Annotated in this window: 58 protein-coding genes (2 of these 58 cut by a window edge); 46 read left to right on the forward strand and 12 right to left on the reverse strand. The window is 56.9% G+C overall.

Translation table 11 applies throughout. The features are described 5' to 3' along the window. From HPY71_09915 to HPY71_09935, 5 genes are all read right to left on the reverse strand, one after another. On the reverse strand, positions 1-463 hold the start of the coding sequence (locus HPY71_09915; protein NPV53823.1) for a DUF4367 domain-containing protein. The gene continues 833 nt to the left of window position 1, outside the view; only the first 463 of its 1296 coding nucleotides appear in the window; it begins with the start codon at positions 461-463; its stop codon lies beyond the left edge, outside the window. After that, the gene (locus HPY71_09920) at positions 433-1119 is read right to left on the reverse strand and encodes a hypothetical protein (GenBank protein NPV53824.1); all 687 of its coding nucleotides are present in this window, start codon (positions 1117-1119) and stop codon (positions 433-435) included. Before HPY71_09920 ends, HPY71_09915 begins: the two co-directional genes overlap by 31 nt. Positions 1120-1277: 158 nt before the next feature. Next, the gene (locus HPY71_09925) at positions 1278-1856 is read right to left on the reverse strand and encodes a sigma-70 family RNA polymerase sigma factor (protein NPV53825.1); all 579 of its coding nucleotides are present in this window, start codon (positions 1854-1856) and stop codon (positions 1278-1280) included. A gap of 339 nt (positions 1857-2195) precedes the next feature. Beyond that, positions 2196-3995, reverse strand: a complete 1800-nt coding sequence (locus HPY71_09930) for a HAMP domain-containing protein (GenBank protein NPV53826.1) — start codon at positions 3993-3995, stop codon at positions 2196-2198. Positions 3996-4086: 91 nt separating this feature from the next. Beyond that, positions 4087-4782, reverse strand: a complete 696-nt coding sequence (locus HPY71_09935) for a response regulator transcription factor (GenBank protein NPV53827.1) — start codon at positions 4780-4782, stop codon at positions 4087-4089. 272 nt (positions 4783-5054) lie between these two features. Between HPY71_09935 and HPY71_09940 the strand changes: the two genes are divergently transcribed. The 11 genes from HPY71_09940 (at position 5055) to HPY71_09990 (ending at position 15704) form a co-directional block, all read left to right on the forward strand. Then, positions 5055-5384 (forward strand): hypothetical protein, encoded by a 330-nt coding sequence (locus tag HPY71_09940; GenBank protein ID NPV53828.1) that lies wholly within the window; start codon positions 5055-5057, stop codon positions 5382-5384. A gap of 5 nt (positions 5385-5389) precedes the next feature. Then, entirely contained in the window at positions 5390-6466 is a 1077-nt protein-coding gene (locus HPY71_09945) for a V-type ATPase subunit (protein NPV53829.1), read from the forward strand. Beyond that, positions 6441-8525 (forward strand): hypothetical protein, encoded by a 2085-nt coding sequence (locus HPY71_09950; GenBank protein ID NPV53830.1) that lies wholly within the window; start codon positions 6441-6443, stop codon positions 8523-8525. The genes HPY71_09945 and HPY71_09950 overlap by 26 nt, the downstream gene beginning before the upstream one ends. A 119-nt stretch (positions 8526-8644) precedes the next feature. Then, positions 8645-9007 carry an ATPase gene (locus tag HPY71_09955; GenBank protein ID NPV53831.1) on the forward strand — a complete coding sequence of 121 codons (363 nt, stop codon included), beginning with the start codon at positions 8645-8647 and terminating at the stop codon, positions 9005-9007. Positions 9008-9022: 15 nt separating this feature from the next. Continuing rightward, a complete protein-coding gene (locus HPY71_09960) occupies positions 9023-9322 on the forward strand; it encodes a V-type ATP synthase subunit F (protein NPV53832.1) in 300 nt (99 codons plus the stop codon). Positions 9323-9334: 12 nt separating this feature from the next. Continuing rightward, on the forward strand, positions 9335-9997 hold the full coding sequence (locus HPY71_09965) for a hypothetical protein (protein ID NPV53833.1): 663 nt from the start codon (positions 9335-9337) through the stop codon (positions 9995-9997). Between the two features lie 29 nt (positions 9998-10026). Continuing rightward, positions 10027-11799, forward strand: coding sequence for a V-type ATP synthase subunit A (locus HPY71_09970; protein NPV53834.1), 1773 nt, complete (start codon positions 10027-10029; stop codon positions 11797-11799). Positions 11800-11851: 52 nt separating this feature from the next. Then, entirely contained in the window at positions 11852-13231 is a 1380-nt protein-coding gene (locus HPY71_09975) for a V-type ATP synthase subunit B (GenBank protein ID NPV53835.1), read from the forward strand. Between the two features lie 67 nt (positions 13232-13298). Continuing rightward, positions 13299-13913: a V-type ATP synthase subunit D gene (locus HPY71_09980; GenBank protein NPV53836.1), complete on the forward strand. Its 615-nt coding sequence runs from the start codon at positions 13299-13301 to the stop codon at positions 13911-13913. Further along, positions 13897-14367, forward strand: a complete 471-nt coding sequence (locus tag HPY71_09985) for a universal stress protein (GenBank protein NPV53837.1) — start codon at positions 13897-13899, stop codon at positions 14365-14367. The genes HPY71_09980 and HPY71_09985 overlap by 17 nt, the downstream gene beginning before the upstream one ends. Before the next feature lie 188 nt (positions 14368-14555). Further along, positions 14556-15704: a glycerate kinase gene (locus tag HPY71_09990; GenBank protein ID NPV53838.1), complete on the forward strand. Its 1149-nt coding sequence runs from the start codon at positions 14556-14558 to the stop codon at positions 15702-15704. Positions 15705-15729: 25 nt separating this feature from the next. Here the strand turns inward: HPY71_09990 and HPY71_09995 are convergent, their stop codons facing one another. Next, entirely contained in the window at positions 15730-16176 is a 447-nt protein-coding gene (locus tag HPY71_09995) for a hypothetical protein (GenBank protein NPV53839.1), read from the reverse strand. 245 nt (positions 16177-16421) lie between these two features. Between HPY71_09995 and HPY71_10000 the strand changes: the two genes are divergently transcribed. From HPY71_10000 to rbsK, 3 genes are all read left to right on the forward strand, one after another. Beyond that, positions 16422-17936 carry a UDP-N-acetylmuramoyl-L-alanine--D-glutamate ligase gene (locus tag HPY71_10000; protein ID NPV53840.1) on the forward strand — a complete coding sequence of 505 codons (1515 nt, stop codon included), beginning with the start codon at positions 16422-16424 and terminating at the stop codon, positions 17934-17936. Between the two features lie 162 nt (positions 17937-18098). Continuing rightward, entirely contained in the window at positions 18099-18950 is an 852-nt protein-coding gene (gene folD, locus HPY71_10005) for a bifunctional methylenetetrahydrofolate dehydrogenase/methenyltetrahydrofolate cyclohydrolase FolD (GenBank protein ID NPV53841.1), read from the forward strand. Positions 18951-18955: 5 nt separating this feature from the next. After that, positions 18956-19900, forward strand: coding sequence for a ribokinase (gene rbsK / locus HPY71_10010; protein NPV53842.1), 945 nt, complete (start codon positions 18956-18958; stop codon positions 19898-19900). A gap of 146 nt (positions 19901-20046) precedes the next feature. Here the strand turns inward: rbsK and HPY71_10015 are convergent, their stop codons facing one another. The 3 genes from HPY71_10015 to HPY71_10025 all read right to left on the reverse strand — a co-directional run bounded on the left by HPY71_10015 (position 20047) and on the right by HPY71_10025 (position 23936). Next, positions 20047-21129: a phosphotransacetylase family protein gene (locus HPY71_10015; protein ID NPV53843.1), complete on the reverse strand. Its 1083-nt coding sequence runs from the start codon at positions 21127-21129 to the stop codon at positions 20047-20049. Between the two features lie 26 nt (positions 21130-21155). After that, a complete protein-coding gene (locus tag HPY71_10020) occupies positions 21156-23258 on the reverse strand; it encodes an acetate--CoA ligase (protein NPV53844.1) in 2103 nt (700 codons plus the stop codon). Positions 23259-23462: 204 nt separating this feature from the next. Next, a complete protein-coding gene (locus HPY71_10025) occupies positions 23463-23936 on the reverse strand; it encodes a nucleotidyltransferase domain-containing protein (GenBank protein NPV53845.1) in 474 nt (157 codons plus the stop codon). A 556-nt stretch (positions 23937-24492) separates the two neighbouring features. Between HPY71_10025 and flgF the strand changes: the two genes are divergently transcribed. The 31 genes from flgF (at position 24493) to HPY71_10180 (ending at position 56188) form a co-directional block, all read left to right on the forward strand. Then, positions 24493-25368: a flagellar basal-body rod protein FlgF gene (flgF, locus tag HPY71_10030; GenBank protein NPV53846.1), complete on the forward strand. Its 876-nt coding sequence runs from the start codon at positions 24493-24495 to the stop codon at positions 25366-25368. Positions 25369-25579: 211 nt separating this feature from the next. Beyond that, positions 25580-26368, forward strand: a complete 789-nt coding sequence (flgG, locus tag HPY71_10035; protein NPV53847.1) for a flagellar basal-body rod protein FlgG — start codon at positions 25580-25582, stop codon at positions 26366-26368. 88 nt (positions 26369-26456) lie between these two features. Then, complete coding sequence (gene flgA / locus HPY71_10040) at positions 26457-27623, forward strand: flagellar basal body P-ring formation protein FlgA (GenBank protein ID NPV53848.1); 1167 nt, start codon at positions 26457-26459, stop codon at positions 27621-27623. After that, entirely contained in the window at positions 27586-28227 is a 642-nt protein-coding gene (locus tag HPY71_10045; GenBank protein ID NPV53849.1) for a flagellar basal body L-ring protein FlgH, read from the forward strand. Before flgA ends, HPY71_10045 begins: the two co-directional genes overlap by 38 nt. Before the next feature lie 213 nt (positions 28228-28440). Then, on the forward strand, positions 28441-29679 hold the full coding sequence (locus HPY71_10050; GenBank protein NPV53850.1) for a flagellar basal body P-ring protein FlgI: 1239 nt from the start codon (positions 28441-28443) through the stop codon (positions 29677-29679). Positions 29680-29749: 70 nt separating this feature from the next. After that, positions 29750-30043 carry a flagellar biosynthesis protein FlgJ gene (locus tag HPY71_10055; GenBank protein ID NPV53851.1) on the forward strand — a complete coding sequence of 98 codons (294 nt, stop codon included), beginning with the start codon at positions 29750-29752 and terminating at the stop codon, positions 30041-30043. Positions 30044-30167: 124 nt separating this feature from the next. Further along, positions 30168-30482, forward strand: coding sequence for a flagellar biosynthesis anti-sigma factor FlgM (locus tag HPY71_10060; protein NPV53852.1), 315 nt, complete (start codon positions 30168-30170; stop codon positions 30480-30482). Positions 30483-30556: 74 nt separating this feature from the next. Next, positions 30557-31111: a hypothetical protein gene (locus HPY71_10065; protein NPV53853.1), complete on the forward strand. Its 555-nt coding sequence runs from the start codon at positions 30557-30559 to the stop codon at positions 31109-31111. Next, a complete protein-coding gene (flgK, locus tag HPY71_10070; protein NPV53854.1) occupies positions 31078-32496 on the forward strand; it encodes a flagellar hook-associated protein FlgK in 1419 nt (472 codons plus the stop codon). Before HPY71_10065 ends, flgK begins: the two co-directional genes overlap by 34 nt. A gap of 127 nt (positions 32497-32623) precedes the next feature. Continuing rightward, positions 32624-33523 (forward strand): flagellar hook-associated protein FlgL, encoded by a 900-nt coding sequence (gene flgL / locus HPY71_10075; protein NPV53855.1) that lies wholly within the window; start codon positions 32624-32626, stop codon positions 33521-33523. A gap of 280 nt (positions 33524-33803) precedes the next feature. Beyond that, positions 33804-34880, forward strand: a complete 1077-nt coding sequence (locus HPY71_10080) for an HD-GYP domain-containing protein (GenBank protein NPV53856.1) — start codon at positions 33804-33806, stop codon at positions 34878-34880. A 190-nt stretch (positions 34881-35070) separates the two neighbouring features. Then, positions 35071-35391: a flagellar protein FliS gene (locus HPY71_10085; GenBank protein ID NPV53857.1), complete on the forward strand. Its 321-nt coding sequence runs from the start codon at positions 35071-35073 to the stop codon at positions 35389-35391. Positions 35392-35396: 5 nt separating this feature from the next. Next, the gene (locus HPY71_10090) at positions 35397-35840 is read left to right on the forward strand and encodes a flagellar protein FlaG (GenBank protein ID NPV53858.1); all 444 of its coding nucleotides are present in this window, start codon (positions 35397-35399) and stop codon (positions 35838-35840) included. An 84-nt stretch (positions 35841-35924) separates the two neighbouring features. Beyond that, positions 35925-37370 carry a flagellar filament capping protein FliD gene (fliD, locus tag HPY71_10095; protein NPV53859.1) on the forward strand — a complete coding sequence of 482 codons (1446 nt, stop codon included), beginning with the start codon at positions 35925-35927 and terminating at the stop codon, positions 37368-37370. Between the two features lies 1 nt (position 37371). Continuing rightward, positions 37372-37893, forward strand: a complete 522-nt coding sequence (locus HPY71_10100; GenBank protein NPV53860.1) for a hypothetical protein — start codon at positions 37372-37374, stop codon at positions 37891-37893. A gap of 179 nt (positions 37894-38072) precedes the next feature. After that, a complete protein-coding gene (locus HPY71_10105; protein ID NPV53861.1) occupies positions 38073-38519 on the forward strand; it encodes a hypothetical protein in 447 nt (148 codons plus the stop codon). Between the two features lie 464 nt (positions 38520-38983). Next, positions 38984-40519, forward strand: coding sequence for a sigma-54-dependent Fis family transcriptional regulator (locus HPY71_10110; GenBank protein NPV53862.1), 1536 nt, complete (start codon positions 38984-38986; stop codon positions 40517-40519). A 73-nt stretch (positions 40520-40592) separates the two neighbouring features. Continuing rightward, a complete protein-coding gene (locus tag HPY71_10115; GenBank protein ID NPV53863.1) occupies positions 40593-41789 on the forward strand; it encodes a PAS domain S-box protein in 1197 nt (398 codons plus the stop codon). Positions 41790-41816: 27 nt separating this feature from the next. Then, on the forward strand, positions 41817-42197 hold the full coding sequence (locus tag HPY71_10120) for a hypothetical protein (protein NPV53864.1): 381 nt from the start codon (positions 41817-41819) through the stop codon (positions 42195-42197). A gap of 310 nt (positions 42198-42507) precedes the next feature. Further along, positions 42508-43797 carry an ATP phosphoribosyltransferase regulatory subunit gene (gene hisZ, locus HPY71_10125; GenBank protein ID NPV53865.1) on the forward strand — a complete coding sequence of 430 codons (1290 nt, stop codon included), beginning with the start codon at positions 42508-42510 and terminating at the stop codon, positions 43795-43797. Between the two features lie 53 nt (positions 43798-43850). Continuing rightward, positions 43851-44534, forward strand: coding sequence for an ATP phosphoribosyltransferase (locus HPY71_10130; protein NPV53866.1), 684 nt, complete (start codon positions 43851-43853; stop codon positions 44532-44534). Then, positions 44503-45783: a histidinol dehydrogenase gene (hisD, locus tag HPY71_10135; protein NPV53867.1), complete on the forward strand. Its 1281-nt coding sequence runs from the start codon at positions 44503-44505 to the stop codon at positions 45781-45783. The genes HPY71_10130 and hisD overlap by 32 nt, the downstream gene beginning before the upstream one ends. Before the next feature lie 24 nt (positions 45784-45807). Beyond that, positions 45808-46401, forward strand: a complete 594-nt coding sequence (gene hisB / locus HPY71_10140; GenBank protein NPV53868.1) for an imidazoleglycerol-phosphate dehydratase HisB — start codon at positions 45808-45810, stop codon at positions 46399-46401. A gap of 115 nt (positions 46402-46516) precedes the next feature. Beyond that, positions 46517-47128: an imidazole glycerol phosphate synthase subunit HisH gene (hisH, locus tag HPY71_10145; protein ID NPV53869.1), complete on the forward strand. Its 612-nt coding sequence runs from the start codon at positions 46517-46519 to the stop codon at positions 47126-47128. A 30-nt stretch (positions 47129-47158) separates the two neighbouring features. After that, complete coding sequence (gene hisA / locus HPY71_10150) at positions 47159-47887, forward strand: 1-(5-phosphoribosyl)-5-[(5-phosphoribosylamino)methylideneamino]imidazole-4-carboxamide isomerase (GenBank protein ID NPV53870.1); 729 nt, start codon at positions 47159-47161, stop codon at positions 47885-47887. A 64-nt stretch (positions 47888-47951) separates the two neighbouring features. Then, positions 47952-48725 (forward strand): imidazole glycerol phosphate synthase subunit HisF, encoded by a 774-nt coding sequence (hisF, locus tag HPY71_10155; protein NPV53871.1) that lies wholly within the window; start codon positions 47952-47954, stop codon positions 48723-48725. Then, on the forward strand, positions 48658-49674 hold the full coding sequence (hisI, locus tag HPY71_10160; GenBank protein ID NPV53872.1) for a phosphoribosyl-AMP cyclohydrolase: 1017 nt from the start codon (positions 48658-48660) through the stop codon (positions 49672-49674). Before hisF ends, hisI begins: the two co-directional genes overlap by 68 nt. 52 nt (positions 49675-49726) lie before the next feature. Next, the gene (locus HPY71_10165) at positions 49727-50872 is read left to right on the forward strand and encodes an alanine--glyoxylate aminotransferase family protein (GenBank protein ID NPV53873.1); all 1146 of its coding nucleotides are present in this window, start codon (positions 49727-49729) and stop codon (positions 50870-50872) included. Further along, entirely contained in the window at positions 50869-52467 is a 1599-nt protein-coding gene (locus HPY71_10170) for a phosphoglycerate dehydrogenase (GenBank protein NPV53874.1), read from the forward strand. The genes HPY71_10165 and HPY71_10170 overlap by 4 nt, the downstream gene beginning before the upstream one ends. 239 nt (positions 52468-52706) lie before the next feature. Then, complete coding sequence (locus tag HPY71_10175) at positions 52707-54170, forward strand: DUF1015 domain-containing protein (protein ID NPV53875.1); 1464 nt, start codon at positions 52707-52709, stop codon at positions 54168-54170. A 401-nt stretch (positions 54171-54571) separates the two neighbouring features. Continuing rightward, a complete protein-coding gene (locus HPY71_10180; GenBank protein NPV53876.1) occupies positions 54572-56188 on the forward strand; it encodes an MBL fold metallo-hydrolase in 1617 nt (538 codons plus the stop codon). Between the two features lie 84 nt (positions 56189-56272). Here the strand turns inward: HPY71_10180 and HPY71_10185 are convergent, their stop codons facing one another. From HPY71_10185 to HPY71_10195, 3 genes are all read right to left on the reverse strand, one after another. Further along, positions 56273-56602, reverse strand: coding sequence for a type II toxin-antitoxin system RelE/ParE family toxin (locus tag HPY71_10185; protein ID NPV53877.1), 330 nt, complete (start codon positions 56600-56602; stop codon positions 56273-56275). 2 nt (positions 56603-56604) lie between these two features. After that, a complete protein-coding gene (locus tag HPY71_10190; GenBank protein ID NPV53878.1) occupies positions 56605-56853 on the reverse strand; it encodes a type II toxin-antitoxin system Phd/YefM family antitoxin in 249 nt (82 codons plus the stop codon). 85 nt (positions 56854-56938) lie between these two features. Continuing rightward, positions 56939-57205, reverse strand: a complete 267-nt coding sequence (locus HPY71_10195; protein NPV53879.1) for a hypothetical protein — start codon at positions 57203-57205, stop codon at positions 56939-56941. Positions 57206-57658: 453 nt separating this feature from the next. Here HPY71_10195 and HPY71_10200 point away from each other — a divergent pair, with 453 nt between their 5' ends. Beyond that, a protein-coding gene (locus HPY71_10200) for a GntR family transcriptional regulator (GenBank protein ID NPV53880.1) crosses the window boundary here: on the forward strand, positions 57659-57671 show its 5' end (the start). Its footprint extends 764 nt past the window's final position; only the first 13 of its 777 coding nucleotides appear in the window; it begins with the start codon at positions 57659-57661; its stop codon lies off the right edge, out of view.

The raw sequence follows: 57671 nt of genomic DNA on the forward strand, positions 1-57671 counted from the left end.
CTGATTTCCCGGGCCCATCTGCATCCTCTCTGTTTGGCCCTGATGGGGGACACGGACTCCGGAAGACCACGCGCAGGGAAGGCTCGTAGCGCCATGTGAATCTCCCGTCGCTCACGACGACCCTGTAGCTCTGGCCTGCGGATGGGAGGTACTCGATCCGCGTGAAGTTTGGCCTGCTGTGGACTATCCTCGTTAAGCAGGCCGTGCTCCCCCCTGCGAACCAGTAGACCACCACCTGGGTCCCTTCATAGGATACGGAAGGCCCGTCCTCCATGGAGCGCTTTACGAGATCGCGCGGGGATGGCGCCGGGGCGGCAGTTGCTCCGCCGGGCGCGGGGAACGACAGGATTACGATGCAAAATAGAGCCACGACAAGGAGCAGAGCTATAATAAGGGTAGCGATAAGGGTATGTCGCCCTGGCTGAACCTCCATCATGGTCCCACCATCAGATCTCCTGTCCACCTGTCGCCCTGGATCGCAAGATCATTGTAGGCTTCATAGGCCCCGCGATTTATACTTGTATATGAATCCGTATTCGCGTCCATACTCGGGGCGTCATTTGAGAGCAACCGGGCCTCAGGTGCAGCCACCCGGGGTGAGGTAAGCATGTATGTCAAGGCCACATCATTTGAAAACGGCCTCGTATGTTCCCATGCTATATGCTCTCTAAGATATTGGTCAACCAGGATCTGCTGACCGGGCGTGCCGTGGCCTGGTTGGTGGCCTGGTTGCTCCTGGCCCGGCGGTGTGAGCAATGTGAGCAACGGGAAGATTATAAAAAGCGCCGCCAGGCCCGCCGCTATCCCGAATGGAGCCAGGACGCGAAGCGGTGGACATTTGAATATCTTACTGGGAATCCTACCTGGGGCCCTACCAGAGTCCCGCCTGGACGGCCCGGCCTCCCCCTCGAGCCTTGACCGGAGCTCCGGCCAGAGTTCCGCGGGTATATCCAGCGATGGAAGCGATCCCGCCAGGCTTTTTGCGGTTTTCAGGCTTTCGTATTCGCGGGTGCATTCCTCGCAGTCCGCAAGATGAAGCCTGATGGCTCGTTCCTCATCCGCGGTAACCTCTCTATCAATATATGCTGAAAGCAAACTCGAAACCCTCTCACAATTCATCTATCATCACCACCGGGGACGAGCGGCGACCCTTGGTCGATAACCCTGGCTCCCGGCCTCTCAGCGCTCGCGCGTTTAACCTTCTTACTCACTGACGTGCCTACTTACGTAACTGCTCACGCGGTTACGCCTACGCGCTTACGCTGACCTACACCGACTTACGCCGAGGCCAGGTAGGGCCGGAGCTTATCCCTGAGGATCCTGCGTCCCCTATGAATTCTGGACCTTACGGTCCCGATCGAACATTTCAAGATGCCGCTGATCTCCTCATAGGAGAATCCATGGACATCTGCAAGTATAACTGCCATCCTGTATTCAGGAGGCAAAGCCATGAGCGCTTCCTGGATCTTGTTATGAAGCTCGTTATTCATGGCAACTGCCTCGGGATTGGTCGACCAATCTGGCAACTCACGCTCGATTTCCCCATTCGGCGTGGTTATAGGATCATCGATGGACTCCACCTGGAAACGTCCAGCCTTACGGAGCCTATCGAGGAATAGATTTGTTGCAATTCGATATAGCCATCTTTCGAAGGACGTACCGAGCTTGAAAGCGCCAAAGGATCTGTAGGCGCGCACCAGAGCCTCTTGGACCAGGTCCTTGGCCTCCTCGGAATTGCCAGTCATCCGGAGAGCGATATTGTAAAGCTGTTTATCGTAACGTCGCACGAGGCTCTCGAATGCCTGGATATCATCCTCGCGGTACCGCGCGGTAGCTAGCGCTTCTGTGCGAATCATGCTCGACCACCCATTCGCGAATGGGCCTCATCGGCCCTTCAATATTGCATAACGAAGATATAAACGAAAAGTTCCAAGTGCTTAACACTATGGAAGCTGTTGATCATTCAGGCCCTATCCCATAGCCCTTCAAACCCTATCCCCGGCCTTTGAACGCCCAAGGTCCTAGCCTTGAGTAATTAAGTCCCAGCCTTAAGTAATTGTAATTCAAGTATAACTCCTATTGTATGTGTAATTCAAGGCTTGCTGACAGGCTTGCTGATAGACTTGCTGATCAGAGACAGGAATGCCGGTTTCTTCTTATCAAGGGGTTATCAAGGGGCGGGCCTTCGCTGGGATCTACAGGCTTTTACCATGATCCAGATCCATATCGAGGGCGGGGAGCCCCACCCAGAAAGCGGAACCCTTTCCCGGCTCGCTCCTCACCCCTACATCCCCGCCGTGGGCCTTCACTATTTCCTTTACTATTGCGAGTCCAAGACCTGTCCCTGAGGATGACCGGCTGGGGACCCCGTGGACCCGGTAGAATCGCTCCCAGATCCTATCGATTTCTTCCGGGGGAATGCCGAATCCTGTATCGCGCACTGTCAGAATGATCCTTCCTGGCTCGCAGGAGGTCTCAACGAATACCTCCCCGCCCGCCGGGGTAAACTCCAGGGCATTTGTGAGAAGGTTTAGTAGGACCTGCTCGAGCCTTTCCTCATCACCCATAATGAATCCGGCATCGCCGGGCGTGCAAACGTGCAGGGCAACGTGGGCCTCGAGGAATTTGGATGCCATGGTCTGCACGGTCCTTCTCACGACTTCGCCAGCGTTTACTGGTCTCCTCTCGAGCTCGAGGCGATTCGCGTCGATCTTCGAGAGGTCGAGGAGTTGATCTGTGAGCCTCGCCAGGCGGTTGCATTCATCCACAATTATTTTAAGATATTTCTCCTGAGCTTTTCCCGATACGACCACCTTGTCGAGAAGCATCTTTGCGAACCCCCGGATGGTCGTAAGCGGCGTTTTGAGCTCATGAGATGCATTCGCCACAAAATCTCGCTGGATTTGCTCAAGTTTCCGTCGCTCACTTATGTCCTGAAAGATGCCTACCGAGCCTATGGTCTCCCCGCAACCGGTCGTCACAGGGGCTACTCGTGCCATGACTACATTCCCGTTATCCAGGCGGAACTCGAGGGAGGTCCGTTCCCCCGTTTGGAGACTCCGCTCAAGCGCCCTGCGCCACCCGGGGGTCCCACCAGGGTATTCGCTCTCAACCTTCTGAACCTCCTCAGGGGTTTCTTCAATTTTAAAGAGGCGTCTTGCTACTGGATTAGCCAGGATAATCCTGGCATCCCTGTCGATGGCAATAACACCTTCGCTCATGCTCTGGAGGAGGTAGTCTCGTTTGTCCTTTTCCTGGCGGAGCGCCTCCATGCTTGCCTTGAGCCTCTCCATGAGGAAATTAAATGTCTCAGCGAGGTCCCCGATCTCATCTGGCGCCTTTGCCTTGATCCTTCGATCAAAATGCCCGGAGGCCATCTCGAAAGCTGCAATATTAAGCTCCCTGAGCCTCTTGACGAGATGTCGCGACAATGTAGATGCAAAGAACATTGCTAGACAAACTGCAATCAGGGATGCTTTGAGAATTACGCCCCTGACCCGTCCGAGCCGCGCAGTCACCCCTGCGACTGGGGCGTATATGAATACCGCTCCAATCACGCGTCCTTTTTCTTTAACCGGGACTCCGACGGATAGCACAGATTCCTTAAGGTAAGGGAAGTCACCTTTATGAAAGACGGCATGTCCAGAGAGCACCTTACCGACCTCTCTGGGACCGAGGCGAGAGCCTACGAGGTGCCTGTCCCTGTTAGAGCTTGTGCGGATGAGTCCCTTATTATCAACAACCCATACCTTTCCACCTACAACGAGATAGTCGCTCTCGTTGAGGTGATTGGTAACCCCATCCAGGTTTCCGCTTTTAAGCAGGGGCCCAACCCTGTGTGCTATAAGGCTTGCCTGGGCGGCAAAATCCTTTGCCTTCATGTCCAGGTAGAAGCCTTCGAAAGAATAAGACAGCAAGAGCCCGAGGCCTGCCAGGGTGACGAGGATGACCGCCAGGTGATTTTTAAGGAGCTTTATGAAGACGGAATTAATCATTTCTAAATTGTTATCACTCCCTGGAACTGGCACTGGCACTGGAAGGGCTACTGTGATACCCGACCTGAAGCCCCAGTTGTAAGCCGGCTCGTCACTTGGGGACCGTGAATTTATAGCCGACCCCCCAGATGGTGTGTAAATAGCAGGGGGCATCCGGCCTTTCTTCTATCTTCTGGCGGAGTTGCTTTATATGGGTATCCACGGTTCTAACGCCTCCGAGGTAATCATACCCCCATACCCTCTCCAGGAGTTCATTCCGTGAGAAGACCCTATCCGGGTTGTTTGCCATATACCAGAGGAGATCGAATTCCTTGGGGGACAGGGCAATTGCACGACCATTTACTTCTACGCGGCGGGCGGCCTTATTGAGATAAAGGCGCGCGTGAACTATTTCATCATTCTCCTCGGAGCGGGGAGGCCTTGTTCTCCTGAGAAGAGCCTTGACGCGCTCCACAAGTTCATCTGCATCAAAGGGCTTTGTGACGTAATCATCGGTTCCAAGCTCAAAGCCTTTGATCTTATCCAACTTCTCGCTTTTGGCCGTAAGGAGTATGATGGGGATATTGCTTTCGCTCCGCAGCTTCCGGCAGATATCCCAGCCCGAAATCCCGGGGAGCATAATATCCAGTATCACAAGATCGGGTTTCGCTCTTGACGCAAGGGAAAGGGCAGCTTCTCCATCTCCTACGCTCTGGACCTCAAACCCTTCCCTCCGAAGGTAGATCTCCAGCAACTCCCTTATATACGGATCATCATCGACTATCAGTATCCTGGATTGGGCTATCACATCCTATCACCTGAAAATAAATATAGCACCTTTTGTCGGATTTGTTAATCGCCCGATCGCCTGCCCGCCTGCGGGAAAGCCTGCTGGCCTCATAGATTCGGGAGCTCCATTATAGCCATCATAATAGCCATCATGGTCATCATGGTCATCACAGATTTTTCACACTCCCAACAAATTCTCCTCACGTCCTTATCAAACATATATCATGTTTACGCTGTAGACTGAAGCGGTGGAGTTATAGTTGAGCAGTTAAGCGTGCGGGGGGATATTCGATGGCCACGACCGAAGCTTTAACCCAGGTGCTGCAGGCTGAGGAAAATGCAAAGAGGCTTCTTGAGGAGGCTTTGGCGGAGGGCGAGGCCATAGTAAAGCAGGCCAGGGAGGAAGCCCGGGCTATTCTCCTGCGTGCCTCAGAGAGAGCGGATTGCGAAACCCGAAAACTTCTCGATGATGCACACCGGGAAGCGGAGGAAATGGCCCGGCGCCTGTTGGAGGAGGTATCCCAGGAGAATGCCGCTATCCGGGCCGTGGCCCGGGAGAGGCTGGATGCCGCCGTTCATATGGTACTCGAGATGGTACTCGAGAGAGAGGGAATAGCATAAGAGCTATGCGATTTAGTATTAACGAGCTTGCGGCCCCCTGTGCTGTAGCCAGGGGGTTGATGGGAAAGCTTATCGGGCCGCAGGGTGTGGATATGCTCGCGAGAAGCGAAGACCTATCGGCTGCGTTTTCGCTTCTCGAACGAACGGCTTACGGAGGCGTGATTGGGCGGGTCCCGAGAGTTGGAAGGGTCTTCCGTGCGGTGGAGCATGCCCTGAGGCAGAGCCTGATCGATGATGCTATCAACATCTGGCATTTCCTGGGGAGATCCCACCGGCATATGCTGAAACTTATTATGTCTCGCTACGAGATTACGAATATGAAGACTGTCTTCGCCGCGATTGAGGGCTGGGAAGATCCCAAGGGCCTTCGTGATTCCCTTTTCGATCTCGGGCCCCTCGGGAGGATAGGCGCTGATGACCTAGTCGAATCGGCAAGTATTACGGGCCTTGCTGAAGCCCTGCGGGGTTCGCCTTATGGCGGCGTCCTAACTAGTGCAATGGAACGCTACCGCTCTGAAGGGACGCTCTTCGGGGTGGAGGTTGCCCTTGATCTATATTACTTCCGCAGGTTGCTCCATGCCGTTAGAAAGCTTTGCGATTACGATCGCGGATCGCTCTTGAGCACCCTCGGCCCGGAAATAGACAATAGAAACCTCCTCTGGGTGCTGCGCTACAAACTAAACTTTGCCCTCGAACCTGAGGAAATCTTTAATTATATCGCACCCGGGGGGTATGAGCTCAACGATGAAGTGCTCTGGAATGTGGCAAAGGCAGATGGTGTACAGGATATCGCTTCTATTCTCCCGCCAGGCTACAGGGCTTTAGTGGAACGTTCCCGCCGGGGCGAGAAGCTCGATCTCGTTCGACTCGATGTTCTTTTGAGGCGGCGCCTGTGGCGGAGGGCTCGGGCGGCGATAACGCGGTACCCATTCTCCTTGGGTATGATTTTGGGATACCTTGTGATTAAGCGCCTTGAGCTGGATGAGATCATCACCGTGCTGGAAGGTAAGCGCTATGGTATGACAGATGACGAGATGGTTCCCTTTCTTATTCACCGTGAGATGGCGGAGGGCTCTGAGTAGCATGTTGATGCCTGCAGAAATGAGTTTTGTCCAGATACTGGTCTCCAAGATGGATCTTGCTTCCGTAGCGGTTAGGCTTTCGCGGAGGAAGGCGCTTCATATAGCGGAGATAAGGGACCTTGGTGCGCCTTTTAAGCTGAGGCCCATAATAAACGATAACAACAGGCTGGCGCTTCTGGCCGTTCTCGAAAGAAGGCTGAATGCAATATTGCAGGAGTTCGGGGAGTTCGACCCGATACCTCAAGATACGGGGCATCATTATACATATACATCTACATCAAGTTCATTCGACCCGGCCAGGGTCGCAGGCGAGGCGGATAAATTCCTGGGCGAGATCGAACCCGCAGTCCGCGCCGTTACCGATAGGATGCGTCGTCTCGTAGAGGAGAAAGAGCGTAAGGAGCTCATGCGCCAGGAGATGCTGCATATTCAGTCTCTGGACGTTAACCTGGGCGTGCTTAAAGATTTGCGCTTCATCTCTGTGGCGATGGGCCGCATCCCGCGTGAAAACCTGGCGCGACTCGAGGAGAGCCTCAGGGAGATGCCAAATATTGTAGTTTCCTGCCCATATGCACGGGACGAGGTTTTCATAATAGCTGTGACGCTCAAGGAGCTTTGGCCAAAGCTCCAGGCCGCTCTCAAAGGTGCCTACTTTAGCCCCATCGAATTGGGGGTTGATGCAGCAGGGACCCCGGAGGAGATCCTGAGGGGTCTCGAGAACGACATATCTGCAATCGAATCAGATATGGAGGGTGAAAGGAAGCGCCTTATGGCGCTTGCCCTCCGGTGGCGGAAGCCACTGCTAGAATACTTACATCGTGTCAAGTTTAATAGATCCATCCTGGAATTCTATACACATTTCAAGGGCACAGAAGGAACGGCGCTTCTGACAGGATTCATCCCCACAGGTGAAGTGGAATCGGTAAGACGCGAAATCGAAATGGTCACGGGTGGAAGGCTGGTATTCGAATCTGAACCGGTCCCCCCGGATGGGACGCGCGAGCCTGAGGTAAGAGTGCCAACCCTCCTGAGGCATGCCCGTTTTCTCATGCCGTTTGAGGCCCTGACTACAACCTATGGCTACCCCCGGTATGGGGAACTCGACCCGACGGTGATTTTAGCCGTCACTTACGTCTTCATGTTTGGATTCATGTTTGGGGACCTCGGTCAAGGAATTATCATCGCAGCTATTGGTGCATTTCTCTTAAAGAGCCCGCCTGCGAGGCTGAGGAGCCTTTCCGGCGCGGCAGGCTTTCTTATGGCGTGTGGCGCCTCCGCAAGCATATTCGGACTCCTTTATGGAAGTGTCTTTGGCCGAGAAGGACTCATGCCCGCCCTCTGGGAGAGACCTATTGAGAATATCACCTCATTTCTCGTAGTGGGGATTTTCTATGGGATCATCCAGAATATCCTGGGGCTTGGCATTAACCTGGTGAACAGTTTCAGGGCCAGAGAGCCTAAAGAGGCGGTTTTCGGTGAATTTGGCGTAGTGAGTTCAGCATTCTACCTTACCATGCTTGGGGTGGTTTATGCACTTCTTTCGTCGCATGCCTTACGTATTGCGCAAATCGGTATAGGAGTCAGCCTGGTGCTCCTTGCGGTTCTCATCCTGAGGGAGCCTTTGGGACGCTATATATTTGGGGGTGCCGCGGATCCAGAGCGAGAGAATGCTGAGGCACAGGGAGACTCCGGCATATTTGGTTCTCTTCTCGGAGCCTTTGATATATTCCTGAGGCATATCACGAATAGCATCTCCTTCGTGAGGCTTCCGGCCTTTGCTATAGCGCATGGAGCCCTTGGTATTGCGATCTATACTATTGCGAGGGCGGCCGCAGGGGCGCCCGGCGGCCCTATTTTGAGCGCTGTTGTTATTATCTTAGGTAACATTGGGGTCATAGCCCTCGAAGGGATGATAGTCGGAATTCAGTGTCTCAGGCTTGAATTCTACGAGTTCTTTTCGAAGTTCCTGCACGGCGACGGGGTGCCATATAAGCCCTGGTGCCTGGACCTGGATATGGAGAATGGATTAGAGAACAGGAGAGGAGTGGAATCTGCATGAAGACGGGGGATAAGAGGTCAGAGTCAGATAGGAAGGTATTCATGAGTGGGGAGCCATATAGCAGGGGGCCGTATGAGGAAGATGATGCGACTCCATCCGGGGGAGCCCATGAGGAAGGAATGAGAGGTGGCATAAAGGGGAGGCAAAGGCTTTTCGCGGTCATTATGATGTGCGGTACAGTAGCGCTTTTCGCGGTGACCCTTTTCATAGCCAAGAACATTCTTCTCCCCGGGCGCGCCCTTGCGGCCGGCGGAGGGGTGGGAGCCTCTACATCAGGGCTTGGCCTCATCGGGGCAGCACTTGCTACAGGTCTTTCCACGCTGGGCGCAGGCTATGCCGTGGGTGTGGCGGGCGCTGCAGCGCTTGGGGCTATAAGCGAGCGTCCGGAGTCCTTTGGCCGGGCCCTCATCATTGTTGGGCTTGCTGAAGGAATCGCCATATATGGGTTGATAATTTCGATTATGATCCTCTCGCGGATATAGGGGGAACCACGTATTATGAGGATTATTGTGATAGGCGATAGGGATACCGTCACGGGTTTTCGCCTCGCCGGGGTCGAGGGGCGGCATGTGAATACTATTGAAGAGGCTGACTCTGCCATGGATGAAGCCCTGCGAGCTCCGGACACGGGCGTTATCCTCATTACGAAACAATGGGCCGCGAAGATGCGGGAGCGGATAGAATCCAGCCATAAGAAGCTTATGCCGGTTATAATGGAGATACCTGACAGGCATGGCCCTATCAATGACAATGACGAGGACCTCTCATGTAAGGTACGCAGGATTCTTGGGATTTGAGGATGATGCAAAATGCTGTTAGTCGATGCCATATATGAAGAGGCACGTAAGCAGGCACAGGCAAAGATCGAAGATGCCCTGAGAGAAAAGGAAGCGATTCTCGAAAAGGCAAGACGGGAGGCCGAAGCCCTATACCAAGACAGGCTGAAGGCTGCCTCGGAGAAGGCAAAGGCTGTCAGGACGCAGATATTGTCCGCGGCGGAACTTAGAAGCCATAGAGAGTCGCTGATATTCAAGGAAGGGCTTATTAATGAAGTGTTCGACAAGGTGCGGGGAAAGCTTGAGGGCATGACACAGCAGGATGTCTATCCCGACGTCCTGAAACGCCTCATCCTGGAGGCCGCGACTGGGATTTCAGGCAGGAGATTGACAATCTACATGCGAGAGAGCGACCTCACCATGATCACAGGTGATTTTTTACAGAGGATAATTCGCGAGCTTGAGGAGGCAGGTCGCCCGGGGGTATCCCTTTCCATCCAGGTGTGCGATAGGCCGATCTCGGGTGGGTGCATCGTGGCAAGCGAGGAGGGTCACATGATCTTTGATAACTCCTTTGAACGCAGGCTTGAACGCGACCTGCCCGTGCTCAGGTTCAGGGTGGCCCAGATGCTGTTTGGTGACGCCGGGACGGGCGCTGAGGCGGGCGTTGGGACGGGCGTTCAAGATATGGGGTGAAAGCATTGGCGCTGGATAACTTGAAGGTGATAGGGACGATAAGCAGGGTGAGCGGTCCTATTGTTGCCGCGAAGGGTGTGACGGACGCGCGGATGCTCGAGCTCGTCCGGGTGGGACCGCAGCGCCTTATGGGAGAGATCATACGCCTGGAAGGGAACACCGCCATCATCCAGGTTTATGAGAATACAGAAGGCCTTAGGCCAGGGCTCGAGATTTTCGGGACAGGAGAGTTGCTCTCGGTCGAGCTTGGTCCTGGGCTAGTAGGGCAGATCTTTGACGGCGTCGAGCGGCCCCTCCAGCTCATCCGCGGGCAATATGGCGCATTTGTGACGCGAGGGATTGACGTTCCCTCGCTGCCCCCGGAGAAGAAATGGCCCGTTGCCATCTTAGTCAGGGAGGGGGATGAGGTATCCGGGGGGACTGTAATAGCAACCGTTCAGGAGACTTCTTCTATTGAGCATCGCATTATGATACCCCCGGGAGTGGCTGGCCGGGTGATATTTGCTACGGGTGACGGTGAGTACCCTATAAATGATTCAATCGTAAGGGTTGACACCGGTTCAACCAGGGTTGACATCTCTCTTATGACTCGCTGGCCGGTTCGTAAGAAGCGCCCATACCTCGAAAGGCGTAATCCCGCCAACCCCCTTCTAACCGGCCAGCGGGTCATAGATAGTTTCTTTCCGCTTGCGAAGGGCGGGGTTGCCGCAATCCCCGGAGGGTTCGGGACTGGAAAGACTAGCATGCAGCACCAGCTGGCGAAGTGGTCTGACGCAGACCTCATTATTTATATCGGCTGTGGGGAACGGGGCAATGAAATGACGGAGGTGCTTACAGACTTCCCCAGGCTCATCGATCCCCGGACCGGCAAATCCCTGATGGAGCGGACCATACTGATCGCAAATACGTCAAACATGCCTGTAGCCGCCCGAGAGGCAAGTATATATACGGGTATAACGATTGCGGAATACTTCAGGGATATGGGCTACCACGTAGCTGTCATGGCGGATTCCACATCAAGGTGGGCCGAGGCATTGCGCGAGATCTCGGGAAGGCTCGAGGAGATGCCTGCTGAGGAGGGTTTTCCATCTTATCTCGCTTCGCGCCTTGCCGAGTTCTATGAGCGCGGGGGGCTCGTTACGACCCTTTCGGGTAGGGCCGGCTCTGTAAGCATCATAGGGGCGGTCTCGCCGCCGGGAGGGGACTTCTCTGAGCCGGTAACCCAGCACACGAAGAGGTTTGTAAGATGTTTCTGGGCCCTCGACAAGGAGCTGGCCAATGCTCGTCATTACCCGGCGATCAACTGGTTAGAGAGTTATAGCGAATACCTGGATGAACTCGTGTGGGACCACGACCAGGGCACTACTACAGGGGACGGGGGCTCGTCCTGGCGCAAGCGACGCGACCAGGCCATGCGGCTACTCCAGGACGAAGACAGGCTCCAGCAAATCGCCCGTCTTGTAGGCCCGGATGCACTTCCCGATGATCAGAGGCTCGTTTTGAGGGTGGCCCTCATGCTCAAAGAGGGGTTCCTCCAGCAAAACGCCCTCGATGATGTGGATAGCTTCTGCTCGAGGGAGAGGCAGGCCAGGATGCTTGATATCATACTCCATTTCTATGAGAGGGCACGCGAACTCCTGGGGGATGGCATTCCCCTCATCAAGATAACGGAATTTCGCACAATTCCCAGGATTATGCGGATGAAATCTGAAATTGGAAATGACCAGTTGGAGAAGATTGATGAGCTGCAAAAGGAAATGGATGGGGAGTTTGACAACCTCCTGGAGGAATACCGGCAGTAGCGGCGCAGGATTTAACAGTGAAATAGGCTGGTGATCCATTGTGGTAGAAGAGATGATAGGAGAGAGGGAATATCTTGGGGTTTCCAAGCTCTTCGGCCCGATCCTGGTTGTGGAGAGGGTTCTGGGCGTGGGGCAGGACGAGATGGTAGAGATTATAGAGCCTGGCGGGGAAAACCGGCTCGGCAGGGTCCTCGAGGTGATGGAGAAGGCCGCCGTTGTGCAGGTATTTGAGGGGACATCCGGCCTCATTCCCGGGAATACGCGCGTCAGGTTCACGGGCTATCCGCTCCGCATACCTGTCTCAAGAGATATGCTTGGAAGGGTATTTGATTATCTGGCGCGGCCCCTCGACGGCGGGCCTCCTCCGATTGCCCGGGACTTGCGCGATGTAGATGGGTCGGCCATCAATCCCACAGCCCGTGAATACCCCCGTGACTATATCCAGACCGGGATTTCCGCTATCGACGGCATGAATACCCTGGTAAGGGGCCAGAAGCTTCCGGTATTCTCTGGGTCAGGACTACCTCATGATGCACTTGTGGCTCAGATTACGCGGCAGGCCAGGGTTAAGGATGAAAGCGGGGAATTTGCCATCGTATTTGCGGCGATGGGCGTCAAGCATGATACCGCGGAGTTTTTCCGGAGAAGCCTCGAAGAGAGCGGCGCCCTGCGAAACACTGCGATGTTTTTAAACCTCGCGGATGATCCCCCGATCGAGCGCCTAGTAACGCCCAGATCGGCTCTTACCCTGGCGGAATTTCTTGCATTTGAGGAAGGTATGCATGTGCTCGTAGTCCTAACGGACATGACAAATTACGCCGAGGCTCTGAGGGAAATATCCAGCGTGCGCGGCGAGCTTCCGAGCAGGAAGGGCTATCCCGGCTATCTTTACAGCGATCTTGCATCAATATATGAGCGGGCCGGGAGGATCGCCGGCAGGCCGGGCTCCATCACGCAGCTCCCGGTTTTGACCATGCCTAACGATGACATTAACCACCCTGTGCCGGATCTGACAGGGTATATAACAGAAGGGCAGATTGTATTGGGGCGTGAACTTCACAATAAGGGGATATATCCTCCGATAGATGTGTTGCCATCCCTTTCTCGTTTGATGAAGGATGGGATAGGGGAGGGGCTCACGAGGGAGGATCATCCAAATGTGGCAAGTCAACTCTATGCGGCTTATTCTCATGTAAAGTCCACACGGGCGCTAGCTTCAGTAATAGGAGAAGAAGAGCTATCAGAGGTTGACCGGGCCTACCTCAAATTCGGGGAGGACTTTGAGAGGAGATTCCTTGGGCAGGGTCATGATGAGAATCGCGAGATGGAGGCGACCTTAAGTCTTGCGTGGGAGATGCTCAGTGAGCTACCCCGGGAGGAACTACACCGTGTAAGCAAGGAGCAGATCACGAGATACCTCGGGGACTCCTGATGCTTTTTATGGGGTAAGGTGAAATAAGGTGGCAAAGCTGCATGTCCCCCCTACAAGGAGCAATCTTTTGAAGATCAAGAGGGAGCTTGATCTCGTATCCCAGGGACACGAACTCCTCAAGCAGAAAAGGGATGTGCTTCTTATGGAGGTAATGCGCCTTCTAGAGGACGCCTCTGCAATCCAGAAAGAAGCGCGGGAGAAGCTCGAGACGGCTTTTTCTGCCCTTAGGCGGGCAAATCTTACCATGGGCACGGAGGCCGTGAGGCGAACATCTCTTACCGTCAGGAGGGCCGTCTCCGTAACAGTCAGGCAACGGAGTATTATGGGCGTGGCCGTTCCCGAGCTAGATTATACTGACAACGAGAGGCCCCTGGACTATAGTTTTCTCGGAACATCTGCCGGGCTTGATGAGAGCCGGCTCGCCTTCAAGGAGGCGCTCAGAACGGTTATAGAAATGACGGAGACAGTAACCTCGGTGATGCGTCTTGCCAGGGAGGTTGCGCACCTCGAGAAGAGGATAAATGCTCTTGAAAACGTATTTATCCCCCAGTATGAAGAGACTCTAGCGTTTATCCGTGAAACTCTTGAGGAACGAGAACGGGAGGAACTCTACGCTATGAAGCTCGCGAAGACCAGGGGAGAGAGTAGAAAGGAAGGGGCTCAGGATGCGCTCGCTATTTGATGTTGTAGTTGTTCCTGTGGACGGTTCCGGTTCATCCTTTCATGCCCTGGAGGTGGCGGCCTGGTCCACAAGAAAATTCGGGGGCGGCGAGATAATTGCAGTAAGCGTGATAGATGAGGATGTGGTGCGGCAGCTATCACGCCTTGAAACCCCTGGTATGAGGGACGTGGAAAAGAAGCTCGAAGCTGACGGCATGAGAAACTTAGCCCTTGCCGAGAAGGTATGTTCTAGCGGAGGCGTAGGGATTAAGAAGGTTATCCGGAGGGGTATACCCTATCTCGAGATAGTTGAGGAAGCGAGGGAGAGGGATGCTACCATGATCATCATAGGCCGGGTTGGAAGGCGCGGGCCACGAAGGATCCGTATCGGAAGCGTGACCGAACGCGTGATAGAGTATGCCTCTTGTCCTGTAATGGTGATCGCGGGGACGGGGGATAATACGGGGGAGAGGTAAGAGGTTGAGCGGTTGAGCGATGGGGGGGGGTGACTAAAAATCAATCTTACGGATGAAGGATTATGCCATATGATGGGCGAATATGATAGGCGGATTTGCAATCTTTAAACAAGTTCATCGCGATTATTAGATTATTAGGGATATATCTGCAGGGAGATGCCGGGGAGGTTTGGAGGGCTCATTAATACATGGTAGTAATTATTGCACCTGATTCATTCAAGGGGAGCATGTCGGCTCTTGAGGCCTGCCTGGCCATCGAGGAAGGCATAAAGAAGGCAATGCCGGACGCTACGGTGATCAAGGTCCCGATGGCGGATGGGGGCGAGGGGACGGTCCAGTCGCTCGTGGATGCCACGGGGGGCGAGGTCATAGGGGCGGATGTCACGGGGCCTCTGGGCGAGCGCACGCGGGCATTCTGGGGGCTGATGGGTGATGGGGAGACAGCCGTGATCGAGATGGCGGCAGCGTCGGGCCTCCCCCTTGTGCCACCGGATAAGCGGAATCCCCTAATCACCACGACCTATGGGACGGGCGAGTTGATTCAGGCCGCCTTGGATCGCGGGTGCAGGCGGGTAATCATAGGCATTGGCGGGAGCGCTACAAACGATGGGGGAGCTGGGATGGCCCAGGCGCTCGGAGCGCGCCTCCTCGATGCAGAGGGGCGACCTATCGGTTTTGGCGGGCGCGAGCTCGCACGGATCGAGCGAATTGATATCTCGGGGATGGACCAGCGTGTGCGGGATGGTGGGGTCGAGGTAGTCGTAGCGTGCGACGTTGATAACCCGCTGATAGGGCCGAGGGGTGCCTCCGCCGTTTACGGCCCCCAGAAGGGCGCGACCCCCGAGATGGTGGAGGAACTCGATAAGGCCCTTGCTCATTATGCAAGGGTCATTGAGAGGGATCTCGGAAAGCGGGTTGCGGAGCTCCCGGGAGCTGGCGCTGCAGGCGGGCTGGGGGCCGGGCTGGTTGCCTTTCTTGGAGCCGCGCTCAGGCCCGGGGTGAATATTGTCGTTGATGCGGTAAGGTTGGAGGAGCATATGAGGCGCGCGGATGTCGTTATAACGGGCGAGGGACGCATGGATTTCCAGAGCGTTTATGGCAAGACGCCCATAGGGGTCGCTGCTGTCGCCAGGCGCTATGGCGTCCCCGTGATCGCCATCGCAGGCGGCCTGGGAGACGACTTTGAAGCGGTCTATGACCATGGGATCGATGCAGCCTTAAGCATGGTAAGCGGGCCCATCAGCCTGGATGAGGCCATGGCCAATGGGCGCGATCTCATAAGGGACGCAGCTTTTGCGGTGGCGAAAATCCTGCGAATCGGGCAGAATATTAAATAAGGGATGCGGGCGGGATGCCAGGCGATTATGGGTGCTGTTGGCAGCGGTGATTGTGAGTGCCGCCGGCAGCGATCTCTCGGTAGATACCCGACTTCCAGTACCATGGTGCTCTGGGGTCTGCGAGTTTCCTTTGCGGGATTTTGAGTTTATAGAGTTCAATTTCGCTCTCGAGCCACCAGTGGTACTCAAAGCGTTTTTCTACAAGGGAAATTATTTTACGATGCCGGTAGATGTGGAAGGCGCCTTTATCAGTAATGACATGGTAGTGTTTGTTGCCCCAATCATCCGTCCATTCCTTGAGGATGTGTAGTATTGAATAGGGGTCGTTCCTCCACCAAAAGGACGAAGGTCTGGGGTCGCCATCGGTGAAGCCCACACTTACCCGTTCATGGAATGTGTGGATCACGCGTCGCATCCCTTTGCGAAGTTGTCTCGGCGAGGCGGGGGTTTTCTTCTTTAACTGTTTGCCCATAGTAGTCAATCCCTTCGTGAAGATTTGTAGACCTGTCGCGTATAGCTCCTCCTATAAATATATTTTAACGCGACGGCGGAAACTTTCCAGCATTTTCGCTCGAGGAAAACCGCGCTCAACAGCGCGGATTCGACAAAGAGTGCCAGGGGCTGTCGAGGCCGGGTGGGGCGGGAGCCCGGAGAGATAGGGCGAGGGGCTGGAGAGACTGGAAAGAGAGATTAAGGAGATCGAAGTCAACTATGTCGATGTCAGCAAATGAGGCAAGGTCGAATGTGCTGAGGTCTGGAGCGCGATGGGGTTCAGATTTTACAAGCAGGTATAACGCTGTTGTTGAACGACTCAGGGGCAAGAGCGTTGTCGTAGTCGGTGTCGGCGTGAGCAACCTGCCGGTTATAAGATTTCTCGCGGGCGCGGGAGCAAAGGTCACGGCGTGCGATAGGAAAACCGGCGAAGAGCTTGGCGCGACCCTGGAGAAGCTTTCGGGGCTCCCTGTGGGATTCAGGCTCGGCCCGGATTATCTCGAGGGCCTCGACAAGTTCGACATGATGTTTTTAACGCCGGGGATTCCCCGCGACATTCCTCAGATTGCGGCCGCACGGGCGGCGGGGGTTACGGAGAGCAGCGAAATCCAGCTCTTTTTCGAGTTGTGCCCCGCACCGATCGTCGGCATTACCGGAAGCGATGGCAAGACCACCACAACGACCCTGGTTGGAAAGGCTCTAGAGGCTTCTGGCAAAAGAGTCTTCGTGGGGGGGAATATAGGCAACCCCCTGCTCGAACAGGTTGAGCATATGACCCCGGATGCCGTTGTTGTGCTTGAATTGAGCAGCTTTCAACTCCAGGCGATGGAGATGAGCCCGCACATCGGGGTCATCCTGAATATATATCCAAATCACATGGATTACCACCGCTCCATGCAGGAATATATCGACGCCAAGGCTAACATCGTGAGTCACCAGCGACCTCAAGATTTCGCCGTGTTGAACCAGGATAACGAGGCAGTGCGAGGTATAGGTGAACGATGCCGTTCGCGGCGGATATTTTTTACGAGGCTGGCGGAGCCGGGGGAAGGAGTTTTTGTGAGGGGCGAAGAAATATGGATAAGGCTCGGCGCCAGGGAAGAGGTAGCGTGCCTTAAAAGCGATATACGCGTTCCCGGGGAACATAATGTGGAAAACGTGCTGGCGGTCACCGCAGTGGCCGGGCTCCTTGGCGTGGAATCCGGCGTGCTCCGGGACGTCCTGCGCGAGTTCAAGGGCGTTGAGCATCGCCTGGAGCTGGTGGGCGAGTTGGGGGGCGTGAGGTTTTATAACGATTCGATAGCTACGACCCCTAGCAGGGCGATAGCCGGCCTGCGGGCTTTTGAAGAACCTCTAATTCTAATCGCGGGTGGGTATGACAAGAAACTCCCGTTTGATGAGTTTGCAGAGGTTGTCCTGGACCGGGTGAAGGTCCTGGTGTTGGTCGGGGATACAGCCGGCCAGATAGAGGCAGCTGTGCAGAGGGCGGCGGGCTCCAGGGCTGGAGCCAGAGCCAGAGCCGGGGCCGGGGTTGAGGCTGCGGACAGGGGTTTCAGGGATATCTCGAGCCCTAAAATCGTTCGGTGCAGGGATTTTGATGAAGCTGTCCTTTGCGCTGTGAGATCGGCGGCCCCGGGTGATATTGTGCTTCTATCGCCCGCCTGCGCGAGCTTTGATATGTTCAAGGATTATAAGGAGCGGGGCCGGCGCTTCAAGGAGATCGTATCGTCGCTATCCTGAATGCATCCTGAATTCTTCAAGCTGATATGCAAGTTCATGTGGCGGGTGACTCGCGTTTTTTGCTGTGGCGGTCGAGTCGCCGGCGACATGAGACAGGGGAGCCTGATGCGAGGTATTGAGGATGCTGTCGCAGTATAGAATTTTGGGTGAGGAGGGCGCATAATGTCCGCCAAAATCATCGACGGTAAGGCCGTCGCAAGGGAGATCCAGGAGAGGCTTGCAGAGGAGGTCGCGCAGCTCAAGAGCGAGAGAGGCATAACCCCGGGGCTTGCTGTTGTGCTCGTAGGGAATGACCCTGCCTCGCGCGTCTATGTGAATAATAAGAAGAAGATGTGCGAGAAACTGGGCATCTACTCAGAGGAGCACTTGCTGGATGAAGCCACCAGCCAGGATGCGTTACTGGGGCTGATCCGGGACTTGAACTCCAACCCCAGGATTCACGGGATTTTAGTGCAACTTCCCTTGCCGGAGCACCTGGACGAGAAGGCGGTGCTCGAGGCGATCACCCCAGAAAAGGATGTTGATGGCTTCCACCCTGTGAACGTGGGGCGCCTGATGGTCGGGGAGCCATGCTTTGTCCCGTGCACGCCTGCGGGGATAATAGAGCTGATCAAGCACACTGGCGTGCAGATCAAGGGCAAGCGCGCCGTGGTTATTGGGCGGAGCAACATCGTCGGGAAGCCTGTTGCGCTCTTGCTGCTCGCGGAGCACGCGACCGTCACGATATGTCATTCCCGGACGGTCGACCTGCCCGGAGCGGCGCGGGAGGCGGATATCCTTGTCGTGGCCGTTGGCAAGCCGAAGCTCGTCAACAAGGAATTCATCAAGCCGGGCGCGGTAGTGATCGACGTGGGAGTCAATCGCATAGAAACGGGCCTGGTCGGGGATGTGGACTTTGATTCGGCCTCCGAGGTGGCTGGCTATATCACCCCGGTGCCAGGCGGCGTCGGCCCGATGACCATAATAATGCTTATGCGCAACACAATTGAGGCCGCAAGACGAAGGGGGAAATAGCAACCATGCCAGGTGTGCCCGGGAAGCCGAGGATTACGGTGTTGGGTAGCATGAACATGGACCTCGTGGTTAAGGTGCAGGGCGCCCCCCGGCCGGGTGAGACGGTCAGGAGCGAGGATTTCAAGATGGTCCCCGGGGGGAAGGGGGCGAACCAGGCGGTCGGCGCTGCCCGGCTGGGGGCTGAGGTCCACATGGTGGGCCGCGTCGGCGATGATATCTTCGGCGAGACCCTCATCCAGAATCTGAAGGCCGCCGGCGTTGATGCCGGGCGCGTGCGAAAGGACCCCGAGGCTGGCTCGGGCCTGGCGTTGATTACTGTGGACGCCACAGGGCAGAATAGCATCGTGGTAGCCCTAGGCGCAAACAACCGGGTTTCACCGGAGGACGTAGACTCGGCGCGTGACCTGATCGAGACATCGGATGCCTTGATCATGCAGCTTGAAATACCCATTGAGATAGTGATCTATGCGACACAGATTGCGGCCGGGAAGGGTGTGCCCGTGATCTTGAACCCTGCGCCGGCCCGACCCGTCCCGGATGAGCTCATCAAAGGAGCCGCTTTTCTCATTCCAAACGAGAGTGAAGCATCCCTCCTGAGCGGTCTTGCTGTGGAGGGACGCGATGAGGCGGCGGAAGCAGCCATGCGCCTCCTGCAGCGGGGGGCGAGGAATGTGATCATCACCCTCGGCGAAAAGGGCGCGCTGGTCGCAAATCCCGGGGTTTCTGAGTTCATCGCGGCATACGAGGTTGATGCCGTAGATACCACAGCCGCCGGCGATACCTTCATCGGTGCGTTTGCAGTCGCCTACCTGAAAGGGTCGCCGGTGATGGACGCGGCGCGCTACGCTTCGGCGGCCGCTAGCATCTCCGTTACGAGGCTTGGGGCACAGGCTTCGATGCCGACGGCCGGTGAGGTTGAAGCGTTCCTTGCGCGTGTTCGCCAGGCCTGATTTATGAGCCCAGGCCTAGTTTATGGGCCAGGCTAGATTCATCTGGTCGTCTGGCGAACTCCGGGCATATTCCTGCCCTGAAAATAGCCACCACATAAAGATCATTTTCATCGTTCTGTTGGTGTCGCCCTGGGCGACATGAGGGTTTAGCCACGGATAGCATCCACTATAGGATCGCAATCGCAGTGCTCCCTGATCGTCTCCCGGGCCACCCTTATGCCCTGCTCGTCATGGGGCTTGATCTTGCGTGTGATGGCGCGGAGCTTCTGGACCGCGGTATAGGTGTCGTCCTGGACCAGGAGGACTGGTATGCCCTTCTCTTCGGCCTTGTTGAGGACCCCTATGTCGGGGAAGAGCCCTCCCGTCAGGATCAACACCGAGGTGCTGGTCTCGAGCGCAGCCAGGGCCACATCGGAGCGGTCGCCGCCTGTGACCACCGCCTTGTTGGTCGACCTGCGGAAGTAGCGGAGGGCGCTCTCGAAGGTCATCGCCCCTATGAGCACATCCTCGACGAGGTTTTGTAGGTTCGCTTTGCCGGCGAGCACCTCAGCGGTGAGCACATCGCATATCTCCTCTACGGTCGGTGAGGTGATCTCGGTGTGGGAAGGTATCACGCCAAGCACGGGGAAACCCTGTTTTTCGAGGATCGGCTTGTATACTCCTTTGCTTTTGTCCAGTATCGTTCGAGGGACGTTGTTTAATACGTTCCCGACCACCGGGAGGTTCAGGGCCCGCGCATATGAATTATAGAGGAGCGCCGTGTCCAGGTCCAGGTCATTGGCGATGCGGCTCACCATGAGGACCATGGAGCCCAGCTCGCGCGCGAGGGTGAATGCGTCAAGGCCCACGCTCGCCATAGCCTGGGGGGACGTTGTGCCCTCTATCAGCACCAAATCGGCGTTCGCCGCCACCTTGTCAAAGGCGCGCTTCACCTCCACCCCCGCCAGGGAGTACTGTCCAATGGACTGTTTGTCGCAATAGGTTGTAAGGCTTGTGAGGTATGAGGGGCCTGTTGTGAAAAGCACGATATCTTCCAGTGGGTTTTCCATTCCAAGGAGGTCCTTCATCAGGACGGCATCCATATCCTGGTTCTTGCGCAACCCAGCAACGTTGCCCACCGGCTTGAAGAATGAGACACGTAAACCCTCTTCTCGAAACCTCTCCGCCAGCCCCACGCATAAAGCTGTCTTGCCGCTCCCGGCCATTCCAATTACATAGAGGCTTTTCACGGGATTCTTCTCCTCCTTTCTCTCCGTCAAGATATAGTGATCTTCATATCGATGGCGGTAACCCCCTTGCCGGCCTCGTATGCGAACAAGGGGTTGATATCCATCTCGAGTATCTCGGGAAAATCCCTCGCAAGCCTGGCCACACGGATCAATGTGTCCTGGATGGCTGGGATATCCGCAGGCGCCTCTCCACGGAAGCCGCGCAGCAGTGTATATGCTTTTGTTTCCCGCACCATGGCCTCGACATCCTGTTTCCGCAACCCATATGCCAGCCTGAAGGATACGTCTTTCAAGAGATTGACGTAGATGCCACCGAGGCCGAACATGAGCATGGGCCCGAATTGAAGGTCCCGGACCATCCCTATTATGAGCTCCCTTCCAGGCGGCATCATGTGTTGTACTTCAACGCCATAGATGCTAGCATCCTGCATGTGGGCTTCCACGTTTTCTATTATCTCGACGAAGCACTCTCTGACCTTTTCCGGGGTGTCCAGCTTGAGTTTGACACCCCCCACGTCAGTCTTGTGAAGTATTCTCGGCGAGGCTATCTTCAGCGCAACGGGGAATCCGAGTTCCTCCGCGACCCTGGCGGCCTCGTCGGGGGTCTTCGCGAGGCCGGAAGGGGCGGCCTTTATCCCGTAGGCCTGCGCTACCCGTGCTGTCTCTGTCCCGAGAAGGGTATTTCGTTTATCGGCCCTGACTGACTCCAGTATTGCGCGCACTCTATCCTGGTCTACGGGGAATTCGAAGGGTACCTCCTCCAGAGGCTCGGCAAGCATAGTGGCGTACCGGGTCAGTCCAGCTATGGCGGAGACTGCGCGCTCGGGGAAGACGAAGCATGGCATCCCGGCGCGGGTGAGCTTCTCAACGCCCTCTGATGTCCGCTTCCCACCAACCATAGAGACCAGGAGGGGTTTCTCAGGGCGGCTGGCCCTTACCTTCAGGACCACATCGGCAACCCCCGGAGGATTTGTCTGGGCCTGCGGGGTTACTATCACAAGGCTGGTATCAACGTTGGGATCAGGGAGGACGATATCGAGGGCCAATTCATAGCGCTCCGGCCTCGCGTCCCCTATCACATCAACGGGGTTGTATATATTTGACTCGGCCGGGAGCTTCCCCCGGAGCTCCTTCACAGTCGCAGGATCGAACCTCGCCATCTCGAGCCCCATTCTCTCGACGGCGTCCGTGGCCACGATACCGGGCCCGCCGGCGTTGGTGATGAGAGCGACGCGCCTGCCCTTTGGGAGAGGTTGGGTTGTGAATGCCAGGGCCAGGTCGAAAAGCTCCTGCGCCGTTTCGACCCTCAGGACTCCTGTCTGCAAGAATGCGGCATCGTAAGCGCGGTCGTTCCCGGCAAGCGCCCCGGTATGCGACGACGCGGCGCGGACGCCCGCCTCGCTCGTTCCTGACTTGAGTATGAGGACGGGCTTCTTACGTGTGGCCTTGCCCACGACCTCGAGAAATCTCTTGCCCTGCGTGATGCTTTCGAGATAACACAGAATGACCTTGGTATTGGGGTCGTCAGCAGCGTTTTCTATAAAATCTATCTCGTCGAGGTGGGCCTTGTTACCCAAGCTCACAAACTTGCTGAAGCCCACGTTGTTGTTGAGGCTCCAGTCGAGGATCGCTGTCCCGAATGCCCCGCTTTGAGATATGAACGCGATCTCGCCCTTCATGGGCATATCAGGCGCGAAAGAGGCATTGAGTGGGACATGAGTGTCCACCATCCCCAGGCAGTTCGGGCCCATCATGTTCATATCGTAACGGCGGCAGAGCTCGACCATCCTATTCTCGAGGGCGGCGCCTTCCTTCCCGACTTCCTTGAAGCCCGCAGAGATCACAATGATGTTCCTGGTCCTGGCCTTGCCGCATTCCTCAACGACCTGCGGGACCAGCGCCGCGGGCACACAGATGATTGCCAGGTCCGTCCCGGGGATCTCGCCGATGTTTTTCTTGCATGGGAGGCCCAGTATCTCAGGTTCGCCCGGGTTGACGGGGTAGATTTCGCCTGGGTAACCGGATTCAATGATATTCTTTAAGATGGAATTGCCAACCTTTCCGGGTGTCTTCGATGCGCCGATGACAGCGACCCGTCTCGGGTTGAAGAAGTGCGTGAGGTCTCGCATATTCCCAGTCACCTTCTTAATAACCTATAAATAAAATGCATAACGCAAAGGGAAGAGTTTGCTTGTCAAGCCGGGGGTTTGAAGTTGCGTTTGATAAATTCTACAATGAAGAATGCAAATTTCCGGAAGTCATCCAGGTTGTTTTGCAGTATATTGTAGACTCATCTCATACCTCCCTGGACATTCTTGACTCTCTAATGTCCTTCAGCCATCTACCCTCTTATAGTCTATAGCCTTTCCGAAGGTGCCCATCTTGATATGTCTCTCCATGTATCTAAAGCTCAATCTGCGGAGGTGGGCAGTATCCCAGAACCGTCGCCCGGTCTCTATAGTAAAGTTGATTCTCGCGCCCTCGTTGCGGCAAAGAATCAGTTTCCCATCTCTCAGGACGCGATGACGCAACAAAACCGGTGCCCTATTGAGCACCACAATATCGATATCATTACGATGGAGGAGAGCCGACAGAGCGCCCCATAGCTCAAGGCGATAGCGTGTATAATGGGCGGGTTCTACTGTATCATTTAGAAACACCGCAATATCTATGTCGCTCAAGGGGCCTGCCTGAGCACGCGCCTGGGAGCCGAAAAGGTAAGCAAAAATTACCTCGGCGCGATCGGCGAAGAAAGCCTCAAGTTTAGCGATGAGTTGTTGGGGTTGAGGCTGGATCCGCTTTGACATGTTTATGGGGGCTCCCTCTATGAGTATTGGATCTTGAAGTATTGGATCCCGGGTAGAATATCGCTACACGTCATCGCTGCATGCTTATCGAACGGGGGTAGTTGTCTAATTACATTATACCCAAAAGATGGTTTCAAGACAACATGATTTTGACGAGAGCCCTTAACAGGAACTACAAGGTTGACATCCTCCCCGAAATAAATTCCGCGGCTTTGCCCCGGGTTTTATGTAACGTAATGTGGGAAAAATTTTCGCGTACGCTCGAGTCGACTTCGCTGTTCTTCCGAATTATAAGGCCCTTATCCCGCAGGCTATGACATGTCCATGCCATGTGTATCATGCATATAAGGTCGCCTCTTTCACGTCTCCCTCATTTTCCTACCGGATGGTACAATATTTGCTTTTAGATTTGGATCGGGATCGGATTGGACTGGATTAAACCAAGATGAAAAGGTCAATTGAGCCAAGATGACCAGGTCAAGCCGCGCCAGGCTTGTTTTGAATAACCGGTCGGCCGGGCAAGACCTGAGAAGTGAGGGGGAATGGAGGTGGTTTGGTGCTCAGAGGCTTATATTCCGCGACCTCCGGGATGGTGGCGCGGTCCCACTGGCAGGATATCATTGCAAATAATCTGGCTAACGTCACAACCCCTGGCTTCAAGGGGGACCTGCCGGTCTTTGAGAGCTTTCCCGAGATGCTCCTGAATCGTATCATGCCGGACCGGGGGAGCATGCTGGATGCCGTGCGGAAGAGCACCCCAATAGGCCGCGCCGGCGTGGGGACGGTCATCGCCGAGACTGCTACCAACTTTGCAGAGGGACCGGTCGTCGAGACGGGCAACAAGCTCGACCTGGCGCTGGTGGGCAACGGGTTCTTTGCGGTCGCCACCCCGGCCGGGGAGAGGTACACACGCAATGGCTCGTTTTGCCTGAACGAGCAGGGTGAGATCGCGACCCTGGATGGCTACCGGGTCCTGGGGGAGGACGGCAGGCCGATACAGGTCGCGGGGGCGATCCATGTTGTGGGTAGCGCAGGTACCGTCGCGAGCAGGGGCGCCAACCCCGGCGGCAGCCTCGGTGGGAATCCGGGTGGCAGACCACCGGGCCCGAGCGGCGAGCTTACTGTGCGCGAGGATGGGACGGTGCTGGTTGGCGCGACTGTGGTTGGGAGGCTCCGCCTGGTGGATTTTGCAAACCGGGCGGCGCTTGTTAAGGAGGGGGACAACCTCTTCGCAGCCGGCCCCGGCGCGGGACCTTTTCCCCCGCCGCAAGCTGCCATTCGTCAGGGCTTCCTCGAGATGCCCAACGTTACCCCTGTTAAAGAGCTCGTATCCATGATCACCTGCCTCAGGGCTTACGAGACCAATCAAAAGGCTATAGCGTTCATCGATGAGACGCTGGACAGGGCGGTGAACGAGGTCGGGCGGGTATAGGGTAAGGAATTTGAACAGCTGGACCTTAATTGGGGGCTGTAGCCGTGGAATGACTGAAGCGGCTAAGACTACAGGCGCGGAAGTGGAGCAGGCAGGCGCAGAAGCAAAACTTGCAGGGAGAAACGGAAAGAGAGAAGCAAGCTGAAACGGACAGAAGGGAACAGACGGGGCGACGGAGCTCGACACGCTTGACATGGAGGTTTGATCGACGATGATGAGAGCACTATGGTCGGCTGCAACGGGCATGCTGGCCAAACAGCTGAATATGGATGTGATCGCAAATAACCTTGCGAACCTCAACACCGTTGGCTTCAAGAAGAGCAGGGTGGATTTCCAGGATATAATGTATCAGAATCTGAGGACCCCGGGGACAACCGTCGCGCAGGGCGCCATGGTGCCGACCGGGATCCAGGTGGGCCTCGGCACGCGGCCGGCGGCAATCCAAAGGGTATTCCAGCAGGGCGACTTCATCCAGACCGAAAACCCGCTCGACCTCGTTATCGAAGGCGATGGGTTCTTCCAGGTGCTGATGCCGGACGGCAGCACCGCATATACACGGGATGGAGCCTTCAAGATAGACAGCGAGGGCAGGCTTGTGACCTCTGATGGATTTCCAGTGGAGCCTGAAATCACCATTCCCCCTGAGGCTACAAATATAACCATAGGAACTGACGGCACGGTATCCGTGATGCTTGCAGGTCAGGACCAGCCCGAGGAGCTCGGCAAGATAGAGCTAGCCCGGTTTATAAACCCTGCTGGTCTTTCGAGCATAGGCCGCAACCTCTTCCGCAATACCGCTGCATCAGGCGATGCGATGATCGGAACGCCCGGCCTCGAGGGGTTTGGGACGATAGCCCAGGGCTTCCTCGAGATGTCTAATGTGAAGGTCGTTGAGGAAATGGTGAATATGATCATAGCGCAGCGTGCGTATGAGGTGAATTCCAAGGCGATCCAGACCTCTGACGACATGCTCGCTATTGCCAACAACCTCAAGCGCTAGTTCTAGTTTGACCTGGTTTGAATTCGTCTTGAATTCGCCTACGCTTGAATTCGTCCATGCTGACTTGCCTGGCAGGGGGTAGTGCCCGTTGATGTTGGTTACGGCCGCCTGGACGCTCCTATTGACCTTAATAAGCCTAATAAGCATAAGTAGGGGTATGATACCGCGAGCCCGGCGCTGCCGGCGTTGTCATACCACCGGCAGCGGGGCCAGGATGGCCGCTAGGATCGCCAGGGCTTGCATTATGGCCGCAACCGTAGCTGCAGCTGCAGCCACAGCCGCCATGGTCGCAAGCCCTGGCGCCCTCCCTGGCTTTGCACCTGTGGCCGTGGCCGCCGGGGACGGAACCCCCATCGTGATTACTGTAAAAGAGGAGGCTCAGGTGGCGGGGCCTAAGATACTGCTCGGTGACATAGCTACGATCACGGGCGCCCCGGGGCCTGTGGAGGATGAAATAAAGCGTATCGAGATTGGGCCGGCGCCGATCGTAGGCTACAAACGGACAGTGAGCCTCGCAAGCGTCAAGATTCACATGAGGCAGGCAGGCGTCGACCTGTCGCAGGTGACGTTTGAGGGCGCTGGCAGCGTCGCAGTGGCTGCAAGGGCCAGGACCATCACTGGCGAGGAATTTGTGAAGGTCGCGACTGAGTATATCCTGTCAACGATGCCATGGAAGAGAGACGAGGTCTCCATCGGGTGCGAGAGGATGCCCGATAATCTCCTGGCCCCCCTGGGCGAGGCAAGGCTCGAGGCTGAGAGGCTTCCAATCACCCAGTATCTCGGGACCACCACCATCCGCGTGAATGTGATTCTGGACGGCAAGCCCTACAAGTCGGTCCCTGTCGTCCTGCGCCTCAACGTGGTGAAGGAGGTTGTGGTGGCCACCAGGACTATCATAAAAGGCCAGGTCGTGACCTCCGATGCGGTGGCCCCGGAGCTGAGACAGCTCTCAGCCTTGGAGATGAATCCCGTAACGGATCCTGCTGCGGTGGTGGGCAAGGTGGCCGCAAGGACGATTCGCGAAGGCGCCCTGATATCGGCGGATGCTATTGAGGAGCCCCCGCTCATCAAGCGAGGGGATATCATTCAGATAGTTGTGAGACTCGGCGGAGTTTCGGTGACTACAGCCGGCGAAGCGCTCGAGGATGGTAAGCTCAAGGACCTGATCAGGGTGAAGAACCTCGAGTCGGGGAGGCAGGTGGAGGCTGTTGTGGTGGATGCGAAAATCGTTGAAGTTTCGCCGCCCATCCGGTAGACCTGGGGTAGCGGTGCTGGTGCTGGTGGCCTGCTCTATTCTCGGTATGGGGACCCTGCCGGCGGCCAGGGCGGCGGCGGAGTCCCTGTGGAAGGACGGCACGCCTTCCCTCTTTGTCGATCACAAGGCTCGCAATGTGGGCGACCTTGTGACGGTGTTGATAATGGAACACGCGGTGGCCAGCAATAAGGCCCAGACGAGCTCGGGCAACAAGGTTGGAGCCGGCCTGGACCAGGGGACCGGGCTCCTGGAATTCATCCCAGAGGCCGGGCTGGGCGCCCAGAGCAGGTTCGCAGGCTCCAAATCCACGTCCCGCTCGGGGAGCCTGGTCGCCAAGATGAGCGCGCGGGTCGTTGAGGTCCTCCCTGACGGCAACCTCAAGATTCAGGGAAGCCAGGCACTTGTAATCAATAATGAAAAGCAGAACATCGTTGTCACCGGCATCGTCCGGCCCGAGGATATCGGGGCGGACAATACGGTTATGTCGACCTACGTGGCTGATGCCGAAATACGATACGAGGGCAAGCTCGAGGTGGCCGAGCGCCAGGGCATCCTCGGTTATCTTTCGCGGTTTTTTTCAGGCCTCGTGGGTTTGATTTTCTAAGTGCAGGTTCCTTAAGTTGTGCCAGTTTACCAGCACGTCTCAGGACTTACGGTGTTGCGCTCCGGGGACGGCGCGCTTGCGGCGCGCCTCCGTTGAAATTTGGCGCGAGGGCCTTGCCAAATTTCAAAGGCCCCGTCGCGCAAACACCGGCAATCCCTGGAAAAGTGGCAGTAATTTTCGAGCTCACGCTTGGAGGTAGGAGGTGCAGGATCCATGGAGGGCTCTGGTGAAGCCCGTCGTTACGATCGCGAGAATTCCCGCGGCAGAATCCCTTGCCCTCGCCGCAGGCTGAGCGGCATTCGCTCGTTTGCTGCCATCCTGCTGCTGGTTGCCTTCTCCCTTGCCTGCTCCCTGGCCTCGAGTATCGTCCTGTTTGATGGAAGGTGCTTCGCAGGTGCTATGCGGGTTAAGGATATTGCGCGGGTGCAGGGGGTCAGGGTAAACCAACTGATGGGTTACGGCCTGGTTGTAGGCTTGGACGGTACGGGCGATTCCCGGCAGTCGATGTTCACGGTTCAATCTGTCGCAAATATGCTGGCGCGCTTCGGTGTCACAGTGCCCCCTGAGAGCATAAGGGTGAGGAATGTGGCGGCCGTCATTGTTACAGCTGACCTGCCGCCCTTTGTAAAAAACGGGGACCAGATAGATGTGAATGTAGCTTCGCTTGGAGATGCAAGGACGATTCAGGGCGGAACCCTCCTGCTCACGCCCCTGCTCGGTCCCGATGGGAAAACCTATGCCGTTGCCCAGGGCCCTGTATCCATAGGCGGCCTCAACATGTCAGGCGGCGGGCGCCAGTCGCGGAATTACCCGACCGGCGCGATGATTCCCCGGGGGGCTGTCATAGAACGTGAAGTGCCCATGAATTTCGTCGACGAGGACAAAGGAACGGTTGCCATCACCCTGAACCAGCCGGATTTCACCACGGCTTCGAGGCTCGTGGCTGCAATAAATGCCCAGTTTGGCCAGGGCGCAGCACAGGCTGTTGATGCGGGGACCGTTCAGGTGAACATTCCAACGGAATTTAAAGGGAATGCCGTTGGTTTCATAGCCAGGATCGAGGAGCTTACCATCTCCCCGGACACCGTCGCTAAGGTAGCGATAAATGAGAGAACAGGGACGGTTGTTATAGGGGGTGAGGTGAGGCTCTTGCCCGCCGTTATATCACATGGAAATCTGAGGGTGGAGATCACCAGCCTCCAGGCGTCTCCGGGGCCTCCCTCAGTCTCAGGAGTGGAATTATCCCCAGCGTTCAGGCCAGCCAGGCGGGGATCCTCAGATCAGCCTGGATCACCTGGCACCGGCAGCCTCGTCAAGCTGGGCGGCGGGGAAACGATAGATAGCCTTGTCTCGGCCTTGAACGCAATTGGCGCATCCCCGCGGGATATCATAGCGATCTTGCAGGCGCTCCGGGCCGCCGGCTCCTTGCAGGCTGAGCTGGAGGTGATTTGAGGTGAGCGATTTCAGTTTGACCAGCGCCATCTCCTGGGCGGGACGGGCGGGGCAGGGGCCGGTCAGAGACATGCGGGCCCAGAATATACGGGCCATACAAGCGCGGCGCGGGCGTGACGATAAGGACGACAAGAAGCTCCGCGAGGCTTGCCAGGAGTTTGAGGCGATCTTCCTTGAATATATTCTCAAGGAGATGAGGGCCACCGTGCCCAAAGATGGCCTCTTTGGCGGGGGCCGGCCCGAGGAGTTTTTCACCAGTCTTCTTGATGAGAAGCTGGCGGAGGAGATGGCGAAGGGCAGGGGAATGGGCCTCGGTGAGGTGCTTTACCGGCAGTTTTCCAGCGCTGATAAACATCCACGATAAACATTTCCTAGCACGATAAACATTCACGACAAACACCCGCGCTAAACATCCGCCCGGTCATGCCGATAATAAAAATGGTGACATGGTTTGACATGGTTATCTATTTTCCGAAGGGGTGGCGGGTGTGAAGGTATCCAACGAGGTTATTCAGAGGCTCCTCCAGAGATATGCCGAGCAGGCCGGCCAGGCCGGGCAGGCCCCGGCCAGGAAGGGCCCGGATCATAAGAATGGTAATTCCCCGGCTGCAACGCCTGACGATGTTACGATATCAGGGCGGGCGAGAGAGCTTTACGCGGCGAAGCTCGCCTTGAAGGAGCGGGCACAGGCCGGCGTGGCTGGCGTGAGAGAGGAGAAGGTCCAGGAGCTGAAGGCGAGGATCGAGGCCGGCACTTACAACGTCAAAGGCGAGGCTATCGTCAATAAAATCCTGGGCCGGTGAATATGATGGTCCGATCACAAATAGAGGCACAAGGACGGGCCGAAACATGCGAGCCTATCGAGAGATGCAAGCCCATGGGTGATGAGGCCCCCGGTGGCGAGGCGCCGGTCATATTTGACGATGTCCTGGCTCTGTTGCATAGGGAGGTCGGGCTCTACCGCAGGATTCTCCAGCTTTGCGAGGAGGAGCAGGCGCTGCTCCTGGGTGGGGGCGGGGATGCCCTTATAAACCTCCTTGGTGAGCTCCAGGTGGCTGTAAATACCCTGCACCAGGTTTCGCGCAGGCGGATGTCCCTCGCAGGGCGCCTGGGGATCCACTGGAATGGAGAGGGTCAGGAGTGGAAGCAGGAGCAGTCTCAGGCTCAGCATCAGGATGGGCGAGCGCAGGCGCAGGGGCAGGCCCAGGCGCGGGATATGGCCGGGGCGCTGAAAGCCTTTACCGAGATAATCCAGCTGGTAGCGAAGATCGCCGAGGTGAACAGGGCAAATGAGCGGTTGATACAGGGCTCGCTCGAATATATTTCGTTCCTCGATAATTATGTCGGCGACGGTCCGGAGTTACTCAGGATGATTTACGCAGCAGGGGAGAGCCGGATATGCGACCAACATTCATTGGACTGGAAACGATGAGGCGGGCACTCCAGGCCCACCAGAAGGCCCTGGATGTAACGGGGCATAACATCGCCAACGCCGCGACCCCAGGTTATACACGCCAACAGGTTGAGCTTTCCGCAACGAGGCCTTATACCCCTCCCGGCATTGTCCGGCTTGTGCGGCCGGGCCAGATCGGGACGGGCGTCGAGGCTGCCCGGGTGCGACGGGTATTTGACGGGTTCATCGAGAACAGGATAAGATTGGCAAAGAGCGGGCTCGGTCGCTGGGACCAGCTCAAGGCCGCGATTGACGAGGTGAACGCCACCTTTAACGATCCCTCCGATGTCGGGTTGGGCGATGCCTTCTCCAGGTTTTGGAATGCCTGGCAGGAGCTGAGCAAGCGCCCTGACAGCGAGGCCGCGAGGGCGGTGCTCATCGAGGAGGCAGATGGGTTTTGCGCCATCCTGAACAGGGCGTCGAAGCGCCTCAACGATCTCATGCTGGACCTGGAATCATCCCTGAACGCCAAGGTGGATGAGGTCAATTCGCTGGGTCACGAGATCGCTGAGCTCAACGAGGAGATAGCCAAGATAAAGGTCACGGGAAACGAGCCCAATGACCTGATGGATAAGCGAGATATCGCCATCGCCCGGCTGGCCCAGATCGTAAATATCTCGACCTTTGAGGAGAAGGATGGGTCGATAAACGTGCAGATCGGCGGGGTGGACCTTGTGAGGCGCAGCAATGCGCACGAGATCAAGCTAAAACCGGGTTCTAGCCTGGCATCATCCACCGTTGTCTGGGCAAAAGATAATGCAGCCGTGAACATTACGGCCGGCGAGATGGCGGGCATACTCGAGGCTAGGGATGAGGCCGTGCCCGAATATCTCGGGAGGCTTGATAAGATCGCTGAAAAGGTTATAGCAGAGGTTAATTCCCTACATAAGACGGGATATGGTCTGGACGACACCACATTGCAGTCACGGGATTTTTTTGTTGGCACTAATGCAGGAAATATCAAGGTCAGCGATGATCTGAAGGCCGATCCCCGCAAGATCGCCGCGGCGGCGGTTCCCGAAGCCCCCGGGGATGGCGCTGTCGCCAAGGCGATTGCGGAGTTGAAAGACAAGCTCACGATGGGTGGTGACCCGCCAACCCTTACATTCACCGGCTACTACTCCGAGACCATTACGATGCTGGGCAACGAGGGGCAGACGGCAGAGCGGATGAGCGACATCGAGAAGCTCGCGCTCCAGCAGCACACAAACAGGAAGGAGAGCTTCTCGGGGGTCTCGGTCGACGAGGAGCTGGCGAATATGATGAAATACCAGCATGCATATAATGCCGCCGCCCGGATGGTCACCACCATCGATGAGATGCTCGATACTATAATCAACCGCACGGGCATCGTAGGCCGCTAAGTGTGATTTCGAAGATTATCGCCCCTGGGACGTGCTGGTAAATTGGCACAAATTAAGGAACCTGCACTTAGTGGACTAGTAGAACAGAAGGCCGACTTGCAACCGGATGGACAGGAGGCGCTGGGGAATGCGCGTTAGTAACAGCCTGCTCTTCAATACATTGATGACCGACATAGGGAATTTCGTATCGCGGATGGAGGACCTGCGCCAGCAGATCGCGACGGGCAAGAGCCTCCAGACGCCGGCGGACGACCCTCTCGGCGCTTCGAGGGCGGTGTCGATCCGGGCCCTCCTTGCGGGGGCCGAGCAATATGAGAAGAACATCCGCGACGCCCGCGATTGGCTCTACGCGACCGAGTCAGCCCTCAGCCACGTCGTGGACATTCTCACGACGGCCAAGGACAAGGCCCTCAAGGGGGCGAACGACACGCTATCCACTGACGCCCGGCAGGCCCTCGCCTACGAGGTTGGCCAGCTTTTTGACGAGCTTCTCGGGCGAGCGAACAGCCAGCACGAGGGCCGGTACCTCTTTGCGGGGCTGAAGACGGGAACGAAGCCATTCGAGGCGACCGGTGGGCCCCCGCCGACCGGGGCCATCTATAATGGGGACCAGGGAGTAAAAACGATAGACGCCGAGGACGGCTTCGTTGTGACGGTGAACGTTAAGGGCGAAGATGCTTTTATAAATGGTCAGGATCTCTTCGCCGCCCTTACCAAGCTCCAGAAAGACCTGCTTGACGGCAATTCCGCGGAGATCTCCTCGACCGACATAGCCAACCTCGACGCCGGTATCGACCATCTCTCCCAGATCATCGGGCAGATCGGGTCGCGCACGGCGCGCCTGGACCGCGCGGATGACAGGATCCAGGATGACAAGATCAAGCTCGCGGCGATGCTGTCCAAGGTCGAGGACTCGGACCTAGCTAAATCTATGGTGGCTCTTCAAATGCAGGAGGTTATATATAAGTCGGCGCTCGCCGCCGCGAGCCACGTAATCAGGCCAACTCTGCTGGATTTCCTGAGATAGACTCAAGCCCGAGTCAGTCTAATCGTAGTCGCGAAGCTCGGGATCAGCGCGCCTGATGGGGTGAGCATTGGGGAGTAAGAATTATAGAGAGGGAATATTCATGAAGGGAGAAAGCGGGAAAACGAGCCGGCTTCCCGGGAAACGGGGCGCAACGCAGGGACGACATAGAGGCGAGACGACGTGGAGCGCCACATGGAGCGCCGTATGAAGGCCCGGGGAGGGAGGCTCGTGGATAAGCTCGCTTTTTTCATGGGGAAGAGGGGTAAAAGTACCAAATAAAATGAGGATCGTAGCTACAGATAGGGCTGAGCCAGGCATGAGGCTTGGGAAATCGATATATGGCCCTGATGGGAAGTTGTTGCTGGGAATAGGGATAGAGCTTACGGACTACTACATTCAGAGGCTCCTGGATCTCGGCGTGTTCATGATATATGTTGATGATCCATTGACGCGGGATGTAGAGCTTGAGCCCGTAATAGATGAGGAAACGCGGCAGAAGGCCGTAAACGCGGTGAGGAAGGCCCTGCTCCTGGCAAGCGGGATGCTGAGGGATAGGAGGGGCGTTCTTGAGGCCTCAGGCTTGATCGAGGCCGTGGACATGATCGCCGATGAGCTCACGACCAAGAGGAGAACGCTTGTATCAGTTCTTGATTTGAAGTGTTATAACAGTTATACATATGAGCACTCGGTCAACTGCTGCGTCCTCGGCCTGATCGTGGGCATCAACCGGGGATATGACGAATTCAAACTTCGCAACCTGGGCCTGGGTCTCCTCCTTCATGACATCGGCAAGATGCTCGTCCCAAATGAGATATTGAATAAACCCGGCACCCTGGACCCGATCGAATTCAAACAGGTCATGGCGCACCCTCAGAACGGTTACAGACTCCTGACATATGATGATTCGATACCCCCTGTGGCACGCATAATATGCCTCCAGCACCATGAAAGGTGCGACGGCTCCGGCTACCCGCGAAACCTCGCGGGCGATTCCATCCATGAATTCTCGAAGATCGCAGCGGCCATCGATGTCTATGATGCCCTGACCTCCGACCGGGTTTACAGGAGGGCTTACAGGCCCCACCAGGCGGTGGCGTATATGAGGGCACAATCGAATCTCAGATTTGATCACCAGACCGTCCAGGGGCTGTTAAAGCATATAGCGCCTTACCCGATTGGCACAACCGTCAGGCTGACCACGGGCGATCAGGCTGTCGTCATAGCCATCAACGAAAGAATTCCCGACAGGCCCACGGTGCGCCTCTCCCAGGACGAATCGGGGCGGGATATCGAGTCTATCCAGGATATTGACCTAGGCAGGGAGCTGGGTGTGGATATACTCGAGGTCGTCAGTTGATTCCCTTAAACTCCTTCCGGAGGTTGCCGATATAATTAACGATAGGAACGAAACGATAGGTCAATGAAGGGCAGCAGGCAGGTCGATGATATCGATGATATAGAGGAGCGAGAGCGAGAGGAGCATGTCAGGAGGCGCAGATGCGATGAGCACGACCCCCAATCTAACGAGTCCATCCCTTAATCCGCTTATGTCCTATAGAGCACAGCAGGTCATGTCGGCGAGCCCCGAGAGGCTGGTCTTGATAGTCTATGACCAGGTCCTGGCCAGTTGCAAGGCCAGGGATGCGAAGAAGGCGAGCTCCGGGCTGGCGACATTGATCGATGCACTGGATTTTGACACCGGGGACGTGGCCTTGGGCCTTTTCAGGCTATACCGCTACGCGATGGAGAAGATAAAAGAGCAGAAGTTCGATGAGGCCGCCTCGATTATAAGATCGCTTCGCGATGCATGGTGCCAGGCTGCTTGCGGGTGCAGCGGGGCCGGTGAGTCCGGCGGACCCAGGGGGTGATGGGCGTGGATGTAAGAGATGTAAGACCCTTGCAAGGGGCGCAGGGACCCCTGCCTCCGGGAAGAAGCGATGAAGCGCCCCCTGCTGCCGGGCGGGCGCGTAGCCAGTCCGGCACCGGCGAGGCGGTCCCCCGGCCGGCTGCGGCTATGCCAGCTGCAGCTGCAGACATAGCTGGGGCTGGGGTAGGCGTCGCACCCGTAGCCGGGGCCGACCAGTCTGGAATGGATATGCTTCAAAGAGTGACGGAGGCCGTAAATTCGGTCATAAGCATCGTGAATACCCGGGTCACCTTCGAGGTACATAAGGAGACCGGACATGTCGTGATCAAGGTCATTGATATCGATACCGGCGAGGTCCTGCGGGAGATCCCGCCCAAGGAGCTTCTCGGGGTGATGACGAAGCTCGCCAAGCTGGTTCTGGCAGGCCTCCTGGTGGATGAGAAGCTCTAGACCAGGCCATAAGATTTAGTTCAAATCAAGACACCGGATTAGGCACGGATGGATCAGGCATCGGAATGAGCGAGGTGAAGAGAGATGAGCATTTCCTTGCCGTCTTTGATGACAGGCACATCCCAGCTGGATGAGCTCGTCAAGAGATACATCGAGCTCGAAAGCAAGCCACTTGATCGCTTGAAGCAGACCAGGAGCGATCTCGAGGTGAGGTCCGCGATGTTCACGGACCTGAAGGCCTCCCTTGCGGCTCTCGAGGGCAAGGCCAGGGAGCTTGCGGATGCGCCGACAAGCCTCATATTCGACCAGAGGCTCGCTGTATCGAGCGATGCAAATTTCCTGAGCGCCCAGGCGACCACCGCGGCGCTTAAAACAACCCACAGCATCTTCATTGAACGTGTCGCCACCGCCGATACGGTTGTTTCCAACCAGCTCGACAGCACGGGCACGACGATATCAGGGGCGGGCGCGGGGGTAAAGACGTTTGACCTCACCGTTGCCGGTGAGACGAAAACCATCAGCGTGACGGTCGCGGCAGGAGACACGGACGCGACGGTCCTGGCAAATATGGCCCAGGCGATAAACGATTCCGGGGCCAAAGTCAGGGCTGCCGTGGTGAGCGAGGTTGCGGGCAAGAGCCGGCTTGTGCTCACGAGCACGCTAACGGGCCAGGCCAACGCCATAACCCTTACAGAGGCGGGTGGCGCGGACAGCAACCTCCTGTCCCTCACGGGAACCAGCTCTTCTGTACAATCCACGGGGACGACCGGCGGTTACCTGGTCCCGCGTGCGAATCTTGATGCAAAGTTTTCTGTTGACGGGTTAACCTTCTACCGGTCGAGTAACGTAGTTGACGATGTATTAACGGGCGTCACGCTCACCTTGAAGGCTGCTCAGGCCACGGGCTCGGCCCCGCTTACCCTTGAGATAAAGCAGGATATCAGCGGGGCGAAGGCAAAGATACAGGCGTTTGTCGACCAGTACAATAAGACCCTCAAGTACCTGCAGGATAAGACCATAATCGATGCCGATGCCGGGATTCGAGGCCCGCTCGCAGGCGAGTTCGTGTTTTCGAATCTCAAGACCCGGCTTAGAACGCTGATCCAGGAGCCGGTTGCGGGGATGGTGGCGCCGGCTCCAACGAGCCTCTTCCAGATAGGAATAGAAGCGGATGATACCGGTGCACTTAAAATAGCCGATTCTTCCAAGCTGGAGGCGGCGCTATCATCTCAGCCCGGAGCTGTTGCCGATCTTTTCGGATCGACGGGCGGGGTCGCGGTGAAGCTGCGCGATCTCATGTCCTCCTTCGTAGAGGATGCGACGGGCATCGTCCCCAGGCAGCAGGAAGGCATCGGTGACAAGATAAGGGATATAGACAACCGCATCAAGGCCTTGCAGGAGAGGCTCGACCAGCGGGAGAAGGCTCTGAGACAGGAGTTTGCATCAATGCTGCAGGCGATGGCCATGTTGAACGCCCAGAGCGCCACGCTGAGAGGCTTTATGAATGCTGGAATTTCATGGGGTGTTTAATTTGCCAGTGACGGATAAAGACATCGGAGATGCCGGATCTGGGTATGACGGCAGGGCGACTGACAAGCTAGCTGAGAGGCGAGGTGCGCTCTTGAAAAGCTATGAGGAGGAGGCTGGTCTCTTGGGCGAGGTTTTGGAGTGTCTCGTCCATGAGAGGGTGCTGATCCAGCAGCGCAACATGGATGCGCTCATCGCCTCATTGAGGTCACGCGAGGCGATTCTTGGGGGGATCCGCCGCCTGCGGGAGGAACGCGCAGGGCTTATAGGGAGTCCCGGAGGAGATGAAGGCGATGCGGGAAATGACGCAGGGAGTGAGGATGAAAGGCTCAAGAGGATTGAGGGACATGTTGCGGCCATTTACCGGGAGATCATTGAGATCGACCAGGAAAACACCGGGATGTTATGGGAAAATAGAGATCGGATCGAGCTGGAGCTCCGCGCTATCTTGAAAGCCAGGGACATGGCGGGCGGATATGGCCTGCTTTCACGGCCTGGTCCGAGATTTATAGTTCGAGATCTATAGATTTATATCTATTATATCTATCTATTATATCTATAATAAATAAATAGAAATCTGCGGCCGGTCTTGATTTCTTGATTTAGGGACAGAACTATATGGAGTCTCACGATTTATATAAAGAGAATTGTTTATGGTGGGCAATGAGAAGATCGTATGGGCGATGCGATTGGTGGGGAAGAAGAATGAGGGGCGACCTCCGTTCGTCCGATCTGCGGGAGTATCTTGAGGAGGAAAAAGCTCAGAAGCTGGAGTATTGTAAGCAGCTTTTCCGGCTTTGCATCCTGCAGCGCGATTCCCTTGAATCAGGTGATATTGCCAGGGTCGCTGAGGTTATCATGCAAAAGCGCGACCTATTGAAAAGCCTGAGTCAGGCCGAGAACCGCATAGAGAGGATAGCAGGCAAGCTTATGAGCCTCGGTGAGGGATTGAGGTGCGATGATCCGTGTGATGGCCTTGATCACGAAATAGCTGCAATAATGAAAGAGGTCATGGCGCTTGAATATGAGAATCAAGCTTCTCTTGCGAGGAAGGCCACGGAGATGAGAATTCTCCCCGGGGAGAAGCGAAGGCGGCTTCGCAGGGTCAGCACATTCAATCCGCTGCGCGGCCGGGGGCTATCGGTTACATAGACGGTTACATGAGCATAGATACATACGCATACATAGATGATGCATAGTAGTGCTAGGTTGGCGATGGCCTGGCCTGGCGGCCCGGGCCAGGGTGGCTTGAGTTAAAACTCAAGGCTGTTATGAGACTATCGAGTAGGTTTGGTGAGAATTTTTAGTGAGGGTTCATGCCCTCTTTTTATTTTTACTCTTTTTTTGTGATCACTTCCTATCTCCTCCCTGCGCCTCCACAACGATTCCCCTATCCCTCAGTAATTCAGCTAGCTAGGGCTCTTCAGGTGTAATTTACGATTAATGGCGAATGGGGTGGGTCTGGACCGGGCAGATGGGTGGATGCCAGGGCAATGTAAATTCTATATGACTATATGGCGAGCAATATAACGAGTAAAATGATAATTTAACATCCTTTCCAGCACAGGAGGAATTTACATGATGGTGTCGAAAAAAATACAACATTAACGAGGCCGATGGATATCCCTGGCAGCTTGTGGCACGAGGAGGGGGATAGCTCCTTGGGCGCGTACCGGATACTTATTGTCGATGATGAGCCAAATATGCGGGGCGTGCTGTCGGATGTTTTAGCCGAGGAGGGCTATGAGGTTGCTGTCGCGAAAAACGGCAGCGAGGGCGCGGAGAAGGGCGTCACTGGCAGGTTTGATGTGATCGTGCTGGACCTCAAGCTTCCCGATTGCAGCGGGATAGATGTCCTTAAAAAGATCCGGAAGGGTAACCCCGAGACAGCGGTTATCATGATGACTGCGTTTTCATCCATTGAAACGGCAATCGAGGCGATGAAGCTCGGCGCCCATGATTATATAACCAAGCCGTTCAAGATAGATAAGTTCAAGGCGACTATTAAGAGCGCAATCAAGGCAACCGCGTGGACCCGGGTCAAGCCCGGGTTGAGCCCCTTTCGCAGGCTTCCCGAGACAGAGGAGGAGCTGGGGATTATAGGAAATACTCCGGCCATGAAGAGGGTGCTTGATATTGTCTCTTCAATCGCCCAGACCAACGCCACAGTTTTAATCTATGGCGAGAGCGGGACAGGTAAGGAATTGATAGCGAGGGCCATTCACCTTAAAAGCCCGCGCGCGTCGCGGCCATTGATCAAGGTGAGCTGCGCAGCGCTCCCTGAGAGCCTTCTTGAGAGCGAGCTGTTTGGCCACGAGAAAGGGGCCTTCACCAACGCTATCGCCACGAGGCCGGGCCGCTTTGAGCTAGCCGATACAGGCACGCTTTTTTTGGATGAGGTCGGCGAGATGAGCCCGAGCATGCAGGTGAAGCTGCTCAGGGTGCTGCAGGAACGCGAATTTGAGAGGGTTGGCGGGTCACACTCTATTAAGGTCGATGTGAGGATTATCGCCGCTACAAATAAGAATCTCCAGGAGGCGGTGCGCGCAGGCACCTTCAGGGAGGACCTGTATTATCGCTTGAGCGTCGTCCCTATATACCTGCCCCCGTTGCGTGAGCGCCAGGAGGATATCCCCCGCCTCGCTACGGCGTTTATGCATCGCTTCAGCCGCGAGACCGGCAATGAGGTCACCGGCATATCCAGCGAGGCTATGGCCGCCCTTATGGAGTATGATTGGCCGGGGAACGTCCGGGAACTTGAGAATTGCATAGAGAGGGCGGTTATATTCTCAAAGGGCGGGGTCATCGGGCCCGAGATCCTCTTTCTCAACTCTCCTGTTGTAAACGCCCCTGTTGCAGACGCCCCTAGCTCAAGCACATTGAGCAAGGGGGGAGCTACGAACAGCTCGGTAAGAGCCAGCGGGGGGCAAACTGGGCAGGCTGGGAGCCCTGAAGGGGGCGCCGGGTCTTCCTCATCCGCCCCCGGGACGGAATCAGAGGGGACGCGGAAGTCCCTTGAGGATGTGGAGCGAGAGCATATCGTCAGGGTTCTCAAGCAAACCAACCGCAACCGCACCGAGGCCGCAAAGATCCTGAAGATAACGCGCCGGACGTTATTGAATAAAATAAAGGAATATGGGATTACTGAGTAGCCTGAGCAGTTGCTGTCATTGCTGAGTAGTTGCAGCCGCATTAAAACTTGGTTCATCGGGTGGGTTTTCGTTGTTGCTGGACGAGGGAAACAAGGGATATAATGGTAAATACAATGGTAAATATAGCGACAAATACAGAGATAATATAATGGAGAGCCTCACCATCGGGGTTGCCGTTATCGACCGTAATCTCAGAGTCACCACCTGGAATGCATGTATGGAGCAGATGACGGGCATATCGAAGAAGGAGGCCCTGGGCGCGTATTACCCGAATTTGCTTCGTGAGCTCGTAATGGATGTGCCGGGCCAGCCCGGCCTGGATGGCGTGATATCTCGCGTGTTGCTGGACGGGGTTATTGAGGAGATACGGAATTTTAAGCAGAGGAGTCGCGATGGGGCAATCCTGGTGGTCCGCAAGAAGATATCGCCGATCAGGGATCTTGACGAAAAAGTTGCGGGCGTTATTATTATCTCCGAGGATGTAACGGAGAAGGTCCTGCTTGGCGAGCAATTGAGGCAGGCCGAAAAGCTCAAGGCTATAGGCGAGGTGGCCGCCAGCATCGCCCATGAGATAAACAACCCGATCGGTGTGATATCGGCATACGCTGAGCATCTCCTGGAGAAGCTGGCGAAGGCGTCACCCTCCCCTGGCGAGGAGTTCGCAAGGGCCCTGAGGGCAATTAATGAAGAGGCGGCTCGTTGCTCGGCGATCATCAAGAATTTGCTGGTTTTCGCTCGCCGGGCGAAGCTCGATCTGAAGCCCGTGGACCTCAAACAGCTTATCGAGGATGTTATATTCCTGGTAGGCAGGCAGGCGGAGCAGCAGTCGGTGGAGATTATTACATCTTTCCCCGACGGCCTGCCATGTGTGCTGGCAGACGCCATACAGCTGAAGCAGGTTTTTCTCAACTTGTCCATCAATGCGCTTCAGGCCATGCCTGGCGGGGGGCGGCTTTCTATAGAATGCATAGTTATCAAGGACCGGACGGTCCGGAGCAGGCCCGATACTGGGGTTAGAGGCCCAGGGAGCGTTGATGAGAATGAGAAGAGATATGTTCAGATAAAATTTAACGACACCGGGTGCGGGATTCCCGCGGAGAATATAGGTAAGGTCTTTACACCGTTTTTTACCACCAAGAATAGCGGGGTCGGCCTGGGGCTGGCCGTGAGCCATGGAATAGTGGAAAACCACGATGGCACCATATCGGTAGAAAGCGAGGAGAATGTGGGGACGACTTTCACCATTACACTTCCCCTCGGGCAGATATGAGCCCGGGCAGGTTGCGGGGATGGATGGATGAGGCAAGGGAATCAACCCGTGGATCAACAGGATGGAGGCGCTTCGGCCTTGGCCTCGAGCAAGAGATTGCGGGACCCGGATATCGAAAAGCTCTTTGAGGCGATTTTGTGCCTCGAGACTGTGGAGGATTGCTATAAATTCTTTGAGGATATCTGCACCGTCGCTGAGGTTAGATCCCTGGCCCAGAGGCTTGCCGTCGCCCGGATGCTGGATGAGGGCTATACATATACGGAGATCGCCGGAAAGACGGGGGCCAGCACCGCCACAATAAGCCGGGTCAAGAGGTTTCTCCTCTACGGCGCCGATGGTTATAAGCTGATCTTTGAGCGGCTTCGGCGCCGGGGCTTGATGGGGGATGGCCGTGGCCGGGATAAGTGAAGAGGATGGGATGGACGGGACAGGTAGGGGGGCTTGACACAGCCGCCCAGGGGTGATAGTATTTTTTTGGCGTTAATACGTTAATGCGTTACCTTGATAAAGCACCCGTGCGTGGTTTGGCCGCGGCTACGGTTTGCGCCGCGGTTTATCGCGGTTTATGATGTGGTTTGTGATATAATTGGACTCAAAGGGATTTGAGGGCCGGTTTCACACATTTCGGCGTTTAGCCACTTCGGCAAGCCGGCAAGTGGGCAAGTCGGCGCGACGCACGATCATGACACGGGTGCTCTGGAAGGGAGCAAGGTGCAGATTGATTGGTGTAAATAGGCCCGGGGCCGCCGTCCCGAGCGGCCTGCGCTATCTGGGCCCCCGGGAGGCCTTTCAGAAACGGAGCATTGAGGATCGCCTGGTGCAGGTCTTCACCCGGTGGGGGTTCTCCGAGATTGTAACCCCTACGATCGAATACTTCGATACGATCTCCGCCGGCACGGGCGAGCGGCTAAAGGACCGGATGTACAGGTTCCTGGACAGGACCGGCCAGATCATTGTGTTGAGGCCGGATATTACCACCCCCATAGCCCATTTCGCCGCAACGGAGCTACGCGACGAGCCCAGACCCCTGCGCCTGTTTTACCTCGGCAGCGTATTCCGGGCGGGGAGCCCGCAGACCGGCGTGCGACAGGAATCCTACCAGGCCGGGGCCGAGATCATAGGGGCATCGGGGAGCGCCGCCGATGCGGAGGTGATTGCCCTTGCCATTCAATGCCTCAGGGACGTGGGCCTGCAAGGCTTCAGGGTGGGAATAGGGCATGCCGGCATCATAGATTACATATCGGAGCAGGCCGGCCTCGACCCGGGGCAGGAGGGCCTCATCAGGGATGCGCTCGCCAGGCACGATTTCGTCGCCCTGCGTGAGGTGGCCGGCTCGCTCAACCTGCCCCCTGACAAGCTTGAATGGCTTTTGACCATCCCGGCGCTTCGTGGGAAGGGCGAGGTCCTGGAGGCGGCGCGCTCCCTCTGCTCATCCCCACCCGGTGCCGGTGGCCAGCCAGGCACGGAGCTGGGCGCGGAAAGGAGCGGGGACGGGGGTGTCGAGGTGCTCCATAGCCTCGGCGCGATCCTGGGGAATCTCGAATCAAGGGGGCTGGGCGAGTTTGTCGACATCGATCTGGGCCTTGTTCGGGATCTGGATTATTATACAGGCATAATCTTCGAGGCATATGCCTACGGCGTCGGGAGGCCAGTCTGCGGGGGCGGGCGCTATGATCATCTCCTGGAGAAATTCGGCGCGGGCGAGCCGGCGACGGGATTTGCGGTGGATATCGAGGGCCTGGTGTCGGCGCTCGCGGCCTCGCCAGTAACGTCACCGGTGGCGTCGCCGGCAGGGGGCCCGGACTATTTCGTGATACCGGAGAGCGAGGCGGCCTCGATCGCGGCAGCCCGGTTGGCGGCGGCCCTGAGGGATGGGGGACACTCTGTGGAGCTTGAGATCATCGGGAGGGGTGTTGAAGGGGCCATCGATTATGGTTTGAGGCGCAAGGTCGGTAAAATCGTCATCGTGGATGAGGATGGCAGAATGAAAAATCAAAGTGGGATGTAAAGTGGGATGTAAAGCGGGATGATGCAGGGATGAATACAGGGACGAATACAGGGATGGAAGACGTAATGAACATCGCGCTGCCCAAAGGGCGGCTGCTGGCATATGTTGTTCCCCTCCTGGAGGGCGCCGGGATCAATTGTTCCGAGGTCACCGAGGGCTCGCGCAAGCTCGTCCTGGTGGATGAGGCGAGCCGTACGAGGCTTTTCCTGATGAGGCCGGCTGATGTCCTCACCTATGTGGAACAGGGCGCCTGTGATGTCGGCATTGTCGGGAAGGACCTGATCCTCGAGGAGAAGCGGGATGTTTGCGAGCTCGTCGACCTTGGGTTTGGGTTTTGCCGCTTCGTCCTCGCCGCGCCGCGGGGTGTCGGTGAGAAGAGGCCGCCGCTGCGGGGTAGCCTCAGGGTGGCGACGAAGTTCCCTCGTGTTGCGGGTGAGTACTTCCAGCGAAAGGGCGTCAGAGCTGAAATTATAAAGCTCCATGGGTCGGTGGAGCTCGCTCCGCTCGCGGGGCTCGCCGAGATGATTGTGGATATCACATCGACAGGCCAGACGCTTGCTGAGAACGACCTCGTGGTCCTGGATGAGATCGCAACGGCCACGGCCCGCCTTGTCGCAAACAGGGTGAGCTTTCGTCTGAAATCCGCCAGGATCAATGACCTGGTTTCGAAGATACAGGAGACACTGGCAAAGGCGGGGGAGAGGAATGCGAATCTGGTCAGCGCCGGAATTTCGTGAAAAGCTTATGACATGGCGCGGCGGGGGATTCCTCGGCGGCATCGAGGAGGAGGTCCGGCCGGTCATATCCGACGTGTTTGCCCGTGGCGATGACGCCGTTATCGATTACACGTTCAGGTTTGATAGGGCATCCATCACGCGCGAGACGATGATCGTGAGCCGTGTCGAGATGGAGGCCGCCAGGGCCAGGCTACCGGGTGATCTCCTCGAAGCCCTGGAGTTTGCCAGCGAGAGGATCAGGGCCTTTCACGAGCTCCAGCGCGCCAGGTCGCTGATGACAGCGCTCCCCGATGGGACCCTGCTAGGGAGGATTTATAGGCCCCTGGGCCGGGTCGGGGTCTATGTGCCTGGCGGGAAGGCCACCTACCCATCCTCGGTCCTGATGAATTGTATCCCCGCGAGGGTTGCCGGGGTTGAAGAGATCATAATGTGCACTCCGCCCTCGCGCGATGGCGCGGTGGCGGATGCTGTGCTGGTCGCAGCCGACCTCGCAGGCGTGACGAGGGTTATAAGGGTAGGTGGGCCCCAGGCGATCGCGGCCATGGCATGCGGCACGGGGGCGATCCCGAAGGTGGACAAGATAGTGGGGCCCGGAGGGGCTTACGTAACGGCTGCAAAGAGGCTGGTGTGGGGCCTCGTGGATATAGATATGCTGGCTGGCCCGAGCGAGATCATGATAATCGCGGATGAGGATGCAGATGAGGACTTCGTCGCCGCTGACCTCGTGTCACAGGCCGAGCATGATGCGCTGGCTCAGGCAATCCTGGTCACGCCAAGCCGGGGGTTGGCTCATGCCATCATCGAGAGGGTGGCGGAGATGCTCAAAGGCTTCGAGAGGCGGGGCATAGCAGAGAAGGCGCTGGAGGATTACGGCGCCGTGGTCCTTGTCTCCGGGATGGATGAGGCTGTCGAGCTCGCGAACCTTTACGCGCCGGAACACCTCTCGCTGCAGGTGAGGGATGGATTTAGCCTGCTCGGGAGGATTCATAACGCCGGGTCGATCTTTGTCGGCCCATATTCGCCTGTGCCGGCCGGGGACTACGCCGCCGGCCCCAACCACGTGTTGCCGACGGGCGGCACGGCCCGGTTCGGGTCAGCCCTCGGGGTTGAGGCCTTTATGAAGGCTTCCAATGTCATTGCATGCTCGAGGGACGGCCTCCGCGCCATATCAGAGGCTGTATGTACCATTGCCGGGGCTGAGGGACTGGTGGGCCATGCGGCCGCGATCAGGGCCAGGCTTAAATCTTAAACCAACCTGGAGGTGACCTGTGGGATGGAGAGGAAGGCGGAGGTTACACGCAAGACCCTCGAGACGGATATTGAGGTCGCATTGAACCTGGATGGGGCGGGGTCATCGAGCGTGGATACTGGGGTGGGTTTCTTTAACCACATGCTCACCCTTTTCGCGAAACACGGGCTCTTCGATATTTCGGTGAGGGCAAGGGGCGACCTGGAGGTCGATGCCCACCATACAGTTGAGGATACGGGAATCTGCCTCGGGAGGGCCTTTGCGGAGGCCCTTGGCGACAAGCAGGGGATCGAGCGTTACGGGGAGGCGCAGGTCCCGATGGACGAGGCGCTGGCCTGCGTGATCGTGGATATATCAGGCCGCCCTTTTCTGGTCTTCAACATCCCTTCAGCCCTGTCGTCGGGGAAGGTGGGGAACTTTGACCTCGAGCTTGTTGAGGAGTTCTTCAGGGCTTTTGCAGTGAACGCCGGCGTCACGCTCCATATAAACGTTCCTTACGGCCGAAATGCTCACCACATGGTTGAGGCAATATTCAAGGCGGCGGGCAGGGCCATGTCACTGGCAGTCCGGATTTCACCGAGGGTCCAGGGCGTGCTCTCCACTAAAGGCCTGCTGTGATCCAGGGGTTGCGGGTTGTGATTCGTGGGTTATGACTCACGCCTCGCTTAATTCACAGGTAAGAGGCGATTCACAGGTCGCTGACGTTGATCGAGGGGGATTTTACGTGGCTCGCATGATTGCAATTGTTGACTATGGGATGGGGAATCTCAGGAGCGTGCAGAAGGGGTTCGAATCCGCCGGCGCCACAGTGGTGGTTACGTCCGACCCGGGGGTGATCCGCGGGGCTGCCGCTGTGGTGGTGCCCGGGGTGGGCGCATTCCACAAGGCTATGATGAATATCCGCCCGGCCCTGGAGGAGCCAATACTCGAGGCCGTAGAGGCGGGGAAGCCCTTCCTGGGGATCTGCCTTGGATTCCAGCTGCTTTTCTCGGTGGGCCTTGAAGGAGGTCCGACCCGGGGCCTTGACCTCATCGGCGGGGAGGTCCGGAGGTTCTCGCCCTCATCTGGCGTGAGGGTGCCTCACATCGGTTGGAATCAGCTTCGCATCCTGCGGGAATCGCCGGTCACCTCAGGCATTCCCGATGGTTCTTATGTATACTTCGCCCACTCATTTCGCGCCTTCCCCGGGGACTGGGGGGTCGTGGTGGCTGAGACGGAATATGGGGAGATCTTCCCATCTGTGGTGCAGAAGGGGAATGTGTTCGGGCTGCAATTTCATCCCGAGAAGAGCAGCCAGGTGGGGCTCAGGATGCTGAGGAATTTTGTGAGCCTATTGAATTCATAGGCATATAGAAGAATCCGGGGGTAGGAGGGAATGATCGTAATTCCGGCGATAGACATAAAGGGCGGTAGGTGCGTAAGGCTCCTGCAGGGGAGATTCGAGGCCGAGACCGTATTCTCGCACGACCCCGTCCAGGTGGCATCGGGATGGCAGGCGCGCGGGGCCCAGCTCCTGCACGTGGTGGACCTGGATGGGGCGAAGGACGGGTCTCCCGTGAATCTCCCGGTGGTGGAGAGGCTGCTCCGCGAGGTGGGGGTTCCCGTGCAGGTGGGCGGGGGAATCCGTTCTGCGGAAACCGCGAGGGCCCTTTTTGGCATGGGCGCGAGCCGGGTCATCCTGGGGTCGGCTGCTCTCGACAGCCCGCAGCTCATTTCCGATTTGTGCCGGGAGTTCGGTGATAGGGTGCTCGTATCCATTGACGCGCGGGACGGGCTGGTGGCCACCCACGGGTGGCAGACGATGGAATCCAAGCCCGCGGCGGAGCTGGCCCGCGAGGTGAGGGAGCTGGGCGTGCGTGAGGTCGTGTTCACTGATATAGCGCGCGACGGTGCCCTTCAGGGCGTGAACGTCGAGGCGACGCTGGCCATTGCGCGGACGGGGATAAGGGTCATCGCCTCCGGCGGCGTAACCTCCCTTGAAGACGTGAGGCGCCTGGCCACCCTGGAGGGAGAGGGCATCGTGGGCGTAATCATCGGGCGGGCGCTCTATTCGGGGAATATAGATTTCGGAGAGGCCGTAGAGGTTGCGGCTGCGCGTGCGTGACCCTATACTGCGGCGCGGCGGCGGACGCGATCAGTGCGGTCAGAGGAGAAGGGGAACGGATGAGATGCTGAGCAAGAGACTGATTCCATGCCTGGATGTTCTTGCAGGCCGGGTTGTCAAGGGTGTGAACTTCGTGTCCCTGCGCGATGCCGGCGATCCGGTCGAGCTCGCCGGGCTCTACGACAGCGAGGGTGCGGATGAGCTTGTCTTCCTTGATATTACGGCGTCGGCCGAGGAGCGGTCGATCATGCTTGATGTAGTGCGGCGTACTGCGGAGCGGGTCTTCATCCCGTTCACCGTGGGCGGTGGTATCAGGGGGATAGAGGATGTCCGGGATATTCTGAATGCGGGGGCTGACAAGGTCTCATTGAACACCGCCGCGGTCTTGAACCCCGGGATCATCACAGAGGGCGCTGAGAGGTTCGGGAGCCAGTGCATCGTGGTGGCGATAGACGCCCGGGCGCGGCGCAGCGAGACCGGTGGTTTCTGCGGCTGGGAGGTCACGACCCACGGCGGCCGCCGGCCGGCCGGCCTCGATGCTGTTGAGTGGGCGAGGCGGGTCTACCAACTCGGAGCGGGGGAGATCCTCCTGACGAGCATGGACAGGGACGGGACCTGTGATGGCTATGATATAGAGTTGACGGCTGCGATCGCGGATGCCGTCGACATCCCCGTCATAGCCTCGGGGGGCGCTGGGAGCCTCGAGCATTTCAAGGAGGTCTTTGTGAGCGGCAAGGCCGATGCGGCGCTTGCGGCGTCGGTGTTTCATTATGGGCAATTCCGGATCAGCCAGGTCAAGGAGTATTTGCGGCAGGCCGGGATACCGGTGCGGCGCTAGGGCTTTGCTTTATAATCGAGAAGGAAGGTCGAGTTTCGTGCAGAATGCTAGGGATGATAGAGACAATAACGAGAAGCCTGTTTCATGGATCGACTGCCTGAGATTCTCCGGCCATGGCGAAGACCGCCTTGTGCCTGCCATCATACAGGATGCTATAAGCCTCAAGGTGCTGATGCTGGGGTATATGAACAGGGAGGCCATCGAGAGAACGCTCGAGACCGGCAAGACGTGGTTCTGGAGCCGGTCGCGGAGGCGCCTGTGGCAGAAGGGGGAGACGTCCGGGCATTTCCAGCTGGTCCGCGAGATCCTGGTTGATTGCGATTCTGACTCGCTGCTCCTGAAGGTGGACCAGGTGGGTGGGGCCTGCCATGAGGGGTATGACTCTTGCTTCTACAGGCGCGTGAGGGGTGGGGGCGGGGTTGAGATCGTGGGGCAAAAGGTATTCGAGCCGGGGGAGGTTTACGCCGGTTCCCCGAGCGCTCCGGGTTCTTCGGGCGCTCCGAGCGCTCTGGGCGCTCCGGATGTTGCGGGCGCTCCGGGTGCCCAGCCCGATGCGAGCGGCGGCGATGGCGCTGGTGCCCCCGCAGCCGGCAGAGGGATCATAGAGGAGCTATGCAGGGTCATAGATGAGCGGCGTGCGAACCCGTCGCCGGATTCATACACGGCCAGGCTCTTTCAGCGCGGGCACGATGTGATTCTAAAAAAAATTGGCGAGGAAGCAGGAGAGGTTATAATCGCCTCGAAGAATAAAGAAATAGGCCAAATAGTTTATGAAACGGCCGATCTACTATTCCACACGCTGGTCATGCTGAGATTTCATGGCATAGAATTCGACGATATCCTTCGCGAGCTGCGAAGGAGGCGCAAACCGGGGCCTGCAGGGCAAGCAGGTGAACGATCGGGTGAACTGGGCGGAGGAGGGCCTGGTGCACCGGAGCCGGCCCGGTGACAGCGAGATGCCAGGTTTCCAGGTTGTGGATGAGCAAGGGGGTTTCACGGCAATGTTTCGAGATAAGCAGCATTTGAGGATCCCTGGCCCGACGCCGGTCCCGCCGGGGGCCTTGAGCGCGTCGGCGCGTCCCATGATCAACCATAGAGGCGATGAATTCAGGAAGCTGCTTGAAGAGGTAACCCGGGGGCTGCAGGGGGTCTTCCAGACCAGGAATGATGTTCTGATATTGACCACATCGGGGACGGGAGGGCTCGAGGCCGCGGTCTCCAATCTGCTCTCGCCCGGCGAGAAGGCGCTCGTTGCAAGCTGCGGCGCCTTCGGTGACAGGGTCGCGGATATCGCCAGGGCATACGGGGTTGATGTAGTAAAATCCGAGGTGGAATGGGGCAGGGCCAGCGAGCCGGGCGATGTCGACAGGCTCCTGAGCCAGAGCCCCGATATCAAGGTAGTCTTTGTCACCCATAATGAGACCTCTACGGGCGTGGAGAATGATGTGAAGGCGCTCGCCTCCGTGGCGAGGGCCCACGACGCTCTTGTTGTTGTCGATGCGGTCAGCTCGCTCGGATCAGTCAATCTCGAGACGGATGCCTGGGGGGTCGATGTCGTGGTGACCGCTTCCCAGAAGGGCCTCATGACACCGCCTGGCCTCGCTTTCGTGAGCGTGAGCGAGCGCGCGTGGGAGAAGGTCGCATCCGCAAGATGCCCGAGGTTCTACTTCGACCTGGTTAAGGCCCGGACCTTCGCCCAGAGGTGGGAAAACCCCTTCACGCCGGCAGTCTCGCTGCTTCAGGCTCTGAGGGACGCCCTCTCCGCTATCGAGGCGGAGGGCCTTGCCGCGGTGTTCGCCCGGCATGCCAGGGTGGCCTCTGCTGTGCGCGCAGGCATAAAGGCTCTCGGGCTCGGGCTGCTCGCGGGCGATGAGTGCGCGTCCAAGACGGTCACCGCGGTGACGCCGCCGGGCGGGATCGATGCGGATGAATTCCGGAAGCTCCTCAAATCAAATTATGGCGTGATCCTCGCGGGCGGGCAGGGCAAGCTCAAGGGGAAGATATTCCGCATCGCCCATATGGGCTACATGGACGAGCTCGACATGGTCGCGGCCATGGCCGCGCTGGAGATGGGCCTCGCCAGGAAGGGTTACCCCGTCAAGCTCGGTTCAGGTGTTGCCGCTCTCGAGGAGGTTCTCATGCGATGATGAAGGTGCTTGTTTGTGACCCTATAGCGGAACAGGGAATCGAAAGGCTCCGCCAGGAGAGCGATATCGAGGTTACGGTGGCCACGGGCCTGCCCCGGGAGGAGCTCATCGCCTGCGTGCCGGCGTATGATGCCCTTATAGTCAGGAGCGAGACAAAGGTCACCCGCGAGGTGCTGGAGGCTGGGACGAACCTGAAGGCGGTCGGGCGCGCGGGGGTCGGGGTCGATAACATCGATATAGACGCCGCGACAAAGCGGGGCGTGGTCGTTCTCAATGCCCCGGAGGGCAATACCATCGCCGCGGTTGAGCATACGATAGCCATGCTCATGTCGCTCGCACGGAATATACCCCAGGCTCACGCCTCGCTCAAGGCGGGGAAGTGGAATCGCAAGGCGTTCATGGGGGTGCAGGTCGACGGCAAGACGCTTGGGGTCATCGGGCTGGGCCGGATTGGAAGCGAGGTCGCCCGGCGCATGCACGCCCTCGGGATGCATGCCCTGGGCTTTGACCCGTTCGTCGCCCCCGAGCGCTGCACCGAGCTGGGCATAGAGATTGTTGACCTCCCGCGGCTGTTCTCCTCAGCGGATTTCATCACTGTCCATGTGCCCATGACAAAAGAGACCCGCCATATGATAGGGGCGAAGGAATTCGCGCAGATGAAGGACGGGGTCAGGGTCATAAACTGCGCGCGGGGAGGCGTCATTGACGAGCAGGCTCTCTATGACGCCGTCAAAAGCGGGAAGGTGGCGGGCGCCGCGCTCGACGTCTTCGAGCAGGAGCCCCTCGAGGAATCCCCGCTCCTGGAGCTCGACCAGGTTATCGTGACGCCGCACCTTGGGGCTTCAACTGAAGAGGCCCAGATAAACGTGGCGATGCACATCGCCGAGGAGATCATCAAGGTTCTGAAGGGCGATTTTTTCAAGAATGCGGTAAATGTCCCCTCGGTGCCTCCCGCGCTTCTCGCTAAATTAAAGCCCTTTATGCCCCTGGCCGAGAGCCTTGGCCGGCTCTATACAGAGCTCGCAGTGGGCGGGCACGGGCGGATCGAGGTTATATACAGGGGGCTGCTGGCGGAACAGGATGTAGCCTTGCTGACCACGGCGGTCCTGAAGGGCGTTCTCGATCCAATACTCCAGGAGAAGCTCAACCTCGTCAACGCGCGGTTTGTCGCAAGCGAGCGCGGCATAAGGGTCGCGGAGGTAAAGGAGCGGGATGGGGACAGGTACCCCGCCGTCATAGAGGTGCGCGGGGAGACGGATGAGGGAATCAGGTCCGTGGCCGGGTGCCTCGGCGAGAATGGCCTGTCCAGACTCGTGCGGATCAATGACTACCCGCTTGACCTCGTCCCGTCAGGGTATATGCTGGTTATAGACTACGCGGACAGGCCGGGCGTGATTGGCAGGGTTGGAACCATTCTCGGGCGCAATAATATAAATATCGCCTATATGCAGGTCGGCAGGAAATCCGCAGGTGGACAGGCTGTTATGGTTCTCGGCATCGATGATCCTGCCTCGGGCGATGTCCTCGCTGAGGTCGCGCGCGTGCCGGAGGTTACAAGGGTCAGGCCCGTGGAGTGGTGGCAGGCGCAGCAGTGACACGGGCGCTATAGCGCGCAGGAACTGCACTATAGCGGCACAGGAACCATAGTGACGCAAGCACTGTAGCGACGTAAGCACTGTGGTGATGCGGGCACCACCGGGCGTATTGTAGGTTAGGTATTCGCATCGCCGGCGTCACCGGGCATATTTGAAGGTGTATAGGGCGTATAAGTTGTATAAAGTGTATATGTAAGGTGTATATGGAGGCATCTGGAAAGGAGATAAAAAACAGTTTCATGGCAGAGATCGTGCCTTTCAGGGGCATATTCTACAATCTTGATAGGATTGGTGATGCTGAGAAGGTAGTAACGCCGCCTTATGATGTGATAAGCGCCGAGGAACAGGAGATGTACTACGGGCGCAGCGACTACAATATAATTCGCCTCATCCTTGGAAAGGAATTCGAAGGCGACAATGAGGTAAATAACAGGTATACTAGGGCCGCTGCGTTTTATAATGGGTGGCGGGACGAAGGCATCCTGGTGGAGGATTCGTCGCCGGCCCTTTATGTCTATGAGCAGGATTATATTATAAATACGGGCATAGGCCCGAGTACGGGCATGAGCCGGGACGTGGACGGGGATGCGGGCGCAGGCGGGGGACCCAGGAAGAAGGTCACCGGCGTGATCGGTGCAGTCAAGCTCGAGGAGTTTGACAAGGGCGTGATCCTGCCCCATGAGGATACGCTGCCCGGCCCAAAACAGGACAGGTTGGAGCTCATGAGGGCGACGGGGGCGAACTTCTCGCCCATTTTTGCGCTCTACTCTGATGCCGAGCGGCGCGTCGATAGGCTGATTCAACAGATCACACAGACCCTTCCCCGCATAGATATGATCGATGGGGCCGGGACGCGGCACAGGCTTTGGTCGATCTCCAACCCGGGGCTCATATACCTGATCGTCAAGGAGTTCCGCAGGAAACAGCTGTTCATCGCCGATGGTCATCACCGTTACGAGACTGCGCTTGTCTACAGGAATGAAATGAGGCGCAGGGCTAATAGCGAGAAGGATCTGGCGTCGGTGGAAGCTGGCTGGGGAGCTCCTTACGAGTACATCATGATGTTGCTGGTGAACATGGATACCGAGGGCCTTACCGTGCTGCCGACGCACAGGCTCATCGGCGATGCACCTGAGCTCCATGAATATATCGACTCTGCCGGCGGTAGCCCTGAATCTGGAGCTAGAGCTGGAGCTGGACCCGGGGCTATCGCTGAGAAGCTTGCCGGGCTGGTGGGCCCGGTTTTCAACCTCCGGACGTTTGATGACCTGGAGGGCGCCCTCGATGAAATGAGCAGGGCCCGTGCGTTTATATGTTATTTCGGCCATAAGCAGTATTGCCTTCTAACCATGAGGGATGATGAGGTCACCTCGAGGCGGGTCGGCGATATATTCGACGCGGCGGGGGTCACGCAGAGGCTGAGGCGAGAACTGGATGTCGCTATACTCCATGTAGTTCTCCTCGGGCATTTCTTCAGCATCTCCGATGAATCATTCAAACAGCGAGGAGCTTACACGAGAGATGCGGCGGAGGCGATAAGGCTGGTTGATGAAGGCAAGTTCAAGGCCGCCTTCCTTGTAAACCCGACCAGGCTCGACCAGATAGCAGCTATCGCGAGCGCGGGTGAGAAGATGCCGCAGAAGTCGACCTACTTCTATCCCAAGCCTCTTACCGGGCTTGTGATACGGAGCCTTATCCGCTGATGCCATTCGCCCTATTATTTATTACTGCGCGGAGTTAGAGCTAAATTTAAGTGCTAGTTCCTTAATTTGCGCCAGTTTACCAGCACGTCCCAGGGGTTGCCGGTGTTGCGCTCCGGGGACGGCGCGCTTGCGGCGCGCCTCCGTTGAAATTTGGCGCGAGGGCCCTGCCAAATTTCAAAGGCCCCGTCACGCAAGCACCGGCAACCCCTGGAAAAGCGGCAATAACTTTCGAATTCAAACTTAGGACTAAGACTAGGGCTCGGGGTACCGTGCTGGTAAACTAGCAGAAATTAAGGAACCTACACTTAGGGCTGGATTTGGAGCTGAATCCGGGTAAATATGCGATAGATGAGCCAAATATATGGTAGCTCAGCATCAAGATTTAAGGAGCCGGGATTTGAATGGAATTGAAATTCATCGGGGCAGCCAGGACGGTTACGGGTTCATGCTACCTGCTGGAGCTGGAAAAGACGAGGATCATGGTTGATTGCGGCATGTTCCAGGGGATAAGGGAATTGAGGGTGTTGAATTACTCGGATTTCCCCTTTGACCCGCGCGGTATCGATTTCCTGCTCCTCACCCACGCGCATATCGATCATAGCGGGCTCATCCCCCGGCTTTGCAAGAAGGGTTTCAAGGGCCGGATCATATCCACGGAGGCAACGCGGGACCTGTGCGGCATAATGCTCCCGGATAGCGGCCACATCCAGGAACTCGAGGCGGAGTGGCACGGGCGCAAGGGTGAAAGGGTGGGAGAGCCTCACACCGAGCCCCTCTACACTGCGGACGATGCCGAGAAGAGCCTGGGGCTTTTCAACCCCGTCCCGCTTGACAAGATGATCGACTTGAATAGCGAGGTGTCCGTGAGGTTCAGGGAAGCGGGGCATATACTCGGTTCCTCCATTATCGAGCTCTGGGCCCATAGCGGGGAGGCGCGCCGGAAGATTGTATTCTCGGGGGATCTGGGGTGCGTGAACCAGCCGGTCATCCGGGACCCGGCCTTCGTCGCGGACGCTGATACCCTGCTGGTGGAGTCGACCTACGGGAACAGGGTTCATGAAGACCGCCTCATCAGGATCGCAAAGCTCAGGGATACCGTAAACCGGACCATGGAGCGCGGCGGCAACCTCATAATCCCTGCGTTCGCGGTGGCCAGGACGCAGGATGTATTATATGAGTTGTCGCGCCTCATGGCGGAGGGCGATGTGCCACCGCTCAAGGTTTACATAGACAGCCCCCTTGCGGTGGCCGCGACCGAGATTTTCGAACGCCACAAGGAATCATACGATGTAGAGACGCGGGAACTCATCGAGGCCGGACGTGACCCATTTGATTTCCCGGGCCTCACCTTCATCCAATCCACGGAGGAATCCAGGGCCCTCAATGAGATAAAGAGCGGGGCCGTGATAATCTCGGCGAGCGGCATGTGCGACTTCGGCCGGATCAAGCACCACCTCAAACACAATCTCTGGAGGCCTGAATCCACTATCCTGTTTGTTGGATTCCAGGCCAGGGGCACCCTGGGGAGACGGCTGCAGGAGGGGGAGAAGCTCGTCAGGATCTTCAACGAGGAGGTTGCAGTGAAGGCTGAGATCGTGTCCATAGATGGGTTCTCCAGCCATGCAGATAAAGAGGCCCTTCTTTACTGGGTGAAGAATTTCAGATCGCTGCCCGAGAGGATCTTCGTCGTGCACGGCGAGGAGGAGGCCTCCAATGAATTCGCCTCCACCCTCCGCGAGACGCTTGGGGCCTGGACCTATGTGCCCGAACGGGGTGATGTTATTGACCTCGAGACGGGCAAGATCGTATCCGAGGCCAGGGCGGTGGATATCGCCGGTCAAGAGGCCGAGCTTCTGGAGAGCGAGAAGGAGCTGCAGGATATCCTGGGCGTGCTCGCCGTCAGGATGAAGGAGTGGAGGGCGGGCCGGGACGTAAAGGCATTGAGCGAGACGAACCGGAGGCTGCGTGAGTTGATCCGCAATGCCCGCGACTTGATACATGAGGCGGGCTCACGGTAGGGATTCTATCTCCCCCATTCTCCCTCATCCGGCGGATGAAAAGAGACTCCCTTTCAGGGAGCTTCTTCCTTATGGAACCGCAAATTACCTATAATCCTTAAGGAGTTCTTCTACGAAAAGAATGGACAGGTAATCTCGCACGCCATTCAAAAGGCGATAAACCGAAACGAATTCTCCCTCGATTTTGTAAAAAATGAGGTAAACGCCGCAGGCAAGGAAGCGGTAATCCGTTTTTATATTGATTTTAGCGCTGAGTGAGGCTCCCATCTCGGGGAAATCAGCCAGCTTTTCTATCTTGGAATATATGGTATCTCTTATTTTCGCGGCTGCTTCGGGATTGTTCTCGGTGATGTAGGCTTTTATTTCCTGCACATCGGCAATCGCCACAGGGTTGATTCTGATTTTGAATTTCACGCTCAGACCTCCAATGCTTTCTTGAGGTCATCAAGTGATTCCCATTCCTCTCCTGTTTTAATCGCATCTTCTGCCTCGGAGAGCTTTGACAACAGCTTAATCACCGCCTGCTGTTTTTCGTATTCCTGTATATCCAAAAGAACATAGCGGCCTCTGCCGTTTTTTGTCAAAAACACGGGCTCCCCAACATGGCAAGAGCGGAGAACCTCGTTATAGTTTCTTAAGTCTGAAACCGGTTTAATGTTTGGCATTCTTAACACCCCCATGATTTGCTGTTATTATTATACCCTAGAAGTTCATAAAATAAAACGTCAGATTTCACAGCAGGTCATAAGCTTAACCCATCTGGATGATAACTGCGAGGTAGTTCGTAATGGATATCGTAAGCTTAAGATAAGCGCCAGGTTTGGTGTTATCAACATAGAACGTCAGGTCGCCTTCTGCAAGACTTGCGGGAAGGACTTCATCCCCCTCAACAGTGTCCTTCCCGAGCATAATGGGATGGTCATAACAAAGGGCGTAGGATAGGATAGACTGCGAATACAATGGAATGGCATTGTGGAGAAGGCAAACGACCCTTAATATCAGCTTCAACAGCTTCATCCGCCTTCATCCGCCGCACACGATGTCTGCCACCGGCATCGTCCATCAGGAACAGTGCTAACTATTAACACTGTCGGTCGGGAACAGTGCTGGCCATTAGCGCCGTCTATCAGGAATAGTGCTAGCCATTAACACTGTCCATCGGGAATAGTGCTGACCATTAGCATCGTACGCCGCGGATAGTGTTAGCCATTAGCATCATCCGTCAGGAACAATGTTAGCTATTGGCATTGTCAGTTGAGAATAGTATCGACTATTAGCATTGTCCGCCAGGAACAGCGTTGGCCATCAGCATCATTATCCATCCCAGCGTTATGCGCGCTAATAATTTTTTGCTGGACAAAGGAGGAATCAGGCGGGCTACGTCGTATATATAATAACGTCATGATGTTATGATGGCACTATGTTAAATTTGAATCGCTTAGGTTTTGGATACTAAGAAGGGAGCAGCTTATGGGTAACGAGC

This window comes from Bacillota bacterium, assembly GCA_013178125.1.
Lineage (GTDB): Bacteria > Bacillota > SHA-98 > Ch115 > JABLXJ01 > JABLXL01.

Excerpts from the sequence above, each read along its gene's own strand:
- HPY71_09920 (NPV53824.1), bottom strand. The coding sequence starts at position 1,119 with ATGAATTGTGAGAGGGTTTCGAGTTTGCTTTCAGCATATATTGATAGA.
- HPY71_09925 (NPV53825.1), bottom strand. The coding sequence starts at position 1,856 with ATGATTCGCACAGAAGCGCTAGCTACCGCGCGGTACCGCGAGGATGAT.
- HPY71_09930 (NPV53826.1), bottom strand. The coding sequence starts at position 3,995 with ATGATTAATTCCGTCTTCATAAAGCTCCTTAAAAATCACCTGGCGGTC.
- HPY71_09940 (NPV53828.1), top strand. The coding sequence starts at position 5,055 with ATGGCCACGACCGAAGCTTTAACCCAGGTGCTGCAGGCTGAGGAAAAT.
- HPY71_09945 (NPV53829.1), top strand. The coding sequence starts at position 5,390 with ATGCGATTTAGTATTAACGAGCTTGCGGCCCCCTGTGCTGTAGCCAGG.
- HPY71_09955 (NPV53831.1), top strand. The coding sequence starts at position 8,645 with ATGAGAGGTGGCATAAAGGGGAGGCAAAGGCTTTTCGCGGTCATTATG.
- HPY71_09960 (NPV53832.1), top strand. The coding sequence starts at position 9,023 with ATGAGGATTATTGTGATAGGCGATAGGGATACCGTCACGGGTTTTCGC.
- HPY71_09965 (NPV53833.1), top strand. The coding sequence starts at position 9,335 with ATGCTGTTAGTCGATGCCATATATGAAGAGGCACGTAAGCAGGCACAG.
- HPY71_09975 (NPV53835.1), top strand. The coding sequence starts at position 11,852 with ATGATAGGAGAGAGGGAATATCTTGGGGTTTCCAAGCTCTTCGGCCCG.
- HPY71_09985 (NPV53837.1), top strand. The coding sequence starts at position 13,897 with ATGCGCTCGCTATTTGATGTTGTAGTTGTTCCTGTGGACGGTTCCGGT.
- HPY71_09990 (NPV53838.1), top strand. The coding sequence starts at position 14,556 with ATGGTAGTAATTATTGCACCTGATTCATTCAAGGGGAGCATGTCGGCT.
- HPY71_09995 (NPV53839.1), bottom strand. The coding sequence starts at position 16,176 with ATGGGCAAACAGTTAAAGAAGAAAACCCCCGCCTCGCCGAGACAACTT.
- HPY71_10000 (NPV53840.1), top strand. The coding sequence starts at position 16,422 with ATGTCAGCAAATGAGGCAAGGTCGAATGTGCTGAGGTCTGGAGCGCGA.
- folD (NPV53841.1), top strand. The coding sequence starts at position 18,099 with ATGTCCGCCAAAATCATCGACGGTAAGGCCGTCGCAAGGGAGATCCAG.
- rbsK (NPV53842.1), top strand. The coding sequence starts at position 18,956 with ATGCCAGGTGTGCCCGGGAAGCCGAGGATTACGGTGTTGGGTAGCATG.
- HPY71_10020 (NPV53844.1), bottom strand. The coding sequence starts at position 23,258 with ATGCGAGACCTCACGCACTTCTTCAACCCGAGACGGGTCGCTGTCATC.
- HPY71_10025 (NPV53845.1), bottom strand. The coding sequence starts at position 23,936 with ATGTCAAAGCGGATCCAGCCTCAACCCCAACAACTCATCGCTAAACTT.
- flgG (NPV53847.1), top strand. The coding sequence starts at position 25,580 with ATGATGAGAGCACTATGGTCGGCTGCAACGGGCATGCTGGCCAAACAG.
- HPY71_10045 (NPV53849.1), top strand. The coding sequence starts at position 27,586 with ATGCGAAAATCGTTGAAGTTTCGCCGCCCATCCGGTAGACCTGGGGTA.
- HPY71_10050 (NPV53850.1), top strand. The coding sequence starts at position 28,441 with ATGGAGGGCTCTGGTGAAGCCCGTCGTTACGATCGCGAGAATTCCCGC.
- HPY71_10055 (NPV53851.1), top strand. The coding sequence starts at position 29,750 with ATGCGGGCCCAGAATATACGGGCCATACAAGCGCGGCGCGGGCGTGAC.
- HPY71_10065 (NPV53853.1), top strand. The coding sequence starts at position 30,557 with ATGGGTGATGAGGCCCCCGGTGGCGAGGCGCCGGTCATATTTGACGAT.
- flgK (NPV53854.1), top strand. The coding sequence starts at position 31,078 with ATGCGACCAACATTCATTGGACTGGAAACGATGAGGCGGGCACTCCAG.
- flgL (NPV53855.1), top strand. The coding sequence starts at position 32,624 with ATGCGCGTTAGTAACAGCCTGCTCTTCAATACATTGATGACCGACATA.
- HPY71_10080 (NPV53856.1), top strand. The coding sequence starts at position 33,804 with ATGAGGATCGTAGCTACAGATAGGGCTGAGCCAGGCATGAGGCTTGGG.
- HPY71_10085 (NPV53857.1), top strand. The coding sequence starts at position 35,071 with ATGTCCTATAGAGCACAGCAGGTCATGTCGGCGAGCCCCGAGAGGCTG.
- fliD (NPV53859.1), top strand. The coding sequence starts at position 35,925 with ATGAGCATTTCCTTGCCGTCTTTGATGACAGGCACATCCCAGCTGGAT.
- HPY71_10105 (NPV53861.1), top strand. The coding sequence starts at position 38,073 with ATGAGGGGCGACCTCCGTTCGTCCGATCTGCGGGAGTATCTTGAGGAG.
- HPY71_10110 (NPV53862.1), top strand. The coding sequence starts at position 38,984 with ATGGATATCCCTGGCAGCTTGTGGCACGAGGAGGGGGATAGCTCCTTG.
- HPY71_10120 (NPV53864.1), top strand. The coding sequence starts at position 41,817 with ATGAGGCAAGGGAATCAACCCGTGGATCAACAGGATGGAGGCGCTTCG.
- HPY71_10130 (NPV53866.1), top strand. The coding sequence starts at position 43,851 with ATGGAAGACGTAATGAACATCGCGCTGCCCAAAGGGCGGCTGCTGGCA.
- hisD (NPV53867.1), top strand. The coding sequence starts at position 44,503 with ATGCGAATCTGGTCAGCGCCGGAATTTCGTGAAAAGCTTATGACATGG.
- hisB (NPV53868.1), top strand. The coding sequence starts at position 45,808 with ATGGAGAGGAAGGCGGAGGTTACACGCAAGACCCTCGAGACGGATATT.
- hisH (NPV53869.1), top strand. The coding sequence starts at position 46,517 with ATGATTGCAATTGTTGACTATGGGATGGGGAATCTCAGGAGCGTGCAG.
- hisA (NPV53870.1), top strand. The coding sequence starts at position 47,159 with ATGATCGTAATTCCGGCGATAGACATAAAGGGCGGTAGGTGCGTAAGG.
- hisF (NPV53871.1), top strand. The coding sequence starts at position 47,952 with ATGCTGAGCAAGAGACTGATTCCATGCCTGGATGTTCTTGCAGGCCGG.
- hisI (NPV53872.1), top strand. The coding sequence starts at position 48,658 with ATGGGCAATTCCGGATCAGCCAGGTCAAGGAGTATTTGCGGCAGGCCG.
- HPY71_10165 (NPV53873.1), top strand. The coding sequence starts at position 49,727 with ATGTTTCGAGATAAGCAGCATTTGAGGATCCCTGGCCCGACGCCGGTC.
- HPY71_10170 (NPV53874.1), top strand. The coding sequence starts at position 50,869 with ATGATGAAGGTGCTTGTTTGTGACCCTATAGCGGAACAGGGAATCGAA.
- HPY71_10175 (NPV53875.1), top strand. The coding sequence starts at position 52,707 with ATGGCAGAGATCGTGCCTTTCAGGGGCATATTCTACAATCTTGATAGG.
- HPY71_10180 (NPV53876.1), top strand. The coding sequence starts at position 54,572 with ATGGAATTGAAATTCATCGGGGCAGCCAGGACGGTTACGGGTTCATGC.
- HPY71_10190 (NPV53878.1), bottom strand. The coding sequence starts at position 56,853 with ATGCCAAACATTAAACCGGTTTCAGACTTAAGAAACTATAACGAGGTT.
- HPY71_10195 (NPV53879.1), bottom strand. The coding sequence starts at position 57,205 with ATGAAGCTGTTGAAGCTGATATTAAGGGTCGTTTGCCTTCTCCACAAT.